This window comes from Sideroxydans sp. (assembly GCF_054604835.1).
The window spans coordinates 1-57,466 of record NZ_JBTSFG010000005.1 but is presented as its reverse complement, the minus strand read 5'-3'; the positions used below and the strand labels follow the sequence as shown (position 1 = coordinate 57,466).

At 58.3% G+C, this 57,466-nt stretch carries 52 protein-coding genes, 1 rRNA gene and 1 riboswitch (1 of these 54 cut by a window edge); of the genes, 27 read left to right on the top strand and 26 right to left on the bottom strand.

The window, feature by feature from the left end; genetic code table 11:
• From ACYCZ5_RS09255 to dsrA, 6 genes are all read right to left on the bottom strand, one after another.
• Nucleotides 1–332, bottom strand: the 5' portion of a protein-coding gene (locus tag ACYCZ5_RS09255; RefSeq protein WP_461544516.1) for a TusE/DsrC/DsvC family sulfur relay protein. It extends 4 nt beyond the left edge of the window; only the first 332 of its 336 coding nucleotides appear in the window; its start codon is at nt 330–332; its stop codon lies beyond the left edge, outside the window.
• 102 nt (nt 333–434) lie between these two features.
• Nucleotides 435–734 carry a sulfurtransferase complex subunit TusB gene (tusB, locus tag ACYCZ5_RS09250; protein ID WP_461544515.1) on the bottom strand — a complete coding sequence of 100 codons (300 nt, stop codon included), beginning with the start codon at nt 732–734 and terminating at the stop codon, nt 435–437.
• A 10-nt stretch (nt 735–744) separates the two neighbouring features.
• Nucleotides 745–1,110 (bottom strand): sulfurtransferase complex subunit TusC, encoded by a 366-nt coding sequence (gene tusC, locus ACYCZ5_RS09245; RefSeq protein WP_461544514.1) that lies wholly within the window; start codon nt 1,108–1,110, stop codon nt 745–747.
• Between the two features lie 10 nt (nt 1,111–1,120).
• Nucleotides 1,121–1,480: a sulfurtransferase complex subunit TusD gene (tusD, locus tag ACYCZ5_RS09240; protein WP_461544513.1), complete on the bottom strand. Its 360-nt coding sequence runs from the start codon at nt 1,478–1,480 to the stop codon at nt 1,121–1,123.
• A gap of 13 nt (nt 1,481–1,493) precedes the next feature.
• On the bottom strand, nt 1,494–2,588 hold the full coding sequence (gene dsrB, locus ACYCZ5_RS09235; RefSeq protein ID WP_461544512.1) for a dissimilatory-type sulfite reductase subunit beta: 1,095 nt from the start codon (nt 2,586–2,588) through the stop codon (nt 1,494–1,496).
• An 11-nt stretch (nt 2,589–2,599) separates the two neighbouring features.
• Nucleotides 2,600–3,895, bottom strand: a complete 1,296-nt coding sequence (gene dsrA, locus ACYCZ5_RS09230; protein WP_461544511.1) for a dissimilatory-type sulfite reductase subunit alpha — start codon at nt 3,893–3,895, stop codon at nt 2,600–2,602.
• A 280-nt stretch (nt 3,896–4,175) separates the two neighbouring features.
• Here dsrA and ACYCZ5_RS09225 point away from each other — a divergent pair, with 280 nt between their 5' ends.
• The 6 genes from ACYCZ5_RS09225 (at nt 4,176) to ACYCZ5_RS09200 (ending at nt 7,392) form a co-directional block, all read left to right on the top strand.
• Nucleotides 4,176–4,391, top strand: coding sequence for a DUF6967 family protein (locus ACYCZ5_RS09225; protein ID WP_461544510.1), 216 nt, complete (start codon nt 4,176–4,178; stop codon nt 4,389–4,391).
• Nucleotides 4,388–4,975: a type I-MYXAN CRISPR-associated protein Cas6/Cmx6 gene (gene cas6, locus ACYCZ5_RS09220; RefSeq protein WP_461544509.1), complete on the top strand. Its 588-nt coding sequence runs from the start codon at nt 4,388–4,390 to the stop codon at nt 4,973–4,975. The genes ACYCZ5_RS09225 and cas6 overlap by 4 nt, the downstream gene beginning before the upstream one ends.
• Before the next feature lie 108 nt (nt 4,976–5,083).
• Nucleotides 5,084–5,413 carry a TusE/DsrC/DsvC family sulfur relay protein gene (locus tag ACYCZ5_RS09215; protein WP_461544508.1) on the top strand — a complete coding sequence of 110 codons (330 nt, stop codon included), beginning with the start codon at nt 5,084–5,086 and terminating at the stop codon, nt 5,411–5,413.
• 13 nt (nt 5,414–5,426) lie between these two features.
• The gene (locus ACYCZ5_RS09210) at nt 5,427–5,909 is read left to right on the top strand and encodes a sulfurtransferase TusA family protein (RefSeq protein ID WP_461544507.1); all 483 of its coding nucleotides are present in this window, start codon (nt 5,427–5,429) and stop codon (nt 5,907–5,909) included.
• Nucleotides 5,884–6,519, top strand: coding sequence for a hypothetical protein (locus ACYCZ5_RS09205; RefSeq protein ID WP_461544506.1), 636 nt, complete (start codon nt 5,884–5,886; stop codon nt 6,517–6,519). Before ACYCZ5_RS09210 ends, ACYCZ5_RS09205 begins: the two co-directional genes overlap by 26 nt.
• Nucleotides 6,520–7,392 carry a TauD/TfdA family dioxygenase gene (locus tag ACYCZ5_RS09200; protein WP_461544505.1) on the top strand — a complete coding sequence of 291 codons (873 nt, stop codon included), beginning with the start codon at nt 6,520–6,522 and terminating at the stop codon, nt 7,390–7,392.
• A gap of 95 nt (nt 7,393–7,487) precedes the next feature.
• Here ACYCZ5_RS09200 and ACYCZ5_RS09195 read toward each other — a convergent pair whose 3' ends face one another.
• The 4 genes from ACYCZ5_RS09195 to ACYCZ5_RS09180 form a co-directional block, all read right to left on the bottom strand.
• Nucleotides 7,488–8,156 (bottom strand): twin-arginine translocation signal domain-containing protein, encoded by a 669-nt coding sequence (locus ACYCZ5_RS09195; protein WP_461544504.1) that lies wholly within the window; start codon nt 8,154–8,156, stop codon nt 7,488–7,490.
• A 129-nt stretch (nt 8,157–8,285) separates the two neighbouring features.
• Nucleotides 8,286–10,187, bottom strand: a complete 1,902-nt coding sequence (gene htpG, locus ACYCZ5_RS09190) for a molecular chaperone HtpG (protein WP_461544503.1) — start codon at nt 10,185–10,187, stop codon at nt 8,286–8,288.
• 82 nt (nt 10,188–10,269) lie between these two features.
• Entirely contained in the window at nt 10,270–11,991 is a 1,722-nt protein-coding gene (locus ACYCZ5_RS09185; protein WP_461544502.1) for a diguanylate cyclase domain-containing protein, read from the bottom strand.
• 4 nt (nt 11,992–11,995) lie between these two features.
• Nucleotides 11,996–12,892: a phosphate/phosphite/phosphonate ABC transporter substrate-binding protein gene (locus ACYCZ5_RS09180; protein ID WP_461544501.1), complete on the bottom strand. Its 897-nt coding sequence runs from the start codon at nt 12,890–12,892 to the stop codon at nt 11,996–11,998.
• Between the two features lie 325 nt (nt 12,893–13,217).
• Between ACYCZ5_RS09180 and ACYCZ5_RS09175 the strand changes: the two genes are divergently transcribed.
• From ACYCZ5_RS09175 to ACYCZ5_RS09130, 10 genes are all read left to right on the top strand, one after another.
• Nucleotides 13,218–14,765 carry a DEAD/DEAH box helicase gene (locus ACYCZ5_RS09175; protein WP_461544500.1) on the top strand — a complete coding sequence of 516 codons (1,548 nt, stop codon included), beginning with the start codon at nt 13,218–13,220 and terminating at the stop codon, nt 14,763–14,765.
• A gap of 105 nt (nt 14,766–14,870) precedes the next feature.
• Entirely contained in the window at nt 14,871–15,662 is a 792-nt protein-coding gene (gene map, locus ACYCZ5_RS09170; RefSeq protein ID WP_461544499.1) for a type I methionyl aminopeptidase, read from the top strand.
• Nucleotides 15,662–18,193 carry a [protein-PII] uridylyltransferase gene (locus ACYCZ5_RS09165; protein ID WP_461544498.1) on the top strand — a complete coding sequence of 844 codons (2,532 nt, stop codon included), beginning with the start codon at nt 15,662–15,664 and terminating at the stop codon, nt 18,191–18,193. Before map ends, ACYCZ5_RS09165 begins: the two co-directional genes overlap by 1 nt.
• A 379-nt stretch (nt 18,194–18,572) precedes the next feature.
• The gene (locus tag ACYCZ5_RS09160; RefSeq protein ID WP_461544497.1) at nt 18,573–19,178 is read left to right on the top strand and encodes a MotA/TolQ/ExbB proton channel family protein; all 606 of its coding nucleotides are present in this window, start codon (nt 18,573–18,575) and stop codon (nt 19,176–19,178) included.
• The gene (locus ACYCZ5_RS09155; protein ID WP_461544496.1) at nt 19,175–19,600 is read left to right on the top strand and encodes an ExbD/TolR family protein; all 426 of its coding nucleotides are present in this window, start codon (nt 19,175–19,177) and stop codon (nt 19,598–19,600) included. Before ACYCZ5_RS09160 ends, ACYCZ5_RS09155 begins: the two co-directional genes overlap by 4 nt.
• Nucleotides 19,601–19,609: 9 nt before the next feature.
• On the top strand, nt 19,610–20,596 hold the full coding sequence (lpxK, locus tag ACYCZ5_RS09150) for a tetraacyldisaccharide 4'-kinase (RefSeq protein WP_461544495.1): 987 nt from the start codon (nt 19,610–19,612) through the stop codon (nt 20,594–20,596).
• Complete coding sequence (locus ACYCZ5_RS09145) at nt 20,586–20,771, top strand: Trm112 family protein (protein WP_461544494.1); 186 nt, start codon at nt 20,586–20,588, stop codon at nt 20,769–20,771. Before lpxK ends, ACYCZ5_RS09145 begins: the two co-directional genes overlap by 11 nt.
• The gene (kdsB, locus tag ACYCZ5_RS09140) at nt 20,771–21,532 is read left to right on the top strand and encodes a 3-deoxy-manno-octulosonate cytidylyltransferase (RefSeq protein WP_461544493.1); all 762 of its coding nucleotides are present in this window, start codon (nt 20,771–20,773) and stop codon (nt 21,530–21,532) included. Before ACYCZ5_RS09145 ends, kdsB begins: the two co-directional genes overlap by 1 nt.
• Nucleotides 21,533–21,550: 18 nt before the next feature.
• Nucleotides 21,551–22,207 (top strand): adenylate kinase, encoded by a 657-nt coding sequence (gene adk, locus ACYCZ5_RS09135; protein ID WP_461544492.1) that lies wholly within the window; start codon nt 21,551–21,553, stop codon nt 22,205–22,207.
• Between the two features lie 2 nt (nt 22,208–22,209).
• Nucleotides 22,210–22,608 (top strand): GlcG/HbpS family heme-binding protein, encoded by a 399-nt coding sequence (locus tag ACYCZ5_RS09130; protein ID WP_461544491.1) that lies wholly within the window; start codon nt 22,210–22,212, stop codon nt 22,606–22,608.
• Between the two features lie 41 nt (nt 22,609–22,649).
• Here ACYCZ5_RS09130 and ACYCZ5_RS09125 read toward each other — a convergent pair whose 3' ends face one another.
• Nucleotides 22,650–23,423 (bottom strand): oxygen-binding di-iron domain-containing protein, encoded by a 774-nt coding sequence (locus tag ACYCZ5_RS09125; RefSeq protein WP_461544490.1) that lies wholly within the window; start codon nt 23,421–23,423, stop codon nt 22,650–22,652.
• A 162-nt stretch (nt 23,424–23,585) separates the two neighbouring features.
• Between ACYCZ5_RS09125 and ACYCZ5_RS09120 the strand changes: the two genes are divergently transcribed.
• A complete protein-coding gene (locus tag ACYCZ5_RS09120) occupies nt 23,586–24,839 on the top strand; it encodes a 6-phosphofructokinase (RefSeq protein ID WP_461544489.1) in 1,254 nt (417 codons plus the stop codon).
• Nucleotides 24,840–24,885: 46 nt separating this feature from the next.
• Nucleotides 24,886–26,922, top strand: coding sequence for a sodium-translocating pyrophosphatase (locus ACYCZ5_RS09115; protein WP_461544488.1), 2,037 nt, complete (start codon nt 24,886–24,888; stop codon nt 26,920–26,922).
• 66 nt (nt 26,923–26,988) lie between these two features.
• On the opposite strand, the gene ACYCZ5_RS09110 is transcribed toward ACYCZ5_RS09115, so the two are convergent.
• The gene (locus ACYCZ5_RS09110) at nt 26,989–28,185 is read right to left on the bottom strand and encodes an HD-GYP domain-containing protein (RefSeq protein WP_461544487.1); all 1,197 of its coding nucleotides are present in this window, start codon (nt 28,183–28,185) and stop codon (nt 26,989–26,991) included.
• Between the two features lie 215 nt (nt 28,186–28,400).
• Nucleotides 28,401–28,904 (bottom strand): bacteriohemerythrin, encoded by a 504-nt coding sequence (locus ACYCZ5_RS09105; RefSeq protein WP_461544486.1) that lies wholly within the window; start codon nt 28,902–28,904, stop codon nt 28,401–28,403.
• A gap of 131 nt (nt 28,905–29,035) precedes the next feature.
• Nucleotides 29,036–29,116, bottom strand: a riboswitch (cyclic di-GMP riboswitch).
• 180 nt (nt 29,117–29,296) lie between these two features.
• On the opposite strand from ACYCZ5_RS09105, the gene ACYCZ5_RS09100 reads away from it, so the two are divergent.
• The 4 genes from ACYCZ5_RS09100 (at nt 29,297) to folD (ending at nt 32,950) form a co-directional block, all read left to right on the top strand.
• Complete coding sequence (locus tag ACYCZ5_RS09100; RefSeq protein WP_461544485.1) at nt 29,297–30,595, top strand: putative bifunctional diguanylate cyclase/phosphodiesterase; 1,299 nt, start codon at nt 29,297–29,299, stop codon at nt 30,593–30,595.
• Entirely contained in the window at nt 30,565–31,464 is a 900-nt protein-coding gene (locus tag ACYCZ5_RS09095; protein ID WP_461544484.1) for an HDOD domain-containing protein, read from the top strand. Before ACYCZ5_RS09100 ends, ACYCZ5_RS09095 begins: the two co-directional genes overlap by 31 nt.
• A 71-nt stretch (nt 31,465–31,535) precedes the next feature.
• On the top strand, nt 31,536–32,084 hold the full coding sequence (gene ppa, locus ACYCZ5_RS09090) for an inorganic diphosphatase (RefSeq protein ID WP_461544483.1): 549 nt from the start codon (nt 31,536–31,538) through the stop codon (nt 32,082–32,084).
• A gap of 14 nt (nt 32,085–32,098) precedes the next feature.
• Nucleotides 32,099–32,950, top strand: coding sequence for a bifunctional methylenetetrahydrofolate dehydrogenase/methenyltetrahydrofolate cyclohydrolase FolD (gene folD / locus ACYCZ5_RS09085; protein ID WP_461544482.1), 852 nt, complete (start codon nt 32,099–32,101; stop codon nt 32,948–32,950).
• Between the two features lie 58 nt (nt 32,951–33,008).
• Here folD and ACYCZ5_RS09080 read toward each other — a convergent pair whose 3' ends face one another.
• Both ACYCZ5_RS09080 and ACYCZ5_RS09075 read right to left on the bottom strand, forming a co-directional pair.
• Nucleotides 33,009–35,447: an EAL domain-containing protein gene (locus ACYCZ5_RS09080; RefSeq protein ID WP_461544481.1), complete on the bottom strand. Its 2,439-nt coding sequence runs from the start codon at nt 35,445–35,447 to the stop codon at nt 33,009–33,011.
• A gap of 10 nt (nt 35,448–35,457) precedes the next feature.
• Entirely contained in the window at nt 35,458–36,567 is a 1,110-nt protein-coding gene (locus ACYCZ5_RS09075) for an ABC transporter substrate binding protein (RefSeq protein WP_461544480.1), read from the bottom strand.
• A 349-nt stretch (nt 36,568–36,916) separates the two neighbouring features.
• On the opposite strand from ACYCZ5_RS09075, the gene ACYCZ5_RS09070 reads away from it, so the two are divergent.
• From ACYCZ5_RS09070 to ACYCZ5_RS09055, 4 genes are all read left to right on the top strand, one after another.
• Nucleotides 36,917–38,749 carry a thiamine pyrophosphate-binding protein gene (locus ACYCZ5_RS09070; protein ID WP_461544479.1) on the top strand — a complete coding sequence of 611 codons (1,833 nt, stop codon included), beginning with the start codon at nt 36,917–36,919 and terminating at the stop codon, nt 38,747–38,749.
• Nucleotides 38,746–39,546 (top strand): citrate synthase family protein, encoded by an 801-nt coding sequence (locus tag ACYCZ5_RS09065; protein WP_461544478.1) that lies wholly within the window; start codon nt 38,746–38,748, stop codon nt 39,544–39,546. Before ACYCZ5_RS09070 ends, ACYCZ5_RS09065 begins: the two co-directional genes overlap by 4 nt.
• Nucleotides 39,543–40,361 (top strand): citrate synthase family protein, encoded by an 819-nt coding sequence (locus ACYCZ5_RS09060; protein WP_461544477.1) that lies wholly within the window; start codon nt 39,543–39,545, stop codon nt 40,359–40,361. The genes ACYCZ5_RS09065 and ACYCZ5_RS09060 overlap by 4 nt, the downstream gene beginning before the upstream one ends.
• 68 nt (nt 40,362–40,429) lie before the next feature.
• Complete coding sequence (locus ACYCZ5_RS09055; RefSeq protein WP_461544476.1) at nt 40,430–42,526, top strand: TonB-dependent receptor plug domain-containing protein; 2,097 nt, start codon at nt 40,430–40,432, stop codon at nt 42,524–42,526.
• Nucleotides 42,527–42,546: 20 nt separating this feature from the next.
• Here the strand turns inward: ACYCZ5_RS09055 and ACYCZ5_RS09050 are convergent, their stop codons facing one another.
• From ACYCZ5_RS09050 to recQ, 6 genes are all read right to left on the bottom strand, one after another.
• The gene (locus tag ACYCZ5_RS09050; protein WP_461544475.1) at nt 42,547–42,813 is read right to left on the bottom strand and encodes a hypothetical protein; all 267 of its coding nucleotides are present in this window, start codon (nt 42,811–42,813) and stop codon (nt 42,547–42,549) included.
• A gap of 37 nt (nt 42,814–42,850) precedes the next feature.
• A complete protein-coding gene (locus tag ACYCZ5_RS09045; protein ID WP_461544474.1) occupies nt 42,851–43,780 on the bottom strand; it encodes a DMT family transporter in 930 nt (309 codons plus the stop codon).
• Between the two features lie 210 nt (nt 43,781–43,990).
• On the bottom strand, nt 43,991–44,695 hold the full coding sequence (locus tag ACYCZ5_RS09040; protein WP_461544473.1) for a YebC/PmpR family DNA-binding transcriptional regulator: 705 nt from the start codon (nt 44,693–44,695) through the stop codon (nt 43,991–43,993).
• A 131-nt stretch (nt 44,696–44,826) separates the two neighbouring features.
• Nucleotides 44,827–46,116: a porin gene (locus tag ACYCZ5_RS09035; protein ID WP_461544472.1), complete on the bottom strand. Its 1,290-nt coding sequence runs from the start codon at nt 46,114–46,116 to the stop codon at nt 44,827–44,829.
• 14 nt (nt 46,117–46,130) lie between these two features.
• Nucleotides 46,131–49,421: an EAL domain-containing protein gene (locus tag ACYCZ5_RS09030; protein WP_461544471.1), complete on the bottom strand. Its 3,291-nt coding sequence runs from the start codon at nt 49,419–49,421 to the stop codon at nt 46,131–46,133.
• A 125-nt stretch (nt 49,422–49,546) separates the two neighbouring features.
• The gene (recQ, locus tag ACYCZ5_RS09025; protein WP_461544470.1) at nt 49,547–51,385 is read right to left on the bottom strand and encodes a DNA helicase RecQ; all 1,839 of its coding nucleotides are present in this window, start codon (nt 51,383–51,385) and stop codon (nt 49,547–49,549) included.
• A 126-nt stretch (nt 51,386–51,511) separates the two neighbouring features.
• Here recQ and ACYCZ5_RS09020 point away from each other — a divergent pair, with 126 nt between their 5' ends.
• Nucleotides 51,512–53,143: an alpha-D-glucose phosphate-specific phosphoglucomutase gene (locus ACYCZ5_RS09020; RefSeq protein ID WP_461544469.1), complete on the top strand. Its 1,632-nt coding sequence runs from the start codon at nt 51,512–51,514 to the stop codon at nt 53,141–53,143.
• On the opposite strand, the gene ftsB is transcribed toward ACYCZ5_RS09020, so the two are convergent.
• The 5 genes from ftsB to rrf all read right to left on the bottom strand — a co-directional run.
• Entirely contained in the window at nt 53,136–53,453 is a 318-nt protein-coding gene (ftsB, locus tag ACYCZ5_RS09015; protein ID WP_461544468.1) for a cell division protein FtsB, read from the bottom strand. The two genes, ACYCZ5_RS09020 and ftsB, sit on opposite strands and share 8 nt — an antisense overlap.
• Entirely contained in the window at nt 53,453–54,736 is a 1,284-nt protein-coding gene (gene eno, locus ACYCZ5_RS09010; protein ID WP_461544467.1) for a phosphopyruvate hydratase, read from the bottom strand. Before eno ends, ftsB begins: the two co-directional genes overlap by 1 nt.
• 19 nt (nt 54,737–54,755) lie before the next feature.
• Nucleotides 54,756–55,607 carry a 3-deoxy-8-phosphooctulonate synthase gene (kdsA, locus tag ACYCZ5_RS09005; protein WP_461544466.1) on the bottom strand — a complete coding sequence of 284 codons (852 nt, stop codon included), beginning with the start codon at nt 55,605–55,607 and terminating at the stop codon, nt 54,756–54,758.
• Nucleotides 55,604–57,250: a CTP synthase gene (locus tag ACYCZ5_RS09000; protein WP_461544465.1), complete on the bottom strand. Its 1,647-nt coding sequence runs from the start codon at nt 57,248–57,250 to the stop codon at nt 55,604–55,606. Before ACYCZ5_RS09000 ends, kdsA begins: the two co-directional genes overlap by 4 nt.
• Nucleotides 57,251–57,376: 126 nt before the next feature.
• Nucleotides 57,377–57,466, bottom strand: a 5S ribosomal RNA gene (rrf, locus tag ACYCZ5_RS08995); the annotation flags it as partial.

Here is a 57,466-nt window from a genome sequence, read left to right as displayed (position 1 = left end):
ACGCAACCGGTAGGCTTTGGCAGACCGGCGATCTTGCATGCCTGCTTGCCTGGACCGTACGGGAACAGACCGTACAGGTACTCGCTGTTGCCCTTCTCGGCGCCCAGCTTCTTGCCGATTGCCTTGGTCAGCACGCGCACTGCAGGTGCGATTTGATACTCGTCGAAATACTCGCGCAGGAAGTTGATCACTTCCCAGTGCTGATCGGTCATCTCGATGCTCTCGGTCTTGGCGATGTAGTCTGCGACTTCCGCATTCCATTCACCCAGATTGACCAGATATCCTTCTTCGTCTGTTTCGTAGCTCTTGCCGCCGACTTCGATGCTAGCCATGTTGTATCTCCTTCTATGAATAATGGTTGCTGCTGACTACTCTTCCCTCATTCCGCGCTTCCCCTTGCAGGGAGGCAACGAACCGTATCGCAACGCGATTTGTTACAGCCAGGATTGGCAATTCTTGTTACTGACCGTCAATGCGACGAATCCCGCATAGTCGACCGGTGATACGCCCGCGAGCAGGCGATCGCCCAGACCGCGCGCTTCAAGGTCGGGCATCAGCACATGCACCTTGCAACGGCCCATGGCCGCGCTCAGCTTGGATTCAAAGGCACTGCCGGCAGTCGCGGCATACACCGCGTCTTCGATCAGCAGGACATCGCCGCCGTCGACCATGGTGTTCAGGCAGCTTTCCAGCGTGCCGCTGGTCAACGGGGATTTGTTCACGATATGTAACATGTTCTCCCCCTTAGAAACTCAGGACGACGTCTTGCTCGTCCATCAGTTTGCCCATCTCGGCACGGCTCAGCACGGTGACGCCGACGATGAAGTCGTCTTCGTTCAATCCGCGTGCTTCCATCGCTTCCTTTTCGACATACAGCTTCTCGACGTCGTAGTCTTCCAGCGCACGGTAGGTGGGCGAGAAGTTCTTGGTCTCGATGCCCTTGGTCTGCATGCCCTTCTTCAACTGGTAGACACCGTCGTCGAGGAAAGCCAGCGAGACATCCTGGTCGAAGGCGGCGGTGATCAGCACCACTTCCAGCGATTCCAGCGCGTAGATCGTGCCGTAAGGCGCCTTGCGGTTCACGAACATGAATTTCTTGTTGTCACTCATATCGTTCTCCTCAATCGCCGAAGGTGACCAGACGGTCGCACTTGATGCCGGACTCGACCAGTTGCCCCAGACCCGAGATGCGGAAGCCCTGCGCCAGGTTCTCTTCCTTGATGCCGCGACGCAATGCCGCCGCCACACACACCACCAAGTCGACCTTGTGGTCTTCCGCCAGTTTGGTCCAGCGGTTGACGATATTGCGGTCGTCCTGCGGCGGCTCGGTCAGACGCGAGGCGTTGTTCACGCCGTCGTGATAGAAGAACACACGCCACACTTCATGCCCTGCTGCGATGGCCGCTTTGGCGAACAGGTAAGCAGAATCGCTCGCCTGATGCTGGTACGGCCCTTCGTTGACTACGATCCCGAACTTCATTCAGTCACCTCGCTCAGAAACGGATATGTGCCGAAGCGTTCAGGTTGTAACGCGAACCGCGCCAGTCGTCGATCAGGTACTTGGTGAACGGCAGACCGGTCTTCTCGAAGAAACGCGGCCAGCCGATACGGTCGATCCAGTCGGCGATACGCTCCCAGGGACGCGCATCTTCCTTGTACACGGTGAGGATGTTCTTCACCACAGCACCGACTTCGGGCCAGCGCGGCGGATTGTTGGGCAGACCGGCAGCGACCATCTTCATGAAGGTGGGCTTGCCGCGCGCGTTGGAGTTCTTGCCGCCGACCCAGATGGCCAGCTTGGAGAATTCCGGATCATTGATCTGCATCGGCGGGCACGGGGGATAGCAAGCACCGCAGCACATACACTTGGCCTCGTCGATCTCCAGCGAAGGCTTGCCGTTGACCATGGCCGGGCGGATCGCCGCAACCGGGCAACGTGCCACCACAGTCGGACGTTCGCACACGTTGGCGACCAGATCATGGTTGATGACCGGCGGCTTGGTGTGCTGCACGATGATGGCCAGGTCGGCCTGACCGCCGCAGTTGATCTCGCAGCAGGACGTGGACAAGTGCACGCGGTTAGGCATCTCTTCGCGACGGAACTCTTCATACAGATCGTCCATCAGCGCCTTCACCACGCCGGAAGCGTCGGTGCCGGGGATGTCGCAATGCAGCCAACCCTGGGTGTGGGCGATCATGGTGACCGAGTTACCGGTACCACCGACCGGGAAGCCGTTCTTCTCCAGTTCGGCGATCAGCGGTGCAACCTTCTTCTCGTCCGACACGATATATTCGATGTTGGAGCGGATGGTGAAGCGCACGCGGCCTTCGGCGAAGTTGTCGGCGATGTCACACAGTTTGCGGATGGTATAGACGTCCATCTGACGCTGTGTACCGGCGCGCACGGACCATACTTCGTCGCCGCTGTGTGCCACGTGATGCAGCACGCCCGGACGTGGACGGTCGTGATAACGCCAGTTGCCATAGTTCTTCAGCAGCGTCGGGTGCAGATACTTGGTGTTCTCCGGAACACCGGTCTCCTTCGGCTTGCGCTTTGCTGCGGGTGCGGCTTGGACGGCTTGATTCATCTTCTATCTCCTCAGGCTGCTTGCTTCTTGGCGTTGATCTTGGCGACTTCGTCGTCCCAACCGTCGGTACGGACGTAGGGGTTCATGCGCGGCGAATTGATCATGGATGCATCAACATCGACTTCCAGAGCATCGAGGAAGTTGGTCAAACCGATACGCTCGATCATCTCGCCGGTGCGCTCGTGCTCCAGTGCGTTCTCGGCAAAGAAGTCGATGGTGCGCTGTGCGAAATCGACCAGCTTCTCCACTTCTTCTTCGGTTTCCAGCTTGATGAACGGCAGCACCACGGTACCCATCAGGCCGCCGATCTTCAGGTGGCTCTTGCCGCCGACCAGCACGGTTGCGCCCTTGTCCTTGCCCGGTGCCAAAGCGCCGGTCATGACGTTGATACAGTGCATGCAGCGTACGCAGTCCTGGTTGCTGATCTCGATGCCGTGGGTGTCGTTCACCGCCACAGTGGAGGTGTGCTCACCGGCCTTGATCTTGGACAGTTCCTTGACCTGGAAGGCCTTGGTCGGGCAACGTGCCACGACATCGTTCACCAGCTCATCCATGCCGTGCTTGGCGAACCAAGTCTTGGCCAGACCTTCGTCGGTGCGGATGTTGTCGCGCCAAGTGCCGATCACGGCCATGTCGGCGCGCTGCACGGAGTTCATACAGTCGTTCGGGCAACCCGAGAACTTGAATTTGAACTTGTATGGCAGAGAAGGACGATGGATGTCGTCAAGGAAGGTGTTCAGCACGGCGCGGTGCGCCTGTGCTTCGTTGTAGCAGGACTGCTCGCAACGGGCAGCACCCACACAAGACATGGAGGTGCGCACGGCAGGGCCGGCGCCGCCGAGGTCGAAGCCCATCTCATTGAACTCGTCGAAGGACTTTTGCACGTTCTCTGTGGTCGCGCCCTGGAACATGATGTCGCCGGACTGGCCGTGGAAAGCGATCAGACCGGAACCATGCTCTTCCCAGATGTCGCAGAACTTGCGCAGGGTGTCGGTATCGTAGTGCATGCCCGGAGGAGGCATGATGCGCAGGGTGTGGAACTCGGCTGCGTCAGGGAACTTAGGGGAACCGTCTGCGTTCTTCAGCTCGGTGAAACGCGGGATCACACCGCCACCGTAGCCGAACACGCCAACCGTGCCGCCCTTCCAGTAACCCTTCTTGGTCTTGTAGGATTCTTCCAGTTGACCCAGCAGGTCAACCACATAATCCTTGTCCTGAGCCAGGTGTTTCAGGCCAGTAACGAAACTGGGCCAAGGGCCGGACTCCAGTTGATCCAGGTTGGGCGTGTCATGCATCTTCTTGGCCATAATGTCTTTCCTTTCGATTTGCTGTGCCTCTGGCTTATGCAGTGCTCGGCAGGGTTGGTTGATCATGTCCGGGCTCTTCGTCCCGGTTTCTAATGGTTGAGCATATTACGAGGGTGCCCCCCTTCAAACCATCACCCTGAGCGGGTATGTTAGGTAACTCTAATGGGGGGTGCTTTTACCTTCCCCGGTAGTATTCCATTGCAGGGGGCATTGCGGCTAGACTCGCCCCATCGCCCGCTTCACCTAATTAAGGAGCGCGGGAAACCCACACAGGAAAGCCATGGCACATATCACTGTACTCGAACAGTTCACCGCGCCGATCGGCAAACAGCAGATCGAACTACAGCATGTCGATCATGACGAAGGCGGCTTGAACATGCTGCGCGTCCGCATCCGTGAAGGCAAGCGTTTCACCATATTCGACATCGACCCTGCCACGGCAGCCAAATGGGCGACCGTCATGCAGGACTGGGCCAACGCCCAGCAACAGGCATGAGCGCGATCGAGCTCAGCTTCGACCTGCACGGCGTAAGCATCCCCGCCGACTATCCCCATAAGCTTTGGGAAGCCTTGCTGCGCATCGCTCCCGCACTGTCCGAAAGTGTAGAAGTGGGCGTCATCCCCTTGCGCGGCCCGAACAACAACGGCGAACTGCTGCTGCCCAAACGGGCCAAGCTGGCACTGCGCCTGCCGCTGGCCATGCTGAACGCGGCGCAGACTCTGTCCGGACAGGAACTCCAGATCGGCACCGGCACGCTGCGCCTGGGCCAGGGCAAGACGCGCGAGATCCAGCCCTACTCCACCCTGCATGCACATCTGGTGGTCGGGCCCAGCGACGAAGCCGAGTTCATGGTGATGGTAGATGCCGCGCTGGCTGCATTGGAAGTCAGCTGCAAGCTGATCTGCGGCAGATACCACAGCTTGAATACCGACCGGCAAGCCATCAGCGGCTTCAGTCTGGTGATGCACGATCTGAAGCCGGAAGATTCCTTGCGTGTCCAGTATGCCGGCATGGGAACGGCACGCAATCTGGGGTGCGGCATCTTCGTGCCGTACAAGGTCATCTCCGGTCTGGAGTGAAGCAAAGATTCGGGCGTCCGCGAATCGGGCCAAGCCATGCATGATGGTTGGCAGTTTTCGCGGACATGTTTTGTAGTGGTTGTTTCTTAAAATATAAGGAGCTTGAAGATGGGATACGAAGTAGCTGGTAACGAACTTGCAACCGATGACGACGGCTTCCTGCTGGAGCCGGATTACAGCGAGGAAGTGGTAGGCGTGATCGCCGCTGCCGAAGGCATCGAGCTGACCCCGAAACACTGGGAGATCATCAACTACATGCGCGAGCAATATCGCGAAGAGGGACACACCCCGAACTTCCGCAACATGCTCAAGGGCGTGAACGAATTCTGGCCGGAAGCCGACAGCAAGGCGCTGTATGATCTGTTCCCCACCGGCCCGGCCAAGCAGGCCGCCAAGGTCGCAGGTCTGCCCCAGCCCTATGGTAAGGGCGGCTACTAAGGAGAGCATGGAAATGGATGACAACGTACATGTAGTGCTGGATATGAAGGGGCTGTCCTGCCCCAAGCCGCTGATCGGCGCAAAACGCATGGTGGACGAGTTGAACCCCGGCCAGGTGTTGCTGCTGATCTCCAACTGCCCCGGCACGCCGGACGATCTCTTCTCTTGGGCTGAACTGACCGGCAATTCGGTCATCAAGACCGAGAAGATGGATGGCGGTAGCACCGGCTATCACATCCAGAAAGGCGGCAAGAGCGCGAAACACCCGCATGCCAATGTCTCGCTGGATATCCGTGGCGCAGTGTGCCCCGGCCCCATCGTCGAGGCCAAGAAGCTGCTGAACGGCATGCAGACGAACGAAGTGCTCAAGCTGGTCAGCGATTGTCCGGGCGTGGCTTCGGACGTCGAAGGCTGGGCGGCGACCACCGGCATGACCGTGCTGGAGACCCTTGAAACTGCGGCAGGCGTGCATGAGTTCTACATCCGCAAGGGATAAGGCGCACGTCGCCATCCGCATCAAAAGCAACTGGTTCAAGGATGGCCGGGAGCGTACGCCGCAGGAGATCTCGGATGCGCTCGCCTTCACGCTCTGGCGTATCGCCGATGCCGCCTTGCGCCGCACGCGCAAGGACGACTTCGCCATTGAGGTCGGGCCGCAATACCTCGACTTCCTAGCCGAATATCTGGTGTTCCTCATCCTCGTCGCGGATCGCCTCGCCTATCGCAAACTTTCCGCAGAAGACCGGCAGATATTCACCGGCAATCTGGCGAATCGCACGGGTGAGACCTATGCCGAGAACCGCAGCCGCTTGCTGGAGAGCGATCAGAAGACCTGCAAGCAGGACTTCATCGAACTTCTCAACCGACGTGCCGGTGAGTATGCGGATTTCGACTACGACGAGAACGGCCCCGACTACGGGTTCTATCGCTATCTCGCCTGGTGCATCAGCCAGATCCTGAGCGAAGAAGACGCCAAGTGGATCATCGACCCGATGATCAGCTTCGAAGCACCGGATTCCGTGAAGCTGGTAGAAAAGACGCTACGCGGTCTGTGGGAAGAGGAACCCCGCCCGGCCCGCCGCCGCAGTGGCGCCAGCGGGGACTGAATGAGCAGCCCCTTCGACCTCGCCGATGACGACAGCTACCAGCGCTGGCGCGACGCCAAGCTGGCCGGCGCTCCGCGTACTGCGGCAGACCTCATCGTCGAAGTGAAAGACCCGCGCGCCCTCAGCGCAAGCGAACGCGAAGCACTGGCTACACGCATCAAAAACTGCAATATGGCCATCTACGCCAGCCCCATGCTGGAAGAAGACAGCGACATCCTGCGCAAGCTGGGCACGCAATTCGGCCTGAACCAGTTGGATGCCAACTGGCTGGCCGGTGAGGATGGCGTGTCATCCATCCGCGTGTTCGACGGTGGCACGCGCAAGCACTACATCCCCTACACCGACAAACCCATCAAGTGGCACACCGACGGCTACTACAACCCGCCGGAAAGGCAGATACGCGCCATGGTGCTGCACTGCGTGCGCGATGCGCTCAGCGGCGGCGAGAATAGATTAATGGATCACGAGTTGTGCTACCTGCTGCTGCGCGAGCAAGACCCGGCGCACATCAAAGCATTGATGCAACCGGACGTGATGACCATCCCCGAACGTGTGGACGAGAACGACGGCGTGCGTCCCGCCCAGAGCGGCCCGGTCTTTTCAATGGATGCAGACGGCAACCTGCACATGCGCTACACCGCCCGCACCCGCAGCATCGAATGGAAAGACGACGACGCCACCAAGGCAGCTGTCGCCGCACTGGAAGCCCTGCTCGCCTCCGACGTCCCGCAAGTATTCAAAACTACCCTGCAGCCCGGCATGGGCCTGCTCTGCAACAACGTCCTGCACGACCGTAGCGCCTTCACCGACGATGCGCAAAACCCGCGGTTGCTGTATCGGGCAAGGTATCTGGATCGGATTGCGCTCGACTGAGCAGGCGTCTGACGCAATGCCCGTTTGCCCTTCGACTTGCTCAGGAGAGCGTTATTTCGCCCACCTAGAGTACGGAGGCAATCACCCGAACCGGATCAATACTCAGTCAAACCCAGCCCATAGAACGGCGGCCGTCGCCGGTTCAACCATTCGAGCATGATCAGTTCGTCGTCGGTATGGTTGGCGACCTTGGCTTTCGCCATGGAGGGCATGCCCGTATCGTGATGGATGTAGATGGGGTGGTCGTGATGCTGGGTCTTGATATGCTCTACCCGTCCGGGTTCCGCAGTCGGCTCGACCTCGGCGGTACCGTAGCAGAGACAGAAATACACTTTCTTCGGCTCAGCCTCGATATAGCATGCGGTGCCACGGATGCCGATGGCAGCAGTGGGCACTACTAGCCGCTTTTCGCCGCGCTCGAACACCGAGAGTATCCGGCCGCTGACGACGCGGAAGAATTCCTTAGCCGCATCCTTGCCGAAATGCACCACGCTGTTGCTGCGTTGCAAAAAGGCATTACCGTCTATGACATAGATGGCTTCACCGTTCGCGCCGGTGGTGACCTTATCCCCCGGCAACACAGGTTGTCCCTCACGGGCCAGTTTGCCGTTGATGCGGACCTCGCCCTTGATCTTGTGCATGCCCTGTATGACCGGATAGTTCCCGGCAGCGAGTGCATCGCGGATCAGGCCGGGGATGCCCGCACCGGCCAGCAGCCCCAACGCAGTCAGTTGTTTAAGCAAGCGGCGGCGCGATCTATTCATCTCGAACACTCCCATTGCATGGTAAGCAAGATTGTTGCTTGAGATGTTAGAACAAAACCGAGGCAGCTTCGCAAATAAAAACGGGCATCCTCAGATGCCCGTTTTGTGTGATACGTAACGACCTGACGCTTACTTGCCCATCTCCAGCATCAACTGGTTGACGCGTTTGACGAAGCTGGCCGGGTCATCGAGCTGGCCGCCTTCGGCAAGCAGGGCTTGGTCGAACAGCACGGCAGCCCAGTCATCGAAGCGCTGTTCCTCGCCCTTGAGGCGCAACACCACCGGATGGGTGGGATTGATCTCGAGGATGGGTTGGGACAGCGGCGCGTTCTGGCCGGCGGCTTTCAGCATGCGCGCGAGGTTGGCGCTCATGTCGTTGTCGTCGGCGACCAGACAGGCTGGGCTGTCGGTGAGGCGGTGTGTGACGCGCACTTCCTTGACCTTGTCGGCCAGACTACTCTTGATCTTGTCGAGCAGCGGCTTGAGTTCGTCGGCCTGCTTCTCCTGTTCCTGCTTCTCGGCGGCGTCTTCCAGTGCGCCGAGGTCGAGACCGCCCTTGGCGACGGAGGCCAGCTGCTTGCCTTCGAACTCGGTGAGGTAGCTCAGCGCCCATTCGTCCACGCGGTCGGACAGCAGCAGCACTTCGATGCCTTTCTTGCGGAACACTTCAAGGTGCGGGCTGTTCTTGGCGGCGTTGAAGGTCTCGGCGGTGACGTAGTAGATCTTGTCCTGGCCGTCCTTCATGCGGGCGATGTAGTCCTTGAGCGAGACGGTCTCTTCATTGGTATCCGCCTTGGTGGAAGCGAAGCGCAGCAGGCCGGCGATCTTGTCCTTGTTGCCCATGTCTTCGCCCACGCCTTCTTTCAGCACCTTGCCGAATTCGCCCCAGAAGGTTGCGTATTTCTCCTGCTCCTTCTCGGCCATGTCGGCCAGCAGTGCCAGCACCTTGCTGGTGCAGCCCTTGCGGATGGCTTCAATGTCCTTGGACTCTTGCAGGATCTCACGCGAGACGTTGAGCGGCAGATCGGCGGAATCCACCACACCGCGCACGAAGCGCAGATAGAGCGGCATCAGTTGTTCGGCGTCGTCCATGATGAACACGCGGCGCACGTAGAGCTTGATGCCGTGGCGCGCGTTGCGGTCCCACAGGTCGAACGGTGCGTGCTTGGGGATGTACAGCAGTTGCGTGTATTCCTGGCGGCCTTCGACCTTGGCGTGGCTCCACGCCAGCGGGTCGTCGTAGTCATGGCCGACGTGTTTGTAGAACTCCTGATACTGTTCTTCACTGATGTCGTTCTTGGATCGCGTCCACAGCGCGGTAGCCTGGTTGACGGTCTCATCCTCGTCCAACGTTTCGTACTTGCCGTCCTTCCATTCCTCTTTCTGCATCCGGATGGGCTGTACGATATGGTTGGAATACTTCTTGATGATCTCGCGCAGTTTGTAACCGGCCAGCAGGTCGTCCTGATCTGCGCGCAGGTGCAGGGTGATCTCGGTGCCGCGTGTCGCCTTCTCCACCATCTCGATGTCGAACTCGCCGCCGCCGTCGGATTCCCAGCGCACGCCCTGATCGGCGTTCTCGCCCGCGCGGCGGGTGACCACGGTCACCTTGTCGGCCACAATGAAGGCGGAATAGAAACCCACGCCGAACTGGCCGATCAGGTTGGCGTCCTTCTGCTGGTCGCCGGAGAGTTTGCCGAAGAATTCGCGTGTGCCGGATTTGGCGATGGTACCGAGGTTGTTGATGACGTCGTCGCGGTTCATGCCGATGCCGTTGTCGCTGATGGTCAGCGTGCGTGCTTCCTTGTCATAGCCAATGCGGATGGCCAGTTCGGAATCGTTCTCGAACAAGGCATCGTTGTGCAAGCCCTCGAAGCGCAGCTTGTCGCAGGCGTCGGAAGCGTTGGAGACCAGTTCGCGCAGGAAAATCTCGCGGTTGGAATACAGGGAATGGATCATCAGCTGCAGAAGCTGCTTGACTTCGGTTTGGAAGCCCATTGTTTCGCGGTTGACGGTCGTGCTGTCAGTCATATTTTCTCCGTATGTATCGTTGAACAAAATCCAGGGTGTACCGAATAGGTCGCCTCGGTATCTGGGGGCACTGCGGTGGATTTCAAGCGTGCTTATGCAAAGGTGGACGAGGTTCCAGATAGCGCACCTGGTTGCGCCCGCTTTCCTTGGCCTGATACATGGCGTCGTCCGCCAGCCGCAGCAGGTCTTCGCTGGAGGAACAGTGCCGGTCGAACAGCACCACACCGATGCTCGCCGTGCAGCGATGCTCCACGATGAGCGGATCGCTGTCCTGGCGCTCGACGCGCAGGCGATGCGGCTCGGCCAAGGCCTCCCGTATCTTTTCCGCGATGTCCGACGCACGCTGCATGGAAGCTTCCCGGTCGGTGCTGAGCTCGTTCAGCATCACCACGAACTCGTCGCCGCCGAAGCGTGCCACGGTATCCACCTCGCGTACGCAATCGGTCATGCGCTGTGCGACTTCGATCAGCAGCAGATCGCCCACATCGTGGCCATGTTCGTCGTTGAGCGGTTTGAAGTTATCCAGATCGATGAACATCAGCGCCGCATAACGTTTGCTGCGCTTGCACGCCGCGATGACCAACCCGAAGCGGTCAAGCAACAAGCGACGGTTGGGCAGATGGGTCAGCGGATCGTAGAACGCCAGATTGCGAATCTGCTCCTCGGCTTGTTTGCGCTCGCTGATGTTGCGCGTCAGCCCCAGCACGATCAGATCGCCTTGAATGTTGTATGCGAAATGGGCAGTAATCTCGGTCCATACCGTACTACCGTCGCGCCGTATCTGCTCAACTTCCTCGGTGTAGTTCCTCGGACTTTGTTCTGCCAGGAACGCTTGACTGCGCTCCGCGATCCACTGCCGGACGCTCTCAAGGGAAGCAGGTGTCAAGGTCTTCTCCAGCGGCATCGGCATCACTTCTTCCACGCTATAGCCAAGCAGCTTTTCGACGGACGGACTCATGTATTCCCAGCGATTGGTGCGCAGGTTCAGCACCCAGATGACATCCGAGATATTGTCGGCGAGGAAGCGATATTTCGCCTCGCTCTCGCTGAGCTGCCGCTTCTGCCGCTCGATGCTGTCCAGCATGCGGTCCAGATGTCTCGCCAGCGTGCCGATCTCGTCGCGACGACCGACATCGGTGCGGCGCTTTATCTGCCCCTGCTCCACCGCCGACGCCACCGACATCAGATGGTGCAAGCCATGGGTCATGCGCCTTGCCAGATACATCGCGACCAACGTCACCATCACCACCGCGAACAGCCCGAACTGCAGCCAGACCCGAGTCAATGCGCCCAGATTGGCGTTGACCGTATCGCGCGTCATCTCCACCCGCACCCAACCCAGATGCCGGCCGCCCAGCAGCACCGGATGACCGACCACCACCAGATTGCGCTGATCCACCAACACCAACTGGTCGCGCGTCGTTGAGGCAAGCATGTCGCGGCTCAGCGGATCGGTCACATAGAAACCGATCTCGGCCGGCGAGGTCGAGGCCAGCACCTCGCCCTGTGGGCTGACGAAGAAGGCGCGCCGCATGTCGGTAGTGCGCGCGAATCCCTGCACCACCTCCTGCAGACCTGCCAGGTCGTTCGCCAGCACCCACGAGGTGCTGCTGATGGATAGCGCATGCGCCAGCGAGGTGGCGCGCTCGGTCGACGACTGGTATTGCGCGTCGCGTTGCTGGGCATGGATCAAATAACCGAACAATGTCATCAGCACCAACGAAGCCACGGCGAAGCCCAGCACCAGCTGCCTGCGGATGGAGTTGCGCCAGAAAGCGGTGATAAAGGAGTGTCTTTTTTTCATGGCATCAGTATTCGATATGGCGCACGGTGACAGAGAACTTCTCAAGATAGCGCCGTACCTCCGCATATATCTCGTCATTCGCCGAAACAAAACGGGTAACCCCCAGTCTTTCCAGCATAGCCCGCCCCACTTCCGTGTCGGCCAGACCGATCAAGGCCTTGCCAACTGCGGCCACCAGCTCGGGCGGCACGTCCTTGCGCGCCACCCAGCCGTTGTTGGGCAGAATCTCGGTTTGCCATTTCACTTCCAGTTGCGCTGCCAGATCGGGATACTCCTGCTGGAAGGTGATCCAGGGCACCGGCCACGTTGCCCCGGCGGCGACATGTCTGTGCAGCACGTTCAGGATGGAAGACTCCTGCGAACCAACATAGATGTTCTCGATGTCGCGGTTCACGTCCAGACCGTGGGTATGCAGGTAATACTGCGGCATCATGGTCGCGGCCAGTGCAGTGGGGGCAGGATAGGCGACCGCCTTACCCTTGAGGTCGCTCACCTTGCGGATGCCGCTGTCACGCCGAATAAGGATGATGCCGCGGAACAGTTCGTCGTCGCCCATCTTGCCGAACACCCGGTAGCCGTGTTCGAGTGAGCGCACCGTCTGGTAGGGATTGGGCATGGCGAAATCGAAATAGCCGCTGTACAGCTTCTTGTCGAACTCTTCGTAGTTGCGCGAGGCTTCCAGCCGGAAGCGCGCCTGCGGGATGCTGGCATTCAGATGGTCGACGATGGGGCCGTATACCTCGACCAGCCGCTTGGGATTGTGCAGAGGGTGGATGCCGACCACATATTCTTTATGCATGGTTCCAACAGCCTGCGAACTGAATGCGGGTTCGTATGCGGCTTCCTGCTTGCCGCAAGCCACCAGCAGCAACGCGGCCAACACCACCCCGATCCGCATCATCCCCGCCCCCCCCTGAAAGTCCGTATCATCCCTGCCCCTTGCCGGATATTACCTGCTCGAACAGCCACTGTCTTGGGCAAACCAAGATTTCTCTGGCTATTCTTTCATCCATCCGTATAATGCGCGCCTTGCCGCTTCACAGGCGGCATAGAGTCCATCGTTTCCTGACCCCTCTGCATCCCGTAATTTTCGGATGCGCCAAGCTTCACCGGTTAGCGACGATGTTTGTTTGCGCCGGTAGAGGTCTTTAGTACCCCCTACTGATTTCCATTGTGTGGCCCGTGGCCACGCATGCGCTGTGTCTTATAAAAATCAAGGAACAACCATGTCTGAAAATATCATTGCCACCGCTATTCCCGCGACTGCTGTCACTACAATCACCTTTGACTCGCTGGGTCTGGCACCGACCATCCTGAAGGCCGTTCAGGAAGCGGGTTACACCGTTCCCTCCCCGATCCAGGAACAAGCTATCCCTGAAGCACTGGCCGGTCACGACCTGATGGCCTCCGCCCAGACAGGAACCGGCAAGACCGCCGCGTTCATCCTGCCTGCTTTGCAAAAATTGTCGGTCGAATCGGCCGTGCGCAGCAAAGGCCCGCGTATCCTGGTACTGACCCCGACCCGCGAACTGGCACAGCAAGTGTCCGATGCCGCCACCAAGTACGGCAAGAACATGCGCGTGAAGGTAGTGAGCATCCTCGGCGGTATGCCTTACCCGCTGCAGAACAAGCTGCTGTCCAGCCCGGTTGACATCCTGGTGGCGACACCGGGCCGTCTGATCGACCACATCGAACGCGGCCGTATCGACTTCTCGCGTCTGGAGATGCTGGTGCTGGACGAAGCCGACCGCATGCTGGACATGGGCTTCATCGACGATGTGGAACGCATCGCTGCTGCCACGCCCAAGACACGCCAGACCCTGCTGTTCTCCGCCACACTGGACGGCGCGATCGGCAATCTGGCACAGCGCCTGCTGAAGTCGCCCAAGCGCATCAGCATCACCGCCACTCAGGCCCGCCACGAGAACATCGAGCAAAAGTTGATGTACACCGACGATATGGCTCACAAGAACCGCATCCTCGACCATCTGTTGCGCGATGTGGATCTGAATCAAGCCGTGGTGTTCACCGCCACCAAGCGCGATGCCGACATGCTGGCCGACAGCCTGTCTGCACAGGGTCATGCCGCTGCCGCTCTGCACGGCGACATGAACCAGCGCGAGCGTAACCGCACGCTGGTCAACCTGCGCAAAGGCAGTGTGCGCGTGCTGGTCGCCACCGATGTCGCCGCGCGCGGTATCGACGTGCCCGGCATCACGCACGTCATCAACTTCGACCTGCCCAAGTTCGCTGAGGACTATGTGCACCGTATCGGCCGTACCGGCCGTGCTGGCGCGTCGGGCATCGCCGTGTCGTTCGCATCCAATCGCGATTCCGGCACGCTGCGCAGCATCGAGCGTTACACCGGCCAGGCCATCCTCGTCCATACCATCGAAGGTCTGGAGCCGAAGTTCAAGCCGCGTCCGGCTGCTCCCGGCGGTCGTGGCAATGGTGCCCCGCGTGGCGGCAACGGCGGTCAGCGTTTCAACAACGGCCCGCGTACCGGCAATGCCCCGCGCAGCGCCAACGGTGCGCCGCGTCATCACGCACCGGACAGCCGTCACAGCTTCACACGTGACGACAATGCCGCGCATCCGCGTCGCGAAGGTCATTCACACAACCGCTTCAACAGCGATGCGCAACCGCGCAGCAATGCCAACGCTGGCGTGAATGGCAATCGCACACCGGCACCGTTCAACAGCAACCGTCGCCCGCAGGGCACCGGCTTCTCGCTGGGACGCGGTAATGCCGGCGGCAACGGCAACAAGCGTTAAGTCTTTCCGCTGCACACAAAAAGGCACGCTTCGGCGTGCCTTTTTTGTTGTGCTGGCCATGGCTATCTAATATCCTCGCACCCCATCTATATCAGAGCATTCATCATGCCCATCAGCATCAAGACCGCAGCAGAGATCGAAAAGATGCGCATCGCCGGACGTTTGGCCGGCGAGGTGCTGGACTACATCGCACCCTTCGTGCAGCCCGGCGTCACCACCGAAGCGCTGGACAAGTTGTGCCACGACTATATGGTCGACATACAGGGCTGCATCCCCGCGCCGCTGAACTACGCACCGGGTGGCCACACGCCGTACCCGAAATCCATCTGCACCTCGATCAACCATCAGGTGTGCCACGGCGTGCCCAGCGACAAGAAGCTGAAGAATGGCGACATCGTCAATCTGGACATCACCACCATCAAGGACGGTTTCCACGGCGACACCAGCCGCATGTACTACGTGGGCGAACCCTCGATCCAGGCGAAACGCCTGTGCGAGAAGACCTATGAAGCGATGTGGCACGGCATCCGCCAGGTGCGCGCAGGCGCTCATCTCGGCGACATCGGCCATGCCATCCAGACCTTTGCCGAGGGCTTGGGCTACAGCGTGGTGCGCGAATTCTGCGGCCACGGCATAGGCCGCAAGTTCCATGAAGAGCCGCAGGTTCTGCATTACGGCAAGGCCGGCACCGGCGTCAAACTGGAAGCAGGCATGATCTTCACCATCGAGCCGATGATCAACGCTGGCAAGAAAGACATCAAGCAACTGGGCGACGGCTGGAGCATCGTCACCAAAGATCACAGCCTGTCCGCGCAGTGGGAACACACCATACTGGTCACCGAGACCGGCTATGAAGTCCTGACGCTTTCCGCCGGATCGCCCGCTATTCCCGCCTGATGCCTGTCGCCATCCGCAACAGCCTGCGTGCCGCGCGTCTCGCGCTCAAGCAGGCCTATGCGGAGTCGCCCCAACCCGCCCGCTACCTGCGCGACCATACGCAGACCGTTGACGAACATCTGCAACAGGTCTGGCGCACCTCCAATATCCCGCATGATGTGACGCTAGTCGCGGTGGGCGGCTACGGCCGTGGCGAACTCTATCCAAGATCGGACATCGACCTGCTGATCCTGCTACCGCAGGAAGCGGACGAAGCGCTGCAAGGCCGCCTGCAAGCGCTGGTCGGCCTGTGGTGGGACATGGGGCTGGAGATCGGCCACAGTGTGCGCACGGTGGATGAATGCATAGCCGCCAGCAGTGACATCACCGTGCAGACCAATCTGCTGGAGGCGCGCCTGCTCGATGGCGATGCCGCACTGTTCGAGACACTGCAACAGCGTTTGCATGAACACCTCGATCCTTGCGCCTTCTATCAGGCCAAGAGTCTTGAACAACAGCAGCGCCACACCCGCTACGTGGATACCGACTTCAATCTGGAACCGAATCTGAAGGAAAGTCCGGGCGGGTTGCGTGATCTGCACAACGTGCTGTGGATCGCGCGCGCAGCGGGTTTCGGCGACACCTGGCAGGCGTTGGCGCGCAACGGACTGCTGACCATGGCCGAAGCACGGCAAGTGGTACGCCACCAGCATCTGCTGCAGGATATGCGCATCCGCTTGCACGAACTGTGCGGACGCCATGATGACCGGCTGGTGTTCGACTACCAGCATCCGCTCGCCGAACAGCTGGGCATCGAATCCACGCCGCAGCTGCGTGCCAGCGAGCGCATGATGCGCCAGTATTACCGCACTAAGCGCGCGGTACTGCAGCTGAACAGTGTGTTGCTGCAGACCATGCGCGCGCGTCTGTTCCCGTCCAGTGCGACGCGCCCGCTCAATCCGCGCTTCATCGCGCGCGACGACACATTGGAAGCATGCGACGACCAACTGTTCGAACGCGAGCCGTCTGCCATCCTTGAATGCTTCCTGCTACTGCAACAACACCCGGAACTGAACGGTTTCTCTGCCGCGACACTGCGTGCCTTGTGGCGCGCCCGCCATCTGGTCGGCCCTGCGTTCCGGCGTGAGCCGCGCCACCGCGAACTGTTCATGCAGATCTTCCGCCAGCCGCAGGGATTGACCCACGCGCTGCGCCGCATGAACCAGCAGGACATCCTGGGACGTTACCTGCCAGCCTTCGGCCGCGTGGTCGGCCAGATGCAGCACGACCTGTTCCACGTCTACACCGTGGATGAACACATCCTGATGGTGTTGCGCAATCTGCGCCGTGCCACGCTGGAACAGTACGCGCATGAATTCCCGCTGAGCAGCCGCCTGATCCGCGAGTTCGAGCGCATCGAAGTACTCTACATCGCCGCACTGTTCCACGACATCGCCAAGGGACGCGGCGGCGACCATTCCCTGCTGGGACGCGCCGATGCCCGGCGCTTCTGCAAGATGCACGGCATCTCGCCCGAAGATACCGAGCTCGTCGTTTGGCTGGTGAAGAACCATCTGCGCATGTCCGCCACCGCACAGAAACAGGATCTGAGCGATCAGGATGTGATCGCCGCATTCGGATCGGAAGTACCGGATGAACGCCATCTGACCGCCTTGTATCTGCTGACCGTCGCCGATGTGCGGGGCACCAGCCCCAAAGTATGGAACGCCTGGAAAGGCAAGCTGCTGGAGGATCTGTACCACGCCACGCTGCACTATCTGAGCTACGGCAAGATCGCCGACCAGATCGGCGAGACGCAACGCGAGGCGGCTGCCACGCTCAATCTGTATGCGATCGCACCGGAGACCTATCTGCCGCTGTGGGCGAAACTGGACGATGAATACTTCATCCGCCACGAGGCGCATGAGATCGCCTGGCATACGCGGGCGCTGACCCAGCGCCCGGACATCAAGGCGCCCATCATCAAGACGCGCCTGAGCCGCATCGGCGAAGGCATGCAAGTGCTGGTCTATCAGCATGACCAGCCCTACCTGTTTGCGCGCATCTGCAACTTCTTTGCGCGCATGAACTACAACATCATGGAAGCCAAGGTGCACACCACCGAACACGGCTACGCGCTGGACAGCTTCCTGGTGATGGATGAGAGTCAGGACAAATCCGCCTATCGCGATGTGATGAACTACGTCGAATACGCACTGGCCGAGGAGATCGGCGGCGACGCCGTCTCCATACCCGAACCGGCCTTCGGTCGCCGCAGTCGCCAGTTGAAACATTTCCCCATCGCGCCGCAGGTCGATCTGCGCCGCGATGAAAAGGGGCGCTACAACTTGTCATTGGTCGCCGGAGACCGACCCGGCCTGCTGGCACGCATCGCCTACATCCTCACGCGGCATAAGGTGTTGATCCGCAGTGCAAAGATCAACACGCTGGGCGCGCGCGCCGAAGACACATTCTGGATAGACGGTGAAGCTTTGAACGATGCGAACGCCCGCAATGCGCTGCGCGAGGTCTTGATAGCGCAACTCGCCTGAGTAAAAATTCCGTAAAAAAAGTCAAAATATAGGCCAAATGGCATATTGACAAACTCAGATAATCCACACCTGCTCAGCAAACAGCGCCCACTTGACAATCCCCCCTGTCGAAAAAACAACGACTTACCGCACTACATTGTTTTTATTGATATTTTTTAACGTATAATTTTTATGCAACGATTCGGCAAGGCCCGAAATGACGGTCTTTATCGATGTATGAAAGTCATTCATCCACAAAGTTATCCCCAGCTTTTGTGCATAAAATATAAAAAGCTTTCCGCTCCGCCAGTTAGCTTTAAACGGTCAACTTGCCTTGCCCTGCACATACCTTACAGGCTACAGTTCGCGCCTTGAAATTTTCGCCATTGGGAGTCGTTGCGTGTTCAATCTCATCGAAGCGGCCGGCTGGCCGATCTGGTTTCTGATCATCTGTTCGCTGGTTGCTGTCACCCTCATCGTCGAGCGTGCGATCTATCTGCGCGGCAAGAATGTGATCCCGCCCAATCTGCTGGACGAAGTGGTGAATGAGCTGAAACAGCGCGGCGTCAGCCCTGCCATGCTGGAACGTCTGAGCAACGGCTCACCACTGGGCAAGGTGTTCGCCGCCGGACTGAAGAACATCAAGAGCCCCCCGCAAGTGATGAAGGAAGCCATCGAAGAGACCGGCCGCGCCGCCAGCCACGAGATGGAGCGCTTCCTGACCACCCTCGGCACCATTGCCTCCATCAGCCCCCTGCTCGGCCTGTTCGGCACGCTGGTCGGTATGATCGAGATCTTCGGCTCGCAGAACGCGGGCGGCGCAGCGCCGGCCGAACTGGCGCACGGCATCTCGGTGGCTTTGTACAACACCGCCTTCGGTCTGATCGTCGCGGTACCCAGCATGATCGCCTACCGCCACTTCCGCGCGCAGGTGGACAGCCTCACCATTGAGATGGAGCAGCAAGCCGTCAAACTGGTCGAGATCGTGCACGGGGAACGTAAATGAATTTCCAGCGTGGCCGCGATCGCGAGGCACCGGAGATCAACCTGATCGCCATGATCGACGTATTGCTGGTGATCCTGATCTTCCTGATGGTCACCACCAGCTACGGCAAGTTCTCCGAACTGCAGATCAACCTGCCACAGGCCAGCGGTGCCGATAGCGCGGTGCCAGTCAGCAAGCCCATCGTGGTGGCGGTCGATGCCTCCGAACACTATGCGATCAACGGCGCACGCACCAACTTCAAGAACTTGTCCGAATTCGCCCAGTCACTGCGCAAAGCGGCGGGCAAGCAGGACGATCCGGTGATCGTGATCAATGCCGATGCCAAAGCAGCACACCAGTCTGTCATCACCATCATGGAAGCAGCCCGCGAAGCCGGCTACGGTCGCATCACCTTCACCACACGCAACCCGTCCTCCAAGTAGTCCGCGGACATGGAACGTCTGCAGCAGCACTGGTATCGTCTCTCCCCGCTCCATCTGCTGCTGTATCCCCTCAGCCTGATATTCCGTCTGCTGGTCGCGCTACGCCGCGCACTGTTCCGTGCCGGTCTGCTCACTTCGGTGAAATTACCGGTGCCGGTGATCGTGGTTGGCAATGTCACGGTCGGCGGCACAGGCAAGACACCGCTCACCCTGTGGCTGGCGCAGCAGTTGATCGAAGCCGGCTGGCATCCTGCCATCATCAGCCGCGGCTACCGCAGTGAAGCTGACGAGACAGCGCGCGAAGTACACAAGGACGATAGCGCGAACACGGTCGGCGACGAGCCTTTGCTGATGGCGCGCCGCGCACTGTGCCCGGTATGGATAGGACGTGACCGGCCCGCAGCGGCACTTGCTTTGCTGCAAGCCCATCCCGAATGCGACATCATCATCAGCGACGACGGCTTGCAACACTATCACCTGCAACGCGATGTAGAGATCGCCGTGATAGATGGCGTGCGCCGTTTCGGCAACGGCCTGCTGCTGCCCGCCGGACCGCTGCGCGAACCGCTGTCGCGTCTGCGCGAAGTCGATGCGCTGGTGTTCAATGGCGGCTCACCCGATGCGGTGGAAGGCATGCTGATGTCGCTGCAAGGCACGCGCTTCCACAATCTGCTCGACCCGACCCAGACGCGATCCGCTGCCGATTTTGATGGCCTGAAAGTGCATGCCATCGCCGGCATCGGTCACCCGCAACGCTTCTTCCGCCATCTGCAACAACTCGGCCTGCAGCCGGACACGCACGCCTTTCCCGATCATCACCGCTACACCGGCGACGAGATCAACCCCAAGGATGCCGACGCGGTACTCATGACGGAAAAAGATGCGGTAAAATGCGCCGCATTCGCCACCGCTAAACACTGGGTGCTGCAAGTGGATGCGCAAGTCGCCCCGCCGCTGTTCAACCTCATCACGGAAAAACTATCTCATGGACGCTAAACTGCTCGACATTCTGGTCTGTCCGCTATGCAAATCACCGTTGCTGTATCGCAAGTCCGAACAGGAGCTAATCTGCAAGGCAGACCGACTGGCTTATCCGATCCAGGATGACATCCCGGTGATGCTGGCCGACGAGGCACGCACGCTCACCGCCGAGGAAATCGAAAAGCTCTGATGCTTTCGTTCAAAGTAGTCATTCCCGCCCGCTTCGCATCCACACGCCTGCCGGGCAAACCCCTGCTGGACATCGGCGGCAAGCCGATGGTGATCCGCGTCGCGGAACAGGCGGCCATGAGCGGCGCACAGCAAATCATCATCGCCACCGACCACCAACCCATCGTCGAGGCAGCCAGGGTGAACGGATTCGATGCCTGCATGACCCGCGCCGACCATGTCAGCGGTACCGACCGCATCGCGGAGGTCTCCATGCAACAGGGCTGGCCGGATGACACCATCGTGGTCAACGTACAAGGCGACGAGCCCTTGATACCGCCGCAACTCATCTCGGCTGTCGCGCAACATCTGCACGACCACAGCGACTGTGCCATCGCCACCGCCTGCCATCCCATCCACGATGAATCGGCCATGCGCAATCCAAATATCGTCAAGGCGGTGCTCAACAAACACGGCAATGCGCTGTACTTCAGTCGTGCGCCTATCCCATGGCCGCGCGATGCCTATGCTAAAGGTGCGCCCCTGCCCACCGATGTCGCAGTGCTGCGCCACATCGGTATCTATGCCTACCGCGCTTCCTTCCTGAAAGCTTACGGCCTGCTCGCGCCCGCCCCCATCGAGCAAGCGGAATCCCTTGAACAACTGCGCGCGCTGTATCATGGCTACCAGATCGGCGTGACCGTCACGCCGGACGCACCGCCCAGCGGCGTAGATACCGAACAAGACCTGCACACCGCACGGCGCATTTTCGAATCACGATAACCACTGGAGAAATACAACATGAGACTGATCCTGTTAGGTGCACCCGGCGCCGGTAAAGGTACTCAGGCCAACTTCATCAGGGAGAAGTTCGGCATCCCGCAGATATCCACCGGCGACATGCTGCGCGCCGCGATCAAGGCGGGCACACCGCTCGGCATCGCCGCCAAGCAGGTGATGGATGCGGGCAATCTGATCTCCGATGACATCATCATCGATCTGGTGAAGGACCGCATCAAGCAAGCGGACTGTGCCAACGGCTTCCTGTTCGACGGCTTCCCGCGCACCATCCCGCAAGCGCAAGCGATGAAGGATGCCGGCATCAAGATCGACTACGTGGTGGAGATCGACGTCGCCGACAGCGAGATCGTTCAGCGCATGAGCGGTCGTCGTGTGCATCCGGCCTCGGGCCGCACCTACCATCTGGTGTTCAACCCGCCCAAGGTCGCAGGCAAGGATGACATCACCGGCGAGGAATTAGTGCAACGCCCCGACGACAATGAAGATACCGTGATCAAACGGCTCGACGTCTATCACGACCAGACCCAGCCGCTGGTCGAGTACTACAACGCCTGGCAGAAGACCGGCGAGGCGCTCGCCCCCAAGGTCGTGCATGTACCCGGCGTGGGGAGTGTCGACGACATCCGTGCGCAGGTGTTCAAGGTATTGGGAGCCTGAGCATGGCGAGCAAACCGGTATTGACGCTGGAGGATGCCAAACGCATCGCCGCTGCGGCCGAAACCGAGGCGCGTGCTAATGACTGGAAGGTGTCTATCGTGATCGTCGATGACGGCGGTCACATGCTGTACATGCAACGCAGTCACGATACGCGCTTCGGCAGTGTCGAGACCGCCACCGCCAAAGCCCACATGGCGGCGGCGCTGCATATGCCTTCCAAGGCCTCCGAAGATGCTGTCATGGGCGGACGTCTGATCCACCTCGCCCTGCCCGGCGTGATCCCGGCCGAAGGCGGCATCCCGCTGCTACGCGACGGTGTCGTGATCGGGGCGATCGGTATCAGTGGAGTGCGTTCGGCGCAGGACGGCCAGATCGCGGCAGCCGGCGCGGCTGCACTTTAGAAAATCAAACCGCGCCGGAACGTCCGGCGCAGTCTCGATTCTTATTTCGGCTCGCGGTAATGATCCTGCGTCATCAGATCGATGCCGCACGGCAATGCCTCGATCCAGTTCAGGAACTCGTTCACCATCTTCTTGCCTTTGAACATGCGGCCGTGCTGCGGCACGATCATCTCCACGTCCATGCCGCGCACCATGTTCACCCAGTAACGGCAGATCTTGTTGGAGATCATGTAGCGTTTGTGGAAGCCTTCCATATACTGGATGTGCGACTTGAAATCCTCCACCGGTGTATCGACCTCGGTATGCGGCACGATGGAAGCCCCCATGTCGCCGGTGAACAGGATCTTGCTGACCGGATCATAGAACTGGAAGTTGCCTTCAGAGTGCATGAAGTGCGCGGGGATCGCCTTGATGACCGAATTGCCCAAAGGCAATATCATCCCTTCATCGGGAATACCTTCCACACGACCGGCTGAATTGCCCACGCTGCAAAAGTGCGGCACAAAACGCGCCCACAGCTTGGAGATCATCACCTTGCATTCGGAATGGATCATCCATTTGTTGACCGAAGCGATGATGTCCGGATCAGCATGCGACGCCAGGATGTAATCAAGGTTCTTGGGCGCGAAATAGTTATGCATCTCCATCAACAGACCGTTGTAGGTCATGTTGCCGCCCGGGTCGAGCAATGCCCCATGCTCGTTGTCGATGATCAGGAACTGATTGGCTTGCACCGCCTCGCCCATTGAATCATCCACCAAGTCATCAAAAATCAGGCAAAGATGCTTGCCGTTGTTGAACAGTTCGATCGCCATTCCACTCTCCAGAGATAATCTTTTTTATAAACAGGTCGCGCATTCTATCGAAACGCTCCTCGCTAGAATTTGATGAATATCAAATCTGCCCGACCTCGACCACTGAAATAAAATCGGCGTAAGATGAGCATAATCTTCATCAACCTGCGAGGGAAGCATAACATGGCAAAAAAGAATGCGTTCTATGCCCAGTCCGGCGGCGTTACCGCCGTCATCAATGCCTCGGCCTGCGGCGTCATCGAGACGGCACGCAAGCACAAAGACCAGATCGGAAAAGTATATGCGGGACGCAACGGCATCATCGGCGCCCTCACCGAAGACCTGATCGACACCTCCAAAGAATCCGCCAAAGCCATTGCCGCACTGCGCAACACGCCTTCCGGCGCGTTCGGTTCCTGCCGCTTCAAACTCAAGGGGCTGGAAGAGAACAAACGTGAATACCAGCGCCTGATCGATATCTTCAAAGCGCACAACATCGGCTACTTCTTCTACAACGGCGGAGGAGATTCCGCCGACACCTGCTACAAGGTCTCGCAACTGTCGGAGAAGATGGGCTATCCGGTGCAGGCCATCCATGTACCCAAGACCGTGGACAACGACCTTCCGATCACCGACTGCTGCCCCGGCTTCGGCTCGGTCGCCAAGTACATCGCCATTTCCACACTGGAAGCCGGGTTCGACGTGCGCTCCATGGCCAAGACCTCGACCAAGGTGTTCGTGCTGGAAGTGATGGGACGCCACGCGGGCTGGATCGCCGCTGCCGGCGGACTGGCTGAAGAACAAGGCATCCCGGTCGTCATCCTGTTCCCCGAGATCCCCTTCGACCAGAAGAAATTCCTCGCCAAGGTAAACAGCATGGTGAAGAAACATGGCTACTGTACCGTCGTCGTCTCGGAAGGCTGTCATTACCCGGATGGGAAATTCCTGGCCGAACAAGGCACACGCGATGCTTTCGGTCATGCGCAGCTAGGCGGTGCCGCACCGGTCGTCGCCAACATGGTGAAAGAAGCATTCGGCTACAAGTTCCACTGGGCGGTCGCCGACTACCTGCAGCGCGCTGCCCGCCACATCGCCTCGAAGACAGACGTGGAACAGGCTTACGCGCTGGGCAAGGCGGCCGTCGAACTGGCGATCAAGGGCGAGAACGCCGTCATGCCCGCCATCATGCGCACTTCCGACAAACCCTATAAATGGAAGATAGGCGTCGCGCCGCTCTCCAAAGTCGCCAATGTGGAGAAGTTCATGCCGCGCAACTTCATCACCAAGGACGGGTTCGGTATCACGGACAAGTGCCGCGACTATCTGACACCGCTGATAAAGGGCGAAGACTATCCAACCTACAAGGATGGCTTGCCGCAGTATGTGCAACTGAAGAATGTAGCTGTGCCCACCAAACTGCCTGTGTTCAAGATCTAAACTGACACCGCTCCGCAAGGGGCGGTTTTAACTTGGGGAGGTAACGATGTCATCTGCTCTCGGTTTTGCGTTGTTGTGCGCCATCGCCGCGTTGCTCTACGGCGGCATTTCGATCAAATGGATATTGGGCCTGCCGACCGGCAACGACCGCATGCGCGAGATCGCGGCGGCGGTGCAGGAAGGCGCACAGGCCTACCTGAACCGGCAGTACACCACCATCGCCATCGTCGGTGCCATCCTGCTGGTGGCGATCTTCATCGCGCTGGGCTGGCAGACCGCCGTCGGCTTCCTGCTCGGCGCGACATTGTCCGGTCTGACCGGCTACATCGGTATGAACGTTTCGGTGCGCGCCAACATCCGTACCGCACAGGCCGCAAATGACGGGCTGAACGCCGCGTTGAACGTAGCCTTCAAGGGTGGCGCGATCACTGGCATGCTGGTGGTCGGCTTGGGTCTACTGGGCGTGGCCGGTTACTACGCATTCCTCACGCTCGTGATGGGAGCCAGCACCAACGAAGCGACCCATGCCCTGGTCGGCCTAGCGTTCGGCGGCTCATTGATCTCCATCTTTGCCCGTCTCGGTGGCGGCATCTTCACCAAGGGCGCGGATGTCGGCGCGGATCTGGTGGGCAAGGTTGAAGCAGGCATCCCCGAGGACGATCCGCGCAACCCGGCTGTGATCGCGGACAACGTAGGTGACAACGTGGGCGACTGTGCGGGTATGGCAGCCGACCTGTTCGAGACCTATGCCGTGACCATCATCGCCACCATGGTGCTGGGCGGTCTGCTCATCACCGGTTCGCCCGAGGCCGTGGTCTATCCGCTGGTGCTGGGCGGCGTGTCCATCATCGCTTCCATCATCGGCACCTTCTTCGTGAAGGCGCACGAAGGCGGCAAGATCATGAACGCGCTCTATCGCGGCTTGCTGGTCTCCGGTGCATTGGCCGTGGTCGCGTTCTATCCGGTCACCACCTGGATACTGGGTGACGGCGTGATGATAGACGGACAACTTGTATCGTCGATGGATCTGTACCTGGCTTCGCTGATCGGTCTCGCGCTGACCGCGGCGATGGTGTGGATCACCGAGTACTACACCGCCACCGAGTTCAGCCCGGTGCAGCATATCGCGAACGCCTCGACCACCGGACACGGCACCAACATCATCGCAGGACTGGGCGTGTCGATGAAGTCCACCGCGCTGCCGGTGATCGCTGTCTGTCTATCGATCTGGGGCGCATTCGAACTGGGCGGGCTGTACGGCATCGCCATCGCGGCCACCTCGATGTTGTCCATGGCGGGCATCATCGTGGCGCTGGATGCTTACGGCCCGATCACCGACAACGCCGGCGGTATCGCCGAGATGGCCGGTCTCGATGAAAAGATCCGCAACATCACCGATCCGCTCGATGCAGTGGGCAACACCACCAAGGCAGTGACCAAGGGTTACGCCATCGGCTCGGCCGGTCTGGCGGCACTGGTACTGTTCGCCGACTATACCCATGCACTAGCGACCCACGGCGGCCCGGCTCTGACCTTCGACCTATCCAACCACATGGTGATCATCGGTCTGTTCATCGGCGGCATGGTGCCTTACCTATTCGCCGCGATGGGCATGGAAGCCGTTGGCCGTGCCGCTGGTTCGGTGGTGATCGAAGTGCGCCGTCAATTCAAAGATATCCCCGGCATCATGGCAGGCACAGCCAAGCCAGAATACGGCACCTGTGTCGACATGTTGACCAAGGCTGCTATCAAGGAAATGATCGTGCCTTCGCTGCTGCCGGTCGCCGTGCCACTGATTGTGGGCTTGTTTCTCGGTCCGCAAGCGCTGGGCGGCGTACTGGTCGGCACGATCATCACCGGCATCTTCGTGGCCATCTCGATGACCACCGGCGGCGGTGCTTGGGACAATGCGAAGAAATACATCGAAGAAGGCAACTTCGGCGGCAAAGGTTCGGATGCACACAAAGCCGCCGTCACCGGCGACACCGTAGGCGACCCTTACAAGGACACCGCCGGTCCGGCGGTGAACCCGCTGATCAAGATCATCAACATCGTGGCACTAATGATCGTGCCGCTGCTTTAAAACAAAGCGGATCACGCTTGGCTGCGTGATCCGCTTTCCATCCGGCCACCTTGATGAAGCGGCCTTTCAGGCGCCCGCTTCCGCCCAGTGCATCTGGTCTATCCCCCACGCCTCGAACGACTCGTGCGACTTGATCCTGTCATCTGAAGCCGACAGATCAACCAACTCAGGGGGGATATTGCACAGTCGCTTACAGTCGTAAATCAGTTGCACGATGGGCTGCAATATCTTCTCCGGTAGCACCTCGCGCACGATACCCAGCTTGTCACTGTCCATGCGCACCAGCGAGCCGGCCGGATAGATTCCTATCCCCTTGATAAAGGCCTGCACCAATTTTGGATCGAAATGCGCCCCGCTCCACTCATACATTTTCTGCAACGCCTCAGTCGGCGGCATAGGCTTGTGGTAGACACGCAGCGAGGTGATCGCATCATAGACATCCACGATGCCGATCATTTGCCCGTGCAGACTGATCTGCTTACCTTTCAGGCCCTGCGGATATCCTGTTCCGTCGAAACGCTCGTGGTGCTGCGCCGCCGCATTCAGCGCGATCTCGCTGATGCCATCCATAGCCCTTATCAACTCGGCGCTGCGCACCACATGGTTCTTCATGATGGTGAACTCGGCATCATCCAGTTTCCCCGGCTTGTTTAGAATCTTGCCGGGCACGGTTGCCTTGCCGATATCATGCAACAAGCCACCCAGTGCGACTTCCTTGATCTCGCGGCGCGGCAGTTCCAACACACGTCCGAACGAGACAGACAGGGCCGCGACTGAAACGGAATGCTGGAAGGTGTATTCATCCCTGGTCTTCATCTGCGCCAGCGGCAGCAGGGTCGACGGGAACCTGAACATCGAATCAAGGATGTTGTCGACCAAAGGCTGGCACTGGGCCAAGTCGACCGGCTTGCCCATGCGCACTTCCTGCATGATGCCCTGCATCAGCCGGTTGGCATTGGCATACAGGTTTCTGGCGAAATCGAACTGCTCGGCGGGAGACAGTTTGGCGATGATGGTCGGTCCTGCCGAAGAGAGCTCGTTCTGCACCTCCGGTTCCTGCTTAGCATCCGTTACACCAACATCGACCCCAAGCTCGTTATCGATCTCAAGCCTGGCGATACCGGAATCTACGATCTTGCGCAGCATATCGGCATCTTCAATCAGGAAACATTGCCATGCGAACGGATGCGCCTGCCAGGCGAGATTCAGGTCGTAGACGTACATCCCGACACGGAGTTGTTCTATTGCAATTTCCCTAATCATGCAGCGGTCCCTTGTGCGATATTTGACATGTTGCATGACCGCTCCACTTCCGTATAACGGAAAAGCAAGCCACCTGCAGCGTGACGAGAATATCACCGCCCTCATTCTGGGAATATATGCCGGAATATATAGGCACGAGCCTATATATTCCTCGCTGTACTCTATATCTTTCCCGCATTCGTCCGGCCGACAGATGGCTCAGATCGAAGACTCGATCAGGCGACCTTCCATACTTCCCACCACTTCTTGGAAGCAGACATGTGTGCGAATTCGGCGCTAGCTTCACGTTCCCACGAAGCCACGGAAAAACCAGACTGCTGTAACGCAGCACTGTACTTGGTATCCACCCCCTGGATATGTTCCCTGAGCCAGGACTTCAGGAAGCTGAGCATCTCGAAATAGATCGGCTTTTCTTCCATCATGTGCTTGCTGCATAGCTCATCCAGTTGCGCGATCAGCTTGCGGTGCTCTTCCATATGGGGGATCAAGTCTTTGTATTTGGCCTCGCGCATCAATCTTTCCTCCAGCGCGAAATGTGTTCGGGTGTAGCTGGTCAGGGCGTCCAGTATCCCCGCGATGGCATTACCCCCTTCCCGCTTGGATACCGCCACGAAAAGGCGGTTCAGGATATTGACCAGTTCCTGATGTTGATCATCGATCGTCTTGATATTGACGCTGTATTCGGGCAACCACTTGAAGAAGACTTCCTCGTTAGTCATATGCACCTCCACTGAAAGTTCAAGTTGCTCAATAACCTTTTCCAACACGTACTCAGGCATGCCAGTTGGCTTAATGATGCGTTCAGCTTCGGGGAGATATAGCGACAACAGTCACAGGACAGAGACGTCTCTGCGGCGGTCCCGCTACCATAGTTTCCCTTAGGCCGGAGACTTTGCGCCCATACCTTTCGATATGTTTGCCAAGTGGGACGGATATTAACCCCACTACTCCGCATGGACAATGTTTTTTTCCGGCGCTTGATCCATTACCACATCTATATGACCAGATACATTTCAGCCGATATTCAATTCCACTCTGCAGACAGGCTCAATTGGTTTATCCTTGCCAGCATCAAGTTGCTCCATAGAACCCAGGCACCGCATCACGGTAAATGAATAGCGTTGATTCTCTTACAGGATTCCTGAACCGCTTTGGCTGTTTCCATACGGCCATGCGCTTGGCTGCCGAAGCGACCGGCAATCGCCAGACGTTCGCCGTGATCTGGCTGGATCTTGACCGCTTCAAACAGATCAACGAATCGTTCGGCCATCTGATCGGCGATGAGGTGATCGAGAACCTTGCCACTCGCTTCCGCCCCTGCGTGATAGGACGCGCCGAAATATCACGGGTCGGTGGTGATGAGTTCGTGTTGCTGGCCCCTGGATTCAACCGCGAGCAAGCATTCCAGTTCGCCGTCGAACTGGCCGGCATCGTGCAGGAACCGCTCAATATCGGCAGCCTGACACTGCGACCTACCGCCAGCATCGGCGTCGCCATCCATGAACCCAATGAAGACCCGCTCACCCTGCTGGAACGGGCCGATCACGCCATGTTCGCGGCCAAATCCAAGGGGGGAAACAACATCGTCTGTTCCGGGGACGAGCCCATCCCGGGCCGCCTGGGTATCAGCTTGGCCCGCGAGGAGCTTTCCATCGAAAGCGCCATGCATGAAGCCCTAGAAACCGGAGGGTTCAGCCTCCACTACCAGCCGATCATCCGGGCCAATGGCGAGATCGAGGCAGTGGAGGCGCTGATGCGCTGCAAACTCAATGGCGAGAACATCTCCCCCATGAAATTCATTCCGGTGGCGGAAAAGACCGGGCTCATCATCCGTCTGGGAGAATTCAGCCTGTTGCAGGGCGCGATGCATGCGCGCGCACTACAGGATGCCGGACACGAGACCAAGGTGGCCATCAATGTATCGCGCGCGCAATTGGTCTCACCCGCGTTCACCCAGGCTTTGCATGCCGCCCTGTTGTGTTCGAACGTCAGGCCCGGCTTGATCGAACTGGAATTGACCGAGTCGCTGTTCATGGACATCTCGGATACGGTTCAACAGAACCTGAAAGAGATCATTGCCACCGGCGTGGGCCTGTCCATCGATGATTTCGGCACCGGTTATTCCTGTCTGGCGAACCTGAAGGACATTCCGGCAGGCAAGCTCAAGCTGGACCGTGCCTTTGTGACCGTATTGCCCGAGGACCGGCGTGCGCTATCGGTGGTCAAAGCAGTCACCCAGCTCGGCCACGAATTGGGCATGACTATCGTGGCCGAAGGTTGCGAGAACCAGCAACAGATCGATGTCCTGCTCGAAGCGGGTGTTGATGCCATCCAGGGTTTTTTCTATGCGAAACCGATGCCCGATTCAGAACTTCTGATATGGCTGAAAGCAAGGAGCAACAAGATTTGAACCTGCACGCCCCCACACCGACAGCGGTCGACCAGATGGTCGAAAAGGCAGTGATCGATCTCGGCATCCCCCCCTGTCCCGCCATCCTGAATCGCTTCATGGCAGAAGCCCGCAAGGACGAGCCCGACTACCAGCGTCTGGCCAGCATCATCAGCTCGGACGTCAGCCTCTCCGCCAGTCTGATCAAAACAGCCAATTCCCCCTATTTCGGCGCTCGGCAGCGGGTGCGCTCCGTCAACGATGCGTTGGTGATACTCGGGCTGAACATCGCCAGCCGGGCTGTGGCAGGCATCATCCTGCGCAAGAGTTTCCCCACCGTGCCGAATATGGAGCGCTTTTGGGATGCCTCTGCGCGCTTTGCGCGCGTTTCCGGCTGGCTGGCGCAGCGCTTCGGTGCGCTCGAACTGGCTTCCGAAGATGCCTATACCTACGGGCTGTTCCGCGACTGCGGCATCCCTGTCCTGCTCAAACGCCTGCCCAGCTATGAATCGGTCCTGCATTCTGCAAACAATGAGACCGAACTCGATTTCACCCAGATCGAAGATGCCGTACTGCCCACAAACCATGCCATCGTCGGCTGCGTGCTGGCCCAGAGCTGGTGGCTGCCTGAAGAGCTCTGCCTGGCCATACGCCATCACCACGACCGCAGTGTGCTGGCGACCACCACCTCGCCGCCGCCTTTGCTCAGCCGCAAACTCATCGCCGTCACCCAGCTTGCGGAGCATCTGGTACAGCAGCAATTGGGACTCAGCCTCACTCAGGAATGGGGCAAGCTGGGCGAGACCTGTCTGAACCTGCTGGATCTGGAGACATCGCAACTGGAAGCCTTGGCGTTCGAAGCCGCCCCAGTCATCGCGTCCGACGAGTAGGCGGTATTGGGCTTAATCCTGCCCGGTGGTACAATCCGCGCCTTCATTTTTTATGGCAAAGGCGGCGCATCATGGGTTTGAACAAAGTACCTTCCGGCAACAACCTTCCCGACGATTTCAACGTCATCATTGAGATCCCGCAACACGGCGAGCCGGTCAAGTATGAAGTCGACAAGGACTCCGGCGCGATCTTCGTCGACCGCTTCATGAACACCGCGATGCACTACCCCTGCAACTACGGCTATATCCCGCACACCTTGTCCGATGACGGCGATCCGGTCGACGTGCTGGTGATCACACCGGTTCCTTTGAACAGCGGCGTGGTCGTGCGCTGCCGTCCGTTGGCAGTGCTGAAGATGGAAGATGAATCCGGCTTCGACGCCAAAGTGCTGGCCGTGCCGGTGGACAAACTCTCCACCCTGTATCGCGGCTTGAAGGATTACAGCGAGCTGCCCGAGATCATCCTCAAGCAGATCGAACATTTCTTCGCGCACTACAAGGATCTGGAGCCCAATAAGTGGGTCAAGATCGGCGGCTGGGAAGGCATCGAAGAGGCACGCAAAGAGATCATGGAAGGCGTTGATAACTACAACAACGCCAAAGTGAAACCCGAGTTCTGATCAGGAGCACAAAGATGACCGCACGCATCATCGACGGCAAAGCCATCGCACAGGAAGTTCGCGCCGAATGGAAGGTTCGCGCCGACGCGTTGAAGGCGCGCGGCATCACCCCCGGCCTGGCGGTCATCATCGTCGGCGAAGACCCCGCCTCCAAGGTCTACGTCGCCAACAAGGTGAAAGCATGCGCCGAACTGGGATTGCATTCCGAGCACATCGCCTTGCCTGCCGACACCAGCGAAGCCGCATTGCTGGCACAGATCGAAGCGCTCAACAACGACCCCAAGATCCACGGCCTGCTGGTGCAACTGCCGGTGCCCAAACACATCGACAGCGACAAGGTGCTGAATGCCATCAACCCAGAGAAGGACGTGGACGGTTTCCATCCGCTGAACGTGGGTGCGCTGGCAACCGGCAACATGCGCTTTGCGCCCTGCACGCCTTACGGTTCGCTGGTGCTACTACAGAAGAGCGGCGTGGTCATCGAAGGCAAACATGCCGTGGTGGTTGGACGCAGCAACATCGTGGGCAAACCGATGGCGCTGTTGCTGCTACAACACAATGCCACAGTCACCATCTGCACTTCCAAGACGCAGGACCTGGCCAAGTTCACGCGCGATGCCGACATTCTGGTGGTCGCCACCGGACGTCCCAAGATGATCACCGGTGACATGATCAAACCGGGCGCTGCCGTGATCGATGTAGGCATCAATCGCATGGAGAATGGCAAGCTGTGCGGGGATGTGGATTTCGAATCGGCCAAAGAAGTAGCCGGCTGCATCACGCCGGTACCCGGCGGCGTGGGCCCGATGACCATCACCATGCTGGTGGCGAACACCGTGCAATCTGCGGAACGCGCTGCAAAATAAGATTGCTTCAGAAAGTCATCCAGAAGACCGGACGTTGCAGAAACGTCCGGTCTTTTTTTTATAGGCCGTATTTCTGCTTGAACTCAGCCAGCGGCACAGGCTTGCTGAACAGGTATCCCTGATACAGCTTGCAACCGTTCCACTCCAGGAAATCGCGCTGCGCCTGTGTCTCCACCCCCTCGGCAATCACTTCCATGCCCAGATTGTTCGCCATGCCGATGATGGTCTGGATGATGGCTGCATCGGACGACTTGGTGCCGATATGCTGCACGAAGGACTGGTCGATCTTGAGCTGATCCAGAGGCAATCGGGTCAGGTAAGCCAAAGAAGAATATCCCGTTCCGAAATCATCCATGGAGAAGCTGATGCCAAGCTCCTTGAGCGAGTACATCTTGGCGATACTGTCGCCGATGTCATCCAGCAGGATGCTCTCGGTCAATTCCAGCTTGAGTCGGCTCGGATCGATGGCTGTCCTTGCCAATATCTCCTGCACCTGCTGCACAAAATCCGCCTGACGGAATTGACGCGCGCTGACATTCACAGCTAGCCGCAGATCGCGTGTCGCATCATCTTGCGCCCAGACACTGATCTGCCGACAGGCCGTTTCCAGCACCCACCTGCCGATAGGCAGGATCAAACCGTTCTCTTCCGCCAGCGGGATGAACTGCAGCGGCGGGATCAAGCCGCGCTCGGGATGGATCCAGCGCAGCAGCACCTCTGCACCGATGACCTGCCCGAGTTGATCGACCTGGGGCTGGTAATACAGCTCGAACTCCTGCAGACGCAACGCTTCACGCAGGCCGACTTCCGTCTGCGCACGCGATTCCAGTTCCTGCTGCATGGCAGGATCGAAGAAGCGCAGCGCGTTGCGGCCCGATTTCTTCGCTTCATACATGGCGGTATCCGCCTGCTTGAGCAATTCATCGATCGTGTCTTTGTAATTGATGAACAGCGTGATCCCCATACTGGAAGAACTGTGGAATTCGGAACCTTCTAGCTGATAGGGCTGACTGAGCGAGTGCAATACTTTCTCACCCACCGCACGCGCCTGCACGGCGGCATGGGCACTATCCACACTCAAACCTTCCAGCAGCAGTACGAACTCATCCCCGCCGAAACGCGCGACGGTATCACCCTCGCGCACACAGGCTTGCAAGCGGCGCGAGACCTCGATCAATAGCAGGTCGCCGATACCGTGGCCTTTGGTATCGTTCAGCGTCTTGAAGTTGTCCAGATCAAGGAACATGAGCGCACCGCCGGTATGGTTGCGCGCGCCGGTCGCGATAGCCTGACGCAAACGATCCAGCAGCAGACGCCGGTTAGGCAACTGGCTGAGCGGATCATAGAACGCCAGATGATGGATCTCGTTCTCGGCTTTCTTGCGTTCGGTGAAATCGACATAGGCACCGACGTAGTTGGTCACATTGCCATCCTTGTCCACCACGGCCGTGATGCTCAGCCAGGCGGGGAATATTTCGCCGTTCTTGCGGCGGTTCCATATCTCCCCCTGCCAGCTGCGGTCACGCTGCAAGCTGGCCCACATCCGCTCGAAGAACACCCCGCTCTGACGATCCGACCTCAGGACGGCCGGGCTCTTCCCTATTACTTCCTCGGCCTTATAACCGGTCAGCTCGGTGAATGCCTGATTGATCTGGATGATGTTCGCTTGCGCATCGGTGACCATCATGCCTTCCTCGGCTTCAAAGGCTGTCGCGGCGATACGTAATGCCGCCTCGCGCTCTTCCAGCTCCGACATCATGCGGTTGAATGCGTGTGCCATGCGCGCGATATCGCGCGGGCCACCCGGTTTCGCGCGCACGCCGATCTCGCCGCGCTGCGCACGCGCCATACTCTCGGACAAATGATCGAGCGGACGCGACAGGTTGCGCGTCAGCTTGCCGATCAGGAACAGGAACAGCAGCGCGAACGAGAATGATGTCAGCAGGTTGGTGATGAAGATATTGCTGGTCGTCTGTGCCAGCGCCGACTTGCTCATCACCACCGAGACATATCCCAGCAACTCCGGTTTGCTCGCATCGCCGAACGGCGACTCTTCCGCGGGCTGGGAGAATACCGGCGAGGAGAAATGCCATGCCCTGTTGCTTTCCGCATTGAGCATGGAATCCGCTTGCAGCCCCCCGGTTTGCTGCGGCTGCATGAACTGCGCCAGATCGTTGTCACCCTGCGCCAGCAACAAGTCGCCGTTGGCATGCCTGATCTCCATGCCGATCACGCCGGGGAACGCCATGGTGGCGTGCATCACCTCGCTGGCGTTATCCGCCGAGGAGTAGATGAGTGCCAGCGTACTTTGCCGTGCCAGATTGTCGGTGATGCGCCGCCCCTGCGAGATCAGGTCCTCGCGCACCTGCTCATTCACCTGCCAGGAGCCCGAGATCGAGGCGAACAGCGACAGAAGCAGGATACCCAAGGTGATGGAGATGCCGATCTGCCGTTTGAATGTGAACCGTTGAAAGAAGGCGCTGATGTGTTGTCTCATTTCGCGCGCCTCATTGCTCGGGGAAAGCCATATCGAAACTCTGCAAGCGGCTGGTATTGACCCCCAGATGGCGGGCGGTTCGCAGATTGACTGCCATCAGCACTTCGCGCAAAGGCATCAGTCCGGAGCCATTTCCGCCGGATGCCATCAGGTTCAACGCCGAGCCGGCCAGACTGCGCCCCATATCCACGTTGTCCGGATAGAGCGAGAACAACACCCCGCGCCGCACATGACTGAAGCTGCTGGAGAACATCGTCAGATTGTGCGCCCACGACTCCTGCAGCAACATGGGCATCACCGTGCTGTCCTCAACGGTGGTCGAATCCTGCGGCAACCACAGCGCGTCCTTTTCGACATCCGCTTGGGCCAGTATCTCCTGATAGGCGCGCATGGCGCTACGCAGATCCTCGGCCTGATAGGTCACCAATTCCACACCCTGCTGTTGCGCGGCATCCTTCGCCAGGCGGATCAACCATTCGTTCTGCCGGGGATCGTAAACGGTGAATATGCGCCGTGCTTTGGGCATCATGCTTTTCAGACGGGAGAACAACAGCGCCGGATCTGGCGAGAGACTATTCACCTGCGCCGATCGGACCTCCTCTTCGGAAGCAGACAGGACGCCGCCGACCACCAAACCCAGATCGCTTTCCAGAGCGCGGGCCACCCGCATGCCCTGTCGTCCAAGTGCGATGACGACCTTGGTGTCCTGACGGCGCAAGGCCGCTTTCAATTGGCCGACGTCCACATCCTTGCCGACTGCAAAGTTGCTGACCCGGCCTTTCGCCTTTTCTTCGATGCCATCGATGATCTGCGTGAACACGCTGCGATAAGGCTCGCCGATCTCGGGATAGATCACCGCGATGCCGCCCGCCCCGCCGGCATCGGCCAGCTTGTTGGCGACCTTGCGCTGCACGGCGACGTTCACCAGCCCGGCGACCTGCACCGGAACGATCAATACTTCCTGGAAATCATCGAGACGTTCGATATCCAGCAGCGAATCACCAACCCAAACCGGCTGATCACGGGATATTTCGTGGGTTTCTTTTGTGCTGGCCTGCGCCGCAAGCGCAAGGCTTGTGAAGGCCGCGAACAGCAAAGAGCCAATGCCCATGCGCCGCATGAAGCTAGATTTCCGGCCGGATCGGATAGGGGAATGGGACATAGTCACGATTGTGCGCAGTGTCGTTCAAAGACCCTGACAGCACAAGTGCAATTTCCATCCTGAGTTGCGTTGAAAACCTTGCATATCTCCTCTCCAAGGAGCGAGTGACAGCCACCGCTGTGATTCTTGCGAGCCCCCTCTAAAATCTCCTGTACTAATTTGTCGCTCATTTTGACATCTATCGGCTTGCGACCGATATTAACAGGCTTTACACTCACCACGTTGCAAACATGGTTTTTTACCGGTAGCCAATCGTTAATAAAAATAACGGCTAACTGAGTACAGCCACAAGGAGGAGATAATAAGAATGAATAAATCAGCTTCAGCTAGCGCCCTCACTAGCCTCACGAATAACATACAGGATCGGCCCATAGAGATTGCCGATCTGCTCGTTTCCTATCTTGAGCAGATCGGCGTGGAATATGTATTCGGCGTCCCGGGCGGTGCAATCGAACCTCTTTTCAATGCCATGGCTCGCAGTCAACGCAGAGGCGGCCTGCGCGTCATTGTGGCAAGGCACGAAGCTGGCGCAGCATTCATGGCGGACGGCTATGCCCGCGAGACAGGACGACTGGGGGTGTGCTGCACGACTTCTGGCCCCGGTTCGACCAACATGATCACCGGCGTGGCATGCGCCCACGACAACAATGTCCCTTTATTGGCTATCAGCGGACTGCCAATCCTGTCTTCTTTCGGCCGAGGCGCGTTGCAGGAATCATCCAGCACCGGTGTCAACGCATTTGCCATGTTTGACCACTGCACCCGCTACAACGCGATGGTGTCACACATCAGCCAATTTGAACGAAAACTGACCAATGCATTGATGAAGGCGCATAACGATCCCGGCGGCCCTGCTCATTTGGCGATACCGCTCGACATTTTGCGTAGCACATCGCTGTGCGCCACCCCCACTTACGATCTGGCAGCATTGTATGAACAGGAACCTGTCCTCATCGACATACATGCCGTGCAGCGGCTCAAAGAAGAGCTGGTGAAATCACCGCGCATAGCCTTCGTGATTGGTGCCTCATGCATCGAGGCGATCGAAGCGATCATGCAGCTCGTCAAACTGACCGATGCGCTATTCATCACCACACCTGATGCCAAGGGCTACATCAATCCTCGCCACAAAGCCTATTGCGGCGTATTCGGCATGGGCGGCCACGCCAGTGCACACAACCTGCTGGCCGGAGTACCTGATATCGTGCTGGCATTCGGAACTGGCTTCAGTGAATTCGTCAGCGGCGGCTGGTGCGACTCGTTGCTCAATGAACGCCTGATCCACATCGACAACTCCGAAGACAACCTGATGCGTTCGCCAATGTCCAAATTCCATGTGCGTGGCAACATCCGCTCTGTATGTGAGCATCTGATTGGACTACTGAAGGACGATACGTCGTTCAAAATCAACAACACAGAAGATCTTGTAGGTAACTTCAGCCGAAGCCAAGCCGGAGTATCCCTGATCTCACCTGAAAGTTTCAGCTCAGAAGTCTCGCCGATCAAACCACAGCGACTCATGAAGACATTGTCCGAGCGCTGCCCGCCCGGTACGCGCTTTCTAGCCGACTCCGGCAACAGCATGGTGTGGACGACGCATTACCTCCAACCCCGCGACAGACGGAGCGAGCAGGAACGAGCAGAAATCAATCCGCAGCAACTCGACCAACGCTCGGGAACAGCCAGCTGGTTGCGCGTGATGATGGACTTTTGCCCCATGGGCTGGGCCATCGGCGCGGCGGTCGGCATCGCGCGCGGCAACCCCGCTTGCCCGGTGGTATGCATCACCGGCGATGGCGCTTTTCTGATGAGCGGACAGGAAATCACCGTGGCCGCCGCAGAAAGACTCACCGTCGTATTCGTCATACTCAACGATAGTGCACTGGGCATGGTCAAACATGGACAACGCCTCGCCAAAGCAGAACCTGTCGGCCACGAACTGCCGCAGGTCGATTACCGGAAACTCGTGGAAGCCATGGGAATCCCCGGCCACGTCATCCACTCCCCTCAGGAACTGGACGCTCTCGATTTCGACACCATTCTGCAACGTAAAGGCCCGACGCTGCTTGACGTACGGGTAGATGGTGAAGAAGTACCGCCCATGATGCTGCGCATGAAAACACTGGGAACGCTGAAATGAACAATGAACATATTCACACGCGCATCTGGCGCGAAGAATCCGAACAAGACAATCCTTACGCTACTCGAGCCGCTTTCTGCCACGGCTACGACGTCTTTGGTCAGATGCTGGGACAAGCACGCTGGGTCGAGATGCTTTATCTCTTGTTCCGGGCCGAGGCACCTACGGCAAAGCAAGCTGACATGCTGGAAGCTCTGGCGGTCGCACTCGCCAACCCCGGGCCGCGCGATGCTTCGGTGCATGCGGCCATGTGCGGCGGTGTGGGAGGTTCCAGTGCCGCTGCCACTTTGATCGCGGCACTTTCTGTTGGCGCGGGTAGCTATCGCGGGGCACGAGAAATTTTCGATGCTATGCATGCCTGGGAGATTTGCCATACCGATCTTGATGCCTGGGGTGTCCATATCCATCGCGATACGCAAGACGACGTGGTAGACACATGGCCCGCCAGGGAGCATCCGCCCGGCTTCGATCCTTACGGCGTATCGACAGCTACCAGCGTCTGTCAATTGCTGGAGATACTGACAATGACAGGAGCGACGCCAAGACTTGGCTGGCTCGCTTCTCATCGCGAGTCGTTGGAAATGATCGCCGGTCATCCTCTGGACATCTCTGGCGTTTCCGCCGCCGCATTAGCCGATCTGGGATTCCGGCCAGAAGAGGGAGAGATGCTGTACCTCATGCTGAGGCTGCCCGGTGCCGCGGCACATGCACTGGAACAGGGGCGCTATGGATTCAAGCGTTTCCCTTTCTATCCCGTCGAACTGGAAGACGACCCTGCCACCAAGGAAAATTCATGAACGGCCCAGATCTGCTGTTTGCCCATGCTGACATATTGCGCACCAAGGTCGGTGCATGCTGGCCAGGTAAGCGCGCCGTGTTTCGCGGCCATGATCTGCATCAGGATCTGCACGATGCAGACTGGTTAGAGCTGTATCTGTTTGGCATCACCGGGCGGCGCTTTACGCCGCAACAGGTCAAGCTGCTGCACGGAATCTGGGTGATGACCAGCTACCCCGATGCACGCATCTGGAACAACCGTGTCGCAGCCCTTGCCGGCAGCTCGCGTAGCTCACCCGTGCTGGGCCTGAGCGCTGCGCTTGCGGTTTCCGAAGCGCGCATCTATGGCGGCGGCCCCGGCCTGCGCGCAATCGGATTCTTCCAGCGTGCCTCCAAGGCCCTTGCGGCCGGGCAAACGCTACATGGATTTATCGCCGAAGAACTCAAATCGCGCCACATCTACGGCTACGGACGCCCCATAGACTCATGCGACGAGCGTTTACCCTGGCTAGCGGCATTGGCCACAGAACAAGGACTGGATCAGGGCTCGCATTTCAAAATGGCTTTCGATGTCGAGCGCATCCTGCTCGAAATGGGGAAAATCAACCTGCGAATGAATTACGCGGGCATGACAGCCGCGTTGGGTGCCGATCTGGGGCTGACACCCAGAGAATTCCATCTGTTCAGGGTGCCCATGTTCCTCGCCGGGATGCCTCCATGCTGGGTGGAGGCTGCAGAAAAGCCGGAAGGGGCACTATTTCCTGTCGCATGCGAAAAAATCATCTATGAAGGTGTACCAACTCGCCTCTGGCAAGGTAGTATTCCCACACAATAAATATTGTCATGGCTGATTCTTCTCAAAGAAATGCCAGATAAGCTGCCAGACAGCACAGGGGAGGCTAGATGAAGCAAACTTTCAGTAATTCCTATCTGCTCATACTGATGCTGTTTTCAGCAAGCAATGTATGGGCGCAACCCAGTGACGAGGAAGAGTTGGCGCTGATCTACGGCGACAAGGCCAACATCAGCATCGCCACCGGCAATCAGCAGCCGCTGCGTCATGCGCCCTCCGTTGCCTCCGTGATCACAGCCGAAGACATCGCCGCGATGGGTGCAACCGATCTGGATGAAGCGCTGGAATCCATCCCCGGGATGCATGTTTCGCACAGTAGTCTCAGCTATACCCCGCTCTACAGTTTCCGAGGCATCTTCAGTGCCAATAATCCGCAGACCCTGATGCTGTTGAACGGCATCCCGACCACGACCATGTTCACCGGCAGCAAGGGTAACGCCTGGGGTGGATTACCACTGGAAAACGTCGCCCGCATCGAGGTCATCCGCGGCCCGGGCTCGGCCTTGTACGGTGCGGATGCTTATGCAGGCATCATCAATATCATCACCAAAACGTCTTCTGAGTCTGCAGGGACGCAATACGGCGCGCGCTATGGCTCTTTCAAAACCCGGGATGTCTGGGTTCAGCACGGCGGCAAGTGGGGCGCAGTCGATGTTGCGGCATACCTGAGAGTAGGCGATACAGACGGGTTCAAACGCACCATCACGGCAGATGCGCAGACACGCTTGGACGGCATCTTCGCTTCTTCGGCCAGTCTTGCCCCGGGTGATACTTATCTCGGACACGATGCCGCCGATGCCAGCCTTGATCTGTCTTGGCAGAAATGGCACCTGCGTACTGGATACAAGTTGCGCAGCAATCTGCAACTGGGGGTCGGCGTAGCTTCCGCGCTCGATCCCACCGGCTCGGAAAAGAGCGAGCGCATCACCACTGAACTGTCATGGATAGACCCGGACATAGCCTACGACTGGGGCGTCGGCTTCAATGCCAGCCTGCTGCAATACAACGACACAATCCTGAGCCCGCTGGTGATCTACCCGGCTGGTGCGACCTTCCCAACCGGCACTTTTCCGGATGGCATGCTAGGTTCACCTGAAAAATGGGAACGGGATGCAAGGCTATCCAGCTACGCCACCTATGCAGGATTTTATGGACATCAGCTACGCTTCGGCATCGGGCACGACGATCTGAACCTGTACAAGACAGCGGAAAGCAAGAACTTCACGCTGACATCGACAGGGTTACCGGTTCCGCTCAGTTCGATGATGGATTTTTCCAGCACCGCCCCCTTCATGCGCCCGCAACGACGCAAGATCGATTATGTCTATGTGCAGGATGAATGGAATTTCGCGACAGACTGGGCGTTGACCGCTGGTGTGCGTCATGACAACTATTCCGATTTCGGCGGCACCACCAATCCGCGCTTGGCGCTGGTGTGGGATGCCACACTCGACCTGACCGCCAAACTACTCTATGGTCGCGCCTTCCGTGCGCCCTCCTTCGTCGAGTTGTATTCCATCAACAATCCGGTCCAACAAGGCAACCCGAACCTGCGCCCCGAAACCAACCAAACGTTGGAAGCGGCCTTCACTTGGCAAGCCAAGAAAGACATGCTGGTCAATTTGAACTTCTTTCACTATGAGATGAAGGACATCATTCGACTGGTAGCGAACACTGCTCCTTCTGTCGGTTCGGCCTATATCAATACAGGCAAACAGCATGGCAACGGTATGGAATTGGAATCGGTCTGGGACTACAACAGCAACACGCGCCTGACTGGCAGCTACTCCTATCAGAAATCCATCGACGACGTGACCGGACAAGATGCGGGTTACGCTCCCCACCATCGTGTCTATCTGCGTTCCGACTGGCGTTATGGAAGTGGCTGGCGCTCCAGCGCACAACTCAACCACGTGATGGATTGCCAGCGTACCGCCGGCGACACGCGCCCCAAAGTGCCAGATTACACGACTGTCGATCTAACCATTCGCAGCCCCGGCTATAGCAAATGGGAATTCTCGACTTCGGTACGCAACCTGTTCGACGCAGATGTGCGCGAACCCAGTCTTGCACCAGGCACCGCCATACCCAACGATCTGCCGATGGCACCGCGCTCGCTATGGGTGCAACTCACCTACAAGCAGTAGAAAAGTCATCCGCGATCCAATCACCGGCACACTTTGTTGCCGAACGGATCGGTGCCGCAACGCAGCTTTTCTCTGACCTCTGCGCGCCGTTTCTTTTCTGCATCCGATACGCCCGAAGCACTCTGCAACGACTCCTCACTCGCATAGTCTCGCGGCACATGACTCAGAACACCGTCTTTATCCATGCATACGATATTGCCGAACTGATCAGTACCGCATCGACTCCTTTCTACGGCAGACGCAGGGAAGGAGATCACCAGCGCAAACAGCAATAGATATCTATTCATGAATCTCACACTCCACAAGCGCCATTCCGGCAGCGCATTATGCCCTGACCTTGCGGCTATTCAGGCTGATGATCAGCACGCCCGACAACACCAGCACAGAACCGATGATCTGCAACAGCGAGACGCTCTCCCCCAGAAACACATACGCCATATAGATGGTGCTGACCGGCCCCACGGTGCCAATCAACGAAGCGCTGCCGGAGCCGATGCGATGGATGGCGAATGACAACAGGAACACCGGCAACACCGTGGAGAACACCGCCATCGCGATGGCGTATTGGTACACCTGCAATGGCAGATCCAGCGCACTCCACGGGCGCATCACCAGGAACTGCAGCACACAGGCCGTAGTGGCGACCAATGAAGCATAAGCCGTGAAACGCACCGCACCGATGCGCGCAATGGCATGCCCTGCCCCCACCAGATAGATGGCATAAGACAGCGTGCTGGCGAATACCAGTGCCGCGCCGATCAACACCGCATCGCCCTGACTCACACCCACATCATGCAGGAACACCAGCGTGATGCCGGCATAACTCAGGGCCATCGCCGCCAGCACTTTGGCAGTAATGCGCTGCTTGAAGACCAGTGCCGCGAGGATCACCGTCATGGTCGGATAGAGGAACAGGATCAAACGTTCCAGACCTGCTGTGATGTATTGCAAACCAAGGAAATCGAGATAGCTGGACAAGTAATAACCCACCAGCCCTAGTCCCACGACCAGCAAGCGATCATGCGCATCCATCGGCGCGGCATGATGCCGCCGCGCCCAGATCGCCACACCGATGAAGAACGGCGCCGCGAACACCATGCGCAAAGCCAGCAGCGTCACCGCATCCACGTTGCCCAGATACGCCAGCTTCACCAAGATCGCTTTGGCCGAAAAACCTACCGCGGCCAGCAGGGCGAAGACGACGCCGAGAAGAACATCCCGTTGAGCGAAGGTGGAACGAGTTTGACTTGTCATGATGAAGACCCTGAAGGTTCAGCTAAGCGGGTCTTGTAGCGGAGCAAAGCGGAAGACCCGCCGTTGCCCGTTTATAAAGTGAAGCGTTAAAACAGGAACGCGCGGCGGCTGGTGGCTAGCATGGCTAGCCACAGTCGCTTGGCGTTGATGGAATCGATGAAGATGGATCGCATGGGATGGAATATACGTTGCCGTCTCAGATCCGGTCAATTAGCCCGCCAAGCCGACGTACACGTTCTGCACATCATCGTCTTCATCGATAGCTTCGAGGAAAGCTTGCACCTCTTCGAGCTCGGCTTCGTTGCTGATGGTGACTGGATTCTTGGGACGATAGCCCAATTGTGCGGAAACGACAGTGAAGCCCTGCGCAGGCAAGGCTTTGCACACGGTATCGAGATCGGTGGTGTCGGTGATGAAAAGTGTCGCGCCTTCTTCGGAAGGTTCGAGGTCTTGCGCACCGGCTTCGATGGCGGCGACTTCCGGGTCTGCATCCGCTGCATTCGGTGTCGCTTCGATCATGCCGACATAGTCGAAGTCCCACGATACGGAACCTTCCACACCGAGCTGACCTTTGCGGAACAACACGTTCATGCTGGACTTGGTGCGGTTGATGTTGTCGGACAGACATTCGACGATGACCGGTACGCGGTGCGGGGCGAAACCTTCGTACACCAAACGATCCAGACTCGCGCCACCATCCAGCAGGCCAGCGCCTTTCTTGATCGCGCGATCCAATGTCTCTTTAGGCATCGAGGCCTTCTTGGCTTGCTCGACGACCAGACGCAGACGCGAATTGCTATCGGGATCGGCACCACCTTTGGCGGCGACCATGATCTCTTTAGCGAGCTTGCCGAAGATCTTACCCTTGGCGTTCGCTGCGACTTCTTTGTGTCTGGCTTTCCACTGTGCGCCCATGTCTGTTCTCTTGTGTTGGTTTTACGAAATTTGATCGGGACTGAATCCCGAGGCCGCATCTTGCACTAAGTGGCGGGCGGCTTCAATCTTGAACCGGCGGATCGCGGTCAGATCAAGGCGTAGATATCCGCTCAGAACGACCAGGTCAATTGCAGGCTGGCGCGGTTACCCAAGTTGCCGGCGATGACGAGGGCATTGTCGCGCGCGGCACCGGCAGCGATGGCGGCGGGATTGGATACTTTCATGTTGCGCCATTCATAGTTGAAGATGACGCGCATGGCCGGGTTGATGAAGTGTTGCATGCCCAGCGTAATGGTGGCGAACTCTCGCTCGTTGGCGAGGGTCTGCGTCATGAAATCGAGATAGTCGTAGCGCAGGTCTGCCTCCCATTGCGGCTGGAAGCGCCAGCCGCCTTCCACATACCAGCCGCCGGCTTGTTCATTCACGCCAGCCGCCAAGGATTGCCCCACGAAGGGCGGCGCTTGCCCGCCCACCACCATGCCGTTGGCGCGCAGATATTCGGCCGAAGCGCGGTAGTTGCCTTGCAGATATTTGAGGCCGACGCCTTCGCGCACCAGTGCGTGATGCTGCGTGCCGAACAACCGCGAACCATTCTGCCGCCAGACAAAGGCGCTGAAATCTTCGCGATTGGGGCCTTGCCCACCGAGCAGATACGAAGCCTGCACGCGCAACGTCAGATCCTTGCGGCTATTGCTGTCGCGCGGACTGTCGATCGCATCGCCGTTGGAGACCATCGCCGCGTAGGAATATTCCCATTGCCCGCGATTGTGCCAGTCGTACACCTGCACGCCCCAATCGCGGTAACCAGAGAAGCCGCTGGTCAGCCGGGCGGTGGAGGTGCCGCCGGCATTCACCGCGCCGGTGGCTTGCACCGGCAAGCCCACCAGCATGTACAGCACGGCATTGGAGTTATACACATAGGGCGAGGAAGTGTTGACCGCCAGCAGCGCTTCTTCGCTGGTAGGCAGTTTGAACAGGCCGGCGCGGATGCGCGCCCCAGGGATGAAGTTGAAGGTCAGCGAGGCATCGGTCAGCACGACATCGTGGTAATAGGTGGTGCCGTTCTCGCCGGCATCGAGCGCGACGAAATAATTGATCTCGTCGCTGAATCTGCCGCGCGCGCCCAGCCCGGCACGCATCACCTGGAACTGGTGCGGATTCTTGAGGTCCGGCCAGTTCAGATTGAGCGCGGAGTATTGGCCGTTATATACCGCTGCCGCCCCCTGCAGGGTGGTGACGGGCTGCGCGTCGATGTAGGTGTAGGTCGGCTGGACGAAGCCGAACACGCGGAACGCGGGGGCATCCGGTGCCTCGTTGCCCTGCAGTTGCAGCCAGTTAGTCGCGTTGACCGTGCAGGGAATGAACGTCGCCAGCAAAGCCGCGCCGAGTCTGACTTTCATATCGAGGTGTTCCATTATCCGAGCAGCTTCACGAATTCAGCCGCAAGCACCGGACGGCTGAAGAAAAAGCCCTGTGCTTCGTCACAACCGTAGTTGCGCAGGAAAGCGAGCTGGGCATCCGTCTCTACTCCCTCGGCGATCACTGTCAGTTGCAGGGTATGCCCGAGCTGGATGATCGCCCTGACGATGGCGGCAGAATCGGCATCCTCGGCCAGATCTTGCACGAAGGACTGGTCGATCTTGAGTTTGTTCACGGCCAGCCGCTTCAGGTAAGAAAGGCTGGAATAACCCGTGCCGAAATCATCGATGGAGAACTTCACGCCCATGTCTTTCAGACTGTGGAGCGTCTTGATGGCGACATCGATGTCCTGCAACAGGATGGATTCGGTCAGCTCCAATTCCAGCATATCCGCTGGCAAACCGGAACGCTTGAGCGCGTGAGCGACCGTCTCCAGCAAGTTGCCGCGCTTGAATTGCAACGCGGAGAGATTGACTGCCATCACCAGTTGATGTCCGCTCTCGCGCCACTGTTGCGCTTGCCGGCAGGCTTCGTTGAGCACCCATTCGCCCATCGGGATGATAAGACCGCTGCGCTCCGCCAGCGGGATAAAAGTGCCCGGCGGGATCAGTCCCAGCTCGGGATGCTGCCAACGCACCAAAGCCTCGGCGCCGATGAGGCGCCCGCTCTCGATATTGATCTGCGGCTGGTAGTGCAGCAGGAATTCGTTGTTCTTCACCGCGTTGCGCAACTGTCCCTGCAAGTGCAGTTGCTCCTGCGCATCGAAGTTCATCTTATCGGAGAAGAAACGGTAGGTATTGCGTCCGCTGTCCTTGGACTGGTAAAGCGCGGTGTCGGCACTCTTCAGCAGCAAGTCGAACTCCCGGCCATCCTCCGGGTACAGGCTGATGCCGATACTGAACGAGGTATTGATCGCGTAATTCTCGATCTCGAAAGACTCGCCAAAAGCCTCGACGATATGTTGCGCGATGCCGCCGATGACAGCCAGGTCGCGCATATGCGGCAACAAAACGATGAATTCGTCACCCCCTTGACGGCTGATGGTGTCGGTGTCGCGCAGACATCCGCGCAGACGCTCGACCACCGCCACCAGCAACTTGTCGCCGTAATTGTGCCCGAGCGTGTCGTTGACCTGCTTGAAGTTGTCCAGATCGAGGAACAGCACGGCCACGATAGACTGTTCGCGCTCGGCCTGCGCTATGGCCTGCTCGAAACGGTCACGCAGCAGCAGACGGTTGGGCAATCCGGTAAGGACATCGTGATGCGCGAGAAACTCCAGTTGCCTTTCCGCTGCCGCATGCTCGACGCGGGTGCGCAACGTTTCCACGCCATAGGCCAGATCGGTGGCAAGTTCCTGCAACAATCTCACCTCGTCCTCACCGAAAGCATCGACTTCTGACGAGTAGATGGTAAGTGCGCCCAACGCATGCTCTTTTCCCCGCAGTGGCAGTGCGATGCTGGAATGGTAACCGCGGGCAAGCGCCATATCGCGCCACGGGAGCATGCGCGGGTTGGTCTGATAATCCTGATTGATATCCGTCTGCCCGGTCCGGATAGCGGTACCCGTGGGACCGCGTCCGCGCTCGGTATCCGCCCAGGACACTTTCAGACCTTCCAGATAGTCATTGCCATTGCCATGCTGCGCGACCGGGCGCACGGTCTTTTCCGCATCATGCTCGGCATACCCCACCCACGCCATGCGATAACCGCCTTGCTCGACCACCAAGCGGCAGATCTGTGACAGCAGGGCATGCTCTTCCGTCGCATGCACCAGCGCCATATTGCAATCGCTCAACAGTTTGACCGAGCGATTCAGACGCTTCTGGTTCTGTTCGGCGTGTTTGCGTTCGGTGATGTCCTGCATGGTGCCGATCACCCTGCTGGTCACCCCCTGATCGTTCTCCTCGATCTTGTAGCTCACATGCACCCAGCGCGTCTCCCCGTCGGCGCACATGATCCGCACTTCGACCTGCAGCAGATCAGTTGCGCCGGTTTCCCGCGCCATTTGGATATGCTCGCCAACCAACCGAGCATCCTCCGGGTGAACTAGGCGCCGGGCGAAATCTGCCGACGACATGCGGTACCCCCCCATCTGCGCGGCGGTGGTACGGTGCAATGAATAATACTGGTCGTTGAAGACGAACTCATCGGTGGCCACCTCATACTCCCAGTGACCCATATGGGCGATCTTCAATGCTTCGGAAAGTTTTGCCTCGCTCGCGCGCAATGCCGCTGTCGCTTGCAGGCGCACGTTGAGCATCTCATTGAACTCCTGTGCCACTTCCCGGATCTCGGGCGGCCCATCCATCGCGGCACGGGCATCTTCATGGCCTTGCCTGATCGCGCGCGAGGCGGATGCCAGCGCACCGATAGGGCGCGATATCTGGCGTGCGATCAACCAGGCGACGCCAAGGATAAATATCAGACTGAGCAAACCCAACAGCACATTTCTGAGCACCGCTTCACGAAGTTGGGAATAGACATAACTGGTCGGAATGCCCACATAAACCGTCCAGCCGGAATCCTCCACCCGGTCAACGTGATAGAGTCTCGGCACCGAATCGACACCTTCCATCTCGCCTTCCACACCGGCCAGAATATTTTGCAGCGTCTTGTTGTTGCTGTATTTTTTCCCGACCCACTTCTCGGTATCAAGGTTGCGCCATACGAAAACTCCGCCTCCCGTCACGATCCCGATGGTCGTGCCGGGGATCATCGGCGCATTGGATAGATTGGGTTCGTACAAAGCCAGATCGAGCGGCAAGCCGAGGAAGCCGATCTTCTTGCCTTGGCCATCGTGGATCGGATAGGTCAGCACTGTCACCCATCTGCCAGTGATGGGGCCGAAGAACGGATCGCTCACCACAAGTCCGTCCATCGTCAGCGACTTTTTAAACCATGGCGCTTGGGCGACCGACACCGGCTTGCCGCCTGGCTGGGGAACCGCCGAACAGATCGCCGTCCCCTGCATATCGATCACGGTCATGTTCGCGGATCTCGGGAACAACTGGAGGAAATCCCACAGCACCTGATCGCAGTGCTTCACATCCATCTTGCGGATGAGCGGGCGCTTGGCCATCTGCACCAGAAAATCTTGGTTGGAATTCAATACCCGGTCGACGTCGGCAGCAGCAGCTGCTGCCAGCATGCGCGATGTCAGTTTGGCTTCGAGGACGCGCTGCTGGGCATTGTCGTAGATCGTATACGCAAGGATACCTACCATCGGCAGGGCAATGGCCAACACCAGTGCCAACAACTGCGTTCGGATTGTAAGGCGTGATCTCATTTTTTTCAGGAATTACCGGCGGTTCGCATATGGAGCAAGAGATTGACCGGCGTACAAAAATCGCTGAAATACGGAACTACATCATAGTTCAATTCAGGCTGCACACACGAACCAAATCATGCCCTCTATTTGCCGTTTGCGACGTCTTCCACCACCTGCAGGAACGTATCGCCATACTTGGCCAACTTGGCCTGACCGATGCCGCTGAGACGTCCCATTTCGTCCAGCGTCTGCGGTCTTTGGTTGAGTATCTCGAGCAAGGTGCTGTCGTGGAAGATGACGTAGGGTGGCACGCCCTGCTCGCGCGCCAATTCCATACGCTTGTCTTTGAGCGCCTGCCACATGGGGTCTTCGTTGGCACCCGCGAAGGCTTCACGCAGACGCGAGCCGCGTTCGGCTTTGCTGGATGTGCGTTTGGCCGGTGCCGCATCGCGACGCAGCCAGACTTCCTGCTCACCGCGCAGCACCGGACGCGCCGCTTCGGCCAAACGCAAACCGCCATAGCCTTCGATGTCCACTTCGATGAAGCCGCCTGCCGTCAGCTGACGATAGACGCTGCTCCACTGCTGCTGCGCCAGTTCCTTGCCGATACCAAAAGTGCTGAGTTGTTGGTGATGGAATTGTTCGATCTTGGGGGTGACTTTCCCCAACAGCACGTCGATCAGATGCGCGACACCGAAACGTTGCCCCGTGCGATAGATGCACGACAGTGCCATCTGCGCGGCCTGCGTCGCATTCCAGGTGTCCACCGGTGTCAGACAGTTATCACACTGGCCGCAATCGCCGGGATGTTCTTCGCCAAAGTAACGCAGGATGCTCTGGTGACGGCATTCAGTGGATTCGCAGAAGCCGAGCAGCGCGTCGAGCTTTTGCAGTTCGACGCGCTTACGCTCCTCCGGTGCATCGCCGGACAACAGCATCTGCCGCATCGACACCACATCACCCAACCCGTAGGCCATCCATGCATTGGCCGGAAGACCATCGCGCCCGGCGCGTCCGGTTTCCTGATAGTAGCCTTCCATACTCTTGGGCAGATCGAGGTGGGCAACAAAACGCACGTTGGGCTTGTCTATGCCCATGCCGAACGCGACGGTGGCGACCATGATGACGCCTTCCTCACGCAGGAATCTTTTCTGATTCTTGCTGCGCACGGCAGCATCCAATCCCGCGTGATACGGCAAGGCATCCCGTCCCTGCGCCGATAGCCAAGCGGCGGTCTCCTCCACCTTCTTGCGCGACAGGCAATACACGATGCCGGCATCATCCTCATGTTCGGCTTCGAGGAAGGACAGCAACTGCTGGCGCGCATTGTTCTTCAGCGCGACGCGGTATTGGATATTGGGACGATCGAAGCTGGAGACGAACTGCTGCGCCTGCTCCAGCGCCAGACGTTCGATGATCTCGCGCCGCGTCGGCGCATCGGCCGTGGCGGTGAGCGCGATGCGCGGCACATCGGGAAAGCGCTCGTGCAACACCGTCAGCGCGCGGTATTCAGGTCGGAAGTCGTGCCCCCATTGCGACACGCAGTGCGCCTCGTCGATAGCGAACAGGCCGATGAGGCGCTCCTGCTGCAAACGTTCCAGCTGATTCAGGAACCCTTCTGTCATCAACCGTTCCGGCGCGACATACAGCAGCTTCAATTCACCGCGCATCAACTGCCGCGATACCTCGCGCGCGGTATCCGCATCCAGACTTGAATTCAGGAAGGCGGCGGACACCCCGAGTTGTTTGAGCGCATCCACCTGGTCTTGCATCAGCGCGATCAACGGCGACACCACGATGCCGACACCGTCGCGCAACAATGCAGGGATCTGATAACACAGCGATTTGCCGCCGCCTGTCGGCATCAGAACCAGCGCATCCCCCCCGCTCGCCACATGTTCGACGATAGCCTGCTGCGCACCTCGAAATGCGCTGTAGCCAAAGGTGTCACTGAGTATCTGATGGGCGCTGTCGGGTTTCATGGAAGTGGTTTGATCTGCGGGGGGCGATTATCTCGCACATCCCTTGTTGCCGACAGGGCCGATTAAATCCCAGTCATGCGCCGATGGTATGATGGTCGCAGATCAAGAACCCCATCAAGGAGCGATATGAGCATCCGTACCGTAGTCACCCAGCCCTTCCCCGATCAGAAACCCGGCACTTCCGGCTTGCGCAAGAAAGTCCCTGTGTTTCAGCAAGCGCATTATCTGGAGAACTTCGTACAAAGCATCTTCGACAGCATCGCCGCACCGCAGGGCGCAACGCTGGTGGTAGGCGGTGATGGTCGTTATTACAATCGCGAGGCGATCCAGATCATCCTGAAAATGGCGGCGGCGAATGGCTTTGGCGAAGTGCTGGTCGGTCGCGGCGGCATCCTGTCCACGCCGGCCGCTTCCTGCGTGATACGCAAGTTCAATACCTTCGGCGGCATCATCCTTTCCGCCAGTCACAACCCGGGCGGCCCCAAGGAAGACTTCGGCATCAAGTTCAACAGTAGCAATGGCGGCCCGGCTACCGAGACCGTGACCGATGCGATCTTTGCCAAGAGCAAGAGCATCAGTAGCTATCGCATTCTTGATGCTGCCGATGTGTCATTGGATGAATTGGGTGAAACGACGCTTGGCACCATGAAGGTCAAGGTGATCGATCCGGTCAACGACTATGCCGAACTGATGGCCTCACTGTTCGATTTCGATGCGATCCGCGCCCTGCTTAAAGACGGCTTCCGTATCAAGTTCGATGCCATGCATGCCGTGAACGGCCCCTATGCGACAGAGATCCTCGAAAAGCGTTTGGGTGCCACAAGCGGCAGTGTGATGAACGGCATACCACTGGAGGATTTTGGTGGTGGCCATCCGGACCCGAATCTGACTTATGCGCACGACCTCGTCGAGATCATGTATGGCGACGATGCGCCTGATTTCGGCGCCGCCTCCGACGGTGATGGCGACCGCAACATGGTCCTGGGCAAGCACTTCTTTGTGACGCCATCCGACAGCCTCGCTCTGCTGGTTGCCAATGCCACCCTGGCACCGGGCTACAAGCAAGGACTAGCCGGTATCGCGCGCTCCATGCCAACCAGCGCTGCTGCGGATCGTGTTGCCAAGGCTTTGAACATCCCCTGCTACGAGACGCCGACGGGATGGAAGTTCTTCGGCAACCTGATGGATGCCGGCAAAGTAACGCTTTGCGGTGAAGAGAGCTTCGGCACGGGTTCCGACCATGTACGCGAGAAAGACGGATTGTGGGCTGTGTTGTTCTGGCTCAACATCCTCGCGGTGCGCAAACAGTCGGTTGAATCTATCGTGCGCGAGCACTGGACAAAATTTGGACGCAACTTCTATTCCCGCTATGACTACGAAGGTTTACCGACCGAAGCAGCGAATGGTGTGATGCAGCTGCTGCGCGCGAGCTTCACGTCGCTCACCGGCACGACGTTCGGCAAATACACGATCCAGACCTGCGACGACTTCAGCTACACCGACCCGGTGGACGGTAGCGTGAGCAAGAATCAAGGCGTGCGCATCCTGTTCAGCGATGGATCACGCATCATCTATCGCCTGTCCGGCACTGGCACCGAAGGTGCCACTTTGCGGGTCTATCTGGAAGCGTATGAAGCCGATGCAGCACAACATCATCTTGATGCCCAAGATGCATTGAAAGAATTGATAGTGATCGCTTTGGATATTTCGGAGCTTGTGAAACGCACAGGACGCGAACGTCCGACCGTGATCACTTGATATCAGCTTGTGGAGCGGTGACCGCCGAGGTTGCCGCATTCTCGCCGATGAGCTGAAAGAACACCTCGCCCTGTTTGACCATACCGAGTTCGCTACGCGCTCTTTCTTCGAGCGCATCGCTGCCGGCCTTCAAGTCACGCACATCGGCATCCACCACAGCATTGCGCTGTCGCAATAGTTCATTGGCCGATTTTTGTGCTTCGAGCTGGTGGTTGTTGTCCCACACCTTCAGCCAGCTTCCCTTCCCGAACCAAAGCGGATATTGCAATAGCAGGAGAAGGGCAAGCAGGATGTAGGTGACGGCACGCATCAGCCTAACTGATAGTAAGCCTCACGACCGGGGTAGGAAGCGCTGTCACCGAGGTCTTCTTCGATGCGCAGCAGTTGGTTGTACTTCGCCATGCGGTCGGAGCGCGACAGCGAACCGGTCTTGATCTGCATGGAGTTGGTCGCAACCGCCAGATCGGCGATGGTGGAATCCTCAGTCTCACCGGAGCGATGGGAGATCACTGCCGTGTAACCGGCACGTTTCGCCATCTCGATCGCGGCGAAGGTCTCGGTCAGCGTGCCGATCTGGTTCACTTTGATCAGGATGGAGTTGGCGATGCCGCGCTTGATGCCTTCCTTCAGAATCTTAGTGTTGGTCACGAACACGTCGTCTCCGACCAACTGTATGGTCTTGCCGAGACGGTCGGTCAAGGCTTTCCAGCCATCCCAGTCGTGCTCGCTCATACCGTCTTCCAGCGAGATCACCGGATACTTGTCCACCCAAGAAGCGTACATGTCGATGATCTGCGCAGCGGTTAATGTCAGACCGTCCGCCTTCAGATGATACTTGCCGTCCTTGTAGAACTCGGAGGCCGCAGCATCGATACCGATCGCTACATCTGCACCCGGCACATAACCAGCCGCCTCGATCGCTTCAACGATGACTTTCAGAGCTGCTTCGTTGGAACCCAAAGCAGGAGCAAAACCGCCTTCGTCGCCGACGGTGGTGGTCAAACCGCGATGATGCAGGATCGCCTTCAGGGCGTGGAACACTTCCGCACCGCAACGCAGTGCTTCGCGGAAACTCTGCGCGCCGACCGGGATGATCATGAATTCCTGGATATCCGCACCGCCGGTGGCATGTGCGCCGCCGTTGATGATGTTCATCATCGGCACTGGCATCTCCATGCGTGCAGCTCCGCCCAGATAGCGGTAAAGCGGCAAGCCGCTCTCTTCTGCTGCGGCACGAGCCACAGCCATTGAGACAGCCAGAATCGCGTTGGCACCCAAGCGGGATTTGGTGTCAGTACCGTCCAGATCGATCATGGTCTGGTCGATGAAAGCCTGATTCTCGGCATCCAATCCGATGATCGCTTCTGCGATCTCGGTATTCACGTTCTCAACAGCTTTCAACACGCCTTTGCCGAGATAGCGCTGCTTGTCTCCATCGCGCAATTCGATAGCCTCTTTCTCACCGGTAGAAGCACCGGAAGGTACTGCGGCACGTCCCATGACGCCCGACTCCAACAACACATCTGCTTCTACCGTCGGATTCCCACGGGAATCCAAAATCTCACGCGCTACGACATCAACGATTGCACTCATCTCTTTTCCTTCTCTCTCTTCACACACTCTTCAAGTTAACGTTCTCTTCAATGAACCCCTGTTGCTTCACCAAGGCATCGATCGCCTTAAGTGTCTGCAACATCTCTTTCAAATGCCCCAACGGGAATGCATTAGGGCCATCGGACATCGCTTTTGACGGATCGGGATGTGTCTCCATGAACACCCCCGCCACGCCGGCAGCCACTGCTGCGCGCGCCAATACCGGCACAAACTCTCGTTGCCCGCCGCTGGACGTGCCCTGCCCACCGGGCAACTGCACTGAATGCGTGGCATCGAACACCACCGGGCAGCCGGTGTTGCGCATCACCGCCAGCGAGCGCATGTCGGATACAAGATTGTTATATCCGAACGAAGCACCGCGCTCGCACACCATGATGTTGTCACCACCGCTGACTTCGCGCGCCTTGTCGACCACGTTCTTCATATCCCAAGGTGACAGGAACTGGCCTTTCTTGATATTCACCGGTTTGCCTGACTTGGCCACCGCATGGATGAAATCAGTCTGGCGGCACAAGAAGGCTGGCGTCTGCAACACATCGACCACACTGGCTACCGGTTCGATCTCATCTTCGTCATGCACATCGGTCAGCACCGGCACGCCGATCTGAGCCTTAACCTTTTCCAGTATTTTCAGGCCGGCTTCCATTCCGAAGCCGCGGAAAGTCTTGCCCGAGCTACGGTTGGCCTTGTCATAGGAAGATTTGTAGATGAAAGGGATGCCGAGCTGCGCGCAGATCTCTTTCAACTGTCCGGCAGTATCGATCGCCATCTGCTCGGATTCGATCACGCACGGGCCGGCGATCAGAAACAGTGGTTTATCCAGACCGGCTTCAAAGTTGCACAGCTTCATGCTGCTTCCTTATGTTTGACGGCTGCTTCCACATACGCCTTGAACAGAGGGTGTCCGTCTCGCGGAGTGGAAGTGAACTCGGGGTGGAATTGCACGCCGACGAACCAAGGATGCATGCTCTGCGGCAATTCCATCATCTCCGGCAAGTCCTCGGAAGGTGTGCGTGCTGAAATGATCAAGCCTGATTTTTCCAGTGCAGGAACATAATGGTTATTTACTTCATAACGATGACGGTGACGTTCATTCACCTCATCACCGTAAATCTTCTGCGCCATCGTGCCGCTCTTGACCGGGCAGCGCTGCGAACCCAACCGCATCGTGCCACCCATTTCAGAATCAGCACTGCGTTTGGCGACCTTGCCGTCACGATCAAGCCATTCAGTGATCAATGCCACTACAGGATGTTCAGTATCCAGATTGAATTCGGTACTGTTCGCATCCTGCATATCCGCCACATGCCGCGCGTACTCGATCACCGCAAGCTGCATGCCGAGACAGATCCCCAGATATGGGACATTGTTTTCGCGTGCATAGCGGATAGCTGCAATCTTGCCTTCCGTTCCACGCGCACCAAAACCTCCTGGGACCAGAATGGCATCCAGGCGCTTCAGACAGTCAGTCCCATCGTTCTCGATGACTTCGGAATCCAGATATTCGATATTTACACGCGTAGCGGTATGGATACCCGCATGACGCAATGCCTCGATCAATGACTTATACGATTCGGTGAGATCGACATACTTGCCGACCATACCGATGGTGATCTCGTGTTGCGGATTATTCTGCGCTTTGATCAGATTCTGCCAAACTGTCAGGTCGGCAGGCGGCGCATTCAGTGCCAGCTCTTCGCAGATAATGCGATCCAATCCTTGCTCATGCAGCATCTGCGGAACCTGATAGATACTGTCTGCATCCCACATCGAGATCACGCTGTCTTCGCGCACATTGGCGAACAAGGAGATCTTGGCGCGCTCGTCATCGGGAATACGGCGATCAGCACGGCATAGCAACGCCGTCGGGAAGATACCGATCTCGCGCAATTTCTGTACGCTGTGCTGTGTTGGCTTGGTCTTCAATTCTCCGGCAGTCGCGATGTATGGCACCAGTGTCAAATGTACATATGCCACCTGATTGCGGCCCATGCGCAATCCCATCTGACGTGCCGCCTCCAGGAACGGCAGTGACTCGATGTCGCCCACCGTTCCACCGATCTCGACGATAGCGATCTCAGCCTTACCATCAAGCGAAGCAGCAGCGCCGCGTTCGACAAAAGCCTGTATCTCGTTGGTGATGTGCGGAATAACCTGCACCGTCTTGCCCAGATACTCGCCGCGACGCTCCTTGCGGATCACGCTCTCGTAAATCTGACCGGTGGTGAAGTTATTGGCCTTGCGCATCTTGGCCGTGATGAATCGCTCATAGTGGCCGAGGTCCAAGTCAGTCTCGGCGCCGTCTTCTGTGACGAAGACTTCACCATGTTGAAACGGACTCATCGTGCCAGGATCGACGTTGATATAGGGATCCAGCTTGAGCATCGTGACCTTGAGACCACGTGACTCCAGAATCGCCGCAAGTGAAGCGGCGGCAATGCCTTTTCCTAGGGAAGAGACAACGCCGCCGGTAATAAAGATGTATTTGGTCATGGGCCGCGATTGTATCGCAAATTAGGTATGCTCTCAAAAGAAGAAGAGCGCCAGAATGGCGCATCTTCATATTCGAGTAACAATAAAAAAGCCCAACTTTTGGTTGGGCTTTTTTACTTATAAGGAGTCTGACGATGACCTACTTTCACATGGGTAATCCACACTATCATTGGCGCGGGGTCGTTTCACTGTCCTGTTCGAGATGGGAAGGAGTGG

Coding starts and splice junctions, on each gene's coding strand:
- ACYCZ5_RS09200 (WP_461544505.1), top strand. CDS start 6,520: ATGAGCAGCCCCTTCGACCTCGCCGATGACGACAGCTACCAGCGCTGG.
- ACYCZ5_RS09210 (WP_461544507.1), top strand. CDS start 5,427: ATGGATGACAACGTACATGTAGTGCTGGATATGAAGGGGCTGTCCTGC.
- ACYCZ5_RS09125 (WP_461544490.1), bottom strand. CDS start 23,423: ATGGCGATCGAACTGTTCAACAACGGCAAGCATCTTTGCCTGATTTTT.
- dsrB (WP_461544512.1), bottom strand. CDS start 2,588: ATGAATCAAGCCGTCCAAGCCGCACCCGCAGCAAAGCGCAAGCCGAAG.
- ACYCZ5_RS09215 (WP_461544508.1), top strand. CDS start 5,084: ATGGGATACGAAGTAGCTGGTAACGAACTTGCAACCGATGACGACGGC.
- ACYCZ5_RS09035 (WP_461544472.1), bottom strand. CDS start 46,116: ATGAAAGTCAGACTCGGCGCGGCTTTGCTGGCGACGTTCATTCCCTGC.
- ACYCZ5_RS09075 (WP_461544480.1), bottom strand. CDS start 36,567: ATGCGGCGCATGGGCATTGGCTCTTTGCTGTTCGCGGCCTTCACAAGC.
- tusB (WP_461544515.1), bottom strand. CDS start 734: ATGTTACATATCGTGAACAAATCCCCGTTGACCAGCGGCACGCTGGAA.
- kdsA (WP_461544466.1), bottom strand. CDS start 55,607: ATGAAGCTGTGCAACTTTGAAGCCGGTCTGGATAAACCACTGTTTCTG.
- ACYCZ5_RS09080 (WP_461544481.1), bottom strand. CDS start 35,447: ATGAGACAACACATCAGCGCCTTCTTTCAACGGTTCACATTCAAACGG.
- ACYCZ5_RS09145 (WP_461544494.1), top strand. CDS start 20,586: ATGGACGCTAAACTGCTCGACATTCTGGTCTGTCCGCTATGCAAATCA.
- ACYCZ5_RS09065 (WP_461544478.1), top strand. CDS start 38,746: ATGAACAATGAACATATTCACACGCGCATCTGGCGCGAAGAATCCGAA.
- ACYCZ5_RS09060 (WP_461544477.1), top strand. CDS start 39,543: ATGAACGGCCCAGATCTGCTGTTTGCCCATGCTGACATATTGCGCACC.
- ACYCZ5_RS09020 (WP_461544469.1), top strand. CDS start 51,512: ATGAGCATCCGTACCGTAGTCACCCAGCCCTTCCCCGATCAGAAACCC.
- ACYCZ5_RS09100 (WP_461544485.1), top strand. CDS start 29,297: ATGAATAGCGTTGATTCTCTTACAGGATTCCTGAACCGCTTTGGCTGT.
- ACYCZ5_RS09045 (WP_461544474.1), bottom strand. CDS start 43,780: ATGACAAGTCAAACTCGTTCCACCTTCGCTCAACGGGATGTTCTTCTC.
- tusC (WP_461544514.1), bottom strand. CDS start 1,110: ATGAGTGACAACAAGAAATTCATGTTCGTGAACCGCAAGGCGCCTTAC.
- eno (WP_461544467.1), bottom strand. CDS start 54,736: ATGAGTGCAATCGTTGATGTCGTAGCGCGTGAGATTTTGGATTCCCGT.
- htpG (WP_461544503.1), bottom strand. CDS start 10,187: ATGACTGACAGCACGACCGTCAACCGCGAAACAATGGGCTTCCAAACC.
- ACYCZ5_RS09055 (WP_461544476.1), top strand. CDS start 40,430: ATGAAGCAAACTTTCAGTAATTCCTATCTGCTCATACTGATGCTGTTT.
- ACYCZ5_RS09040 (WP_461544473.1), bottom strand. CDS start 44,695: ATGGGCGCACAGTGGAAAGCCAGACACAAAGAAGTCGCAGCGAACGCC.
- map (WP_461544499.1), top strand. CDS start 14,871: ATGCCCATCAGCATCAAGACCGCAGCAGAGATCGAAAAGATGCGCATC.
- ACYCZ5_RS09070 (WP_461544479.1), top strand. CDS start 36,917: ATGAATAAATCAGCTTCAGCTAGCGCCCTCACTAGCCTCACGAATAAC.
- ACYCZ5_RS09095 (WP_461544484.1), top strand. CDS start 30,565: ATGGCTGAAAGCAAGGAGCAACAAGATTTGAACCTGCACGCCCCCACA.
- ppa (WP_461544483.1), top strand. CDS start 31,536: ATGGGTTTGAACAAAGTACCTTCCGGCAACAACCTTCCCGACGATTTC.
- folD (WP_461544482.1), top strand. CDS start 32,099: ATGACCGCACGCATCATCGACGGCAAAGCCATCGCACAGGAAGTTCGC.
- ACYCZ5_RS09185 (WP_461544502.1), bottom strand. CDS start 11,991: ATGAAAAAAAGACACTCCTTTATCACCGCTTTCTGGCGCAACTCCATC.
- cas6 (WP_461544509.1), top strand. CDS start 4,388: ATGAGCGCGATCGAGCTCAGCTTCGACCTGCACGGCGTAAGCATCCCC.
- ACYCZ5_RS09030 (WP_461544471.1), bottom strand. CDS start 49,421: ATGAGATCACGCCTTACAATCCGAACGCAGTTGTTGGCACTGGTGTTG.
- ACYCZ5_RS09165 (WP_461544498.1), top strand. CDS start 15,662: ATGCCTGTCGCCATCCGCAACAGCCTGCGTGCCGCGCGTCTCGCGCTC.
- ACYCZ5_RS09115 (WP_461544488.1), top strand. CDS start 24,886: ATGTCATCTGCTCTCGGTTTTGCGTTGTTGTGCGCCATCGCCGCGTTG.
- ACYCZ5_RS09175 (WP_461544500.1), top strand. CDS start 13,218: ATGTCTGAAAATATCATTGCCACCGCTATTCCCGCGACTGCTGTCACT.
- recQ (WP_461544470.1), bottom strand. CDS start 51,385: ATGAAACCCGACAGCGCCCATCAGATACTCAGTGACACCTTTGGCTAC.
- ACYCZ5_RS09225 (WP_461544510.1), top strand. CDS start 4,176: ATGGCACATATCACTGTACTCGAACAGTTCACCGCGCCGATCGGCAAA.
- ACYCZ5_RS09155 (WP_461544496.1), top strand. CDS start 19,175: ATGAATTTCCAGCGTGGCCGCGATCGCGAGGCACCGGAGATCAACCTG.
- ACYCZ5_RS09110 (WP_461544487.1), bottom strand. CDS start 28,185: ATGATTAGGGAAATTGCAATAGAACAACTCCGTGTCGGGATGTACGTC.
- tusD (WP_461544513.1), bottom strand. CDS start 1,480: ATGAAGTTCGGGATCGTAGTCAACGAAGGGCCGTACCAGCATCAGGCG.
- ACYCZ5_RS09205 (WP_461544506.1), top strand. CDS start 5,884: ATGAGTTCTACATCCGCAAGGGATAAGGCGCACGTCGCCATCCGCATC.
- kdsB (WP_461544493.1), top strand. CDS start 20,771: ATGCTTTCGTTCAAAGTAGTCATTCCCGCCCGCTTCGCATCCACACGC.
- ACYCZ5_RS09180 (WP_461544501.1), bottom strand. CDS start 12,892: ATGATGCGGATCGGGGTGGTGTTGGCCGCGTTGCTGCTGGTGGCTTGC.
- ACYCZ5_RS09000 (WP_461544465.1), bottom strand. CDS start 57,250: ATGACCAAATACATCTTTATTACCGGCGGCGTTGTCTCTTCCCTAGGA.
- ACYCZ5_RS09195 (WP_461544504.1), bottom strand. CDS start 8,156: ATGAATAGATCGCGCCGCCGCTTGCTTAAACAACTGACTGCGTTGGGG.
- dsrA (WP_461544511.1), bottom strand. CDS start 3,895: ATGGCCAAGAAGATGCATGACACGCCCAACCTGGATCAACTGGAGTCC.
- ACYCZ5_RS09050 (WP_461544475.1), bottom strand. CDS start 42,813: ATGAATAGATATCTATTGCTGTTTGCGCTGGTGATCTCCTTCCCTGCG.
- ACYCZ5_RS09130 (WP_461544491.1), top strand. CDS start 22,210: ATGGCGAGCAAACCGGTATTGACGCTGGAGGATGCCAAACGCATCGCC.
- lpxK (WP_461544495.1), top strand. CDS start 19,610: ATGGAACGTCTGCAGCAGCACTGGTATCGTCTCTCCCCGCTCCATCTG.
- adk (WP_461544492.1), top strand. CDS start 21,551: ATGAGACTGATCCTGTTAGGTGCACCCGGCGCCGGTAAAGGTACTCAG.
- ACYCZ5_RS09105 (WP_461544486.1), bottom strand. CDS start 28,904: ATGACTAACGAGGAAGTCTTCTTCAAGTGGTTGCCCGAATACAGCGTC.
- ftsB (WP_461544468.1), bottom strand. CDS start 53,453: ATGCGTGCCGTCACCTACATCCTGCTTGCCCTTCTCCTGCTATTGCAA.
- ACYCZ5_RS09120 (WP_461544489.1), top strand. CDS start 23,586: ATGGCAAAAAAGAATGCGTTCTATGCCCAGTCCGGCGGCGTTACCGCC.